Below are 57,671 nucleotides of genomic sequence, written 5' to 3'. Positions count from 1 at the left end.
CCAGGAGACCCCCACCGTGATGACCGCGAAGGCGATGGTCACTGCGAAGGACTGGAACAGCTCGACCCCGGCGGCGCCGTGGAAATCCAGCGCGAAGCGGTAGTTCTGCAGCCCGGTGAACGGAGCACTCATCCACTCACGCAGGAAGAACTGGTTGAGCCGTAGAAAGCTCATCCAGAGCCCGCCGAGCATCGGCACTATGTGCACCAGCAACTCGAAGAAGAGGGCGGGTGCCAGCAGCAGGTACGGCACGCTGCGTTTGCTGATCCTGGGACGTCTGGGCCGGGAACCGTTCGGCTCGGCACCGGAAGACGGTGCCGTCGAAGCGGTGCTGGTCACCGTCATCGTGTCGAACCTCCGCCGCTCCGCATCTTCTGCTGTGCCTCGTTCAGGGCGTCCGCGATGTCCTCGCGGCGCACCGAACGGTTGGTGCCCGCCCTGGCGAACAGGTCACGCACCGCGGCTCCCACAGTGGTCTCGAACCGGTTCTCGTTGGGAATCATCGGAACCTGCTTCGAGGATTCGGCGAGTATTCGGGAGAAAGTGCGCAACGCGTCGGTGTTGAAGGCGGGATTGTCGTAGGCATCCGAGACCACGGGCAGGCTGCCGTACTTCTCGTTGAGAATGCTCTGCTCCTCGGCGCTGGTCAGAAACTTGACCAACTCGATCGCAGCGTCCTTGTTCTCGCTGTTGCGATACACCGCGATGTTGGTTCCGGCGACGTGACTTCGGACCGCTTCCCCTCCCTCGGGTAACGGATCCGGAGTCGGGAGCGGGAAGACCCCCCACTCGCCGTCCTTCATCCCCGCGGCACGGATCGCGGCGATCGCGCTGTTCTGCGCCACCAGCATTCCCGCCTCACCAGTGGCGAAATTGCCCACCGCCTCGGTGGCCGAGCCGATCTCGGCATCATCGGGGTTGACCACTTCGTGCTCGCTCATCAGCTCCACGTAGCGCTGCACCCCCGAGGCCATCTGCGGTGAGGCGAACGTCGCCCTGCCGTCCGAGTCGAACAGCTGAGCCCCCTCCTGGTTCCCGAGCATGAAGGCGAAGTGCGCGTTCTCGGTGTAACTGGCACCTGCCAGCGTCATCCCCCATTGGTCCTGATTCGGCCGAGTGAGGTCACGGGCGACGTCGACGAACTGCGACCAGTTCTCCGGTGGCTGCTCGATCCCCGCCTCGCGGAACATCGCCTTGTTGTAGAAGACCCCGTAGGAAAGGCCGTACAACGGAACGGAGGAGGGTGGTCTACCGGACATACCGGTGGAGCTCATGCTGGTTTCCAGAAAACGCTCACGCCCGCCCAACCGCTGCATCCGTTCTTCGGTGAACGGCACAAAGGCGCCCGTGGCCTGCAACGAAGCCGCCCAGGTGTTTCCGAGGTTGACCACGTCCGGTCCCACTCCGGAAACAGCCGATCCCAGAATCTTGTTCAGTAGATCCCCCCAGCCGATCACCTCGACGTTCACCTCGATACCCGTACGGGCGGTGAACTTCTCGAACTCCTCGTTCAGAATCCTGCGGTCCTGTTGCGGACTGTTGCCCTGATTACTCGCCCAGTAGGTCAGGGTCCGTCCATCGTCCTGCTCCCGGGCGCACCCCGACAACAGGCTCGACGCCAGCACCAGGATGAGCACGATCACCCCGGATAACCTTCTGTGCCGCATTACCACTCCTTGTCGCGGCATCGGTGGAGCCGACAGCGACGCCCGGCACGCGAAACACACGTCCGGACATCGTCCCCACCGGCTCACTCGTACGTCTTTCTGGGAGCGCTCTCACTAATCGTGAAAGACTGCTCGCGGACCCGGTGATTGTCAAGTAAGTCACACGAAAGACGAGGACAGGACACTGACACAGCAGCCACATCGGACAACACAACGTGATCAACTATCCCTGCGTCCCACCCGGCGCCATTGGGGAGTTCGAAATCGGGGCTTTACGCAACGCGTTCGAGTCGCTAGCTTGGGAGCGCTCCCAGTGATTTGGGTCACCGAGTGGTACCGGCCCGAGAGGAGTGATTCGGCGTAGCTTTCCCCGCTGCGCCCAGTCGACGGTGACCGGCCCACCAACCGGGCACTGGCAGAACCGAAAACGGCAAGGAGCATCTCGCATGCCATCCAACTCATTACCCGAGCAGGGGCGCAGACCGGCTTGGCGTCGCGTCGTGCCGGGATTCCTCGCGTTGGCGATGACGGCGGCTGCCCCAATGGTCGCCCCGGCTTCGTCCGAAGCGGCACCCGCCCACGTGGACAACCCGTTCGCGGGTGCGACCTCCTACGTCAACCCCGACTACGCCGAGAACGTCCAGTCCTCCATCGACCAGACCCAGGACGCCGACCTCCAGGCCAAGATGCAGCAGGTCAAGTCCTACCCCACTGCGGTGTGGCTCGACCGCATCGCGGCGATCGAGGGCGGCGAGGACAACGGTGGCCGACTGAGTCTGCGCGAGCACCTCGACGAGGCACTCGCACAGCAGGGCTCCGGCCCGATCACGGCCTCGTTCGTCATCTACGACCTGCCGGGGCGCGACTGCTCGGCACTGGCCTCGAACGGCGAACTGCCGCTGACGCAGCAGGGCCTGCAGCGCTACAAGAACGACTACATCGACGCCATCACCGACGTGATGGACGACCCCAAGTACAACGACATCCGGATCACCACGGTGATCGAACCCGACGGGCTGCCCAACCTGGTCACGAATCTGGACGACCCGGAGTGTGCCGAGGCGAAATCCAGCGGGATCCAGGTGGACGCCGTGCAGTACGCCCTGAACCAACTGCACGACATCTCCAATGTCTACACCTACATGGATTTCGCGCATTCCGGCTGGTTGGGTTGGAACAACAATCTTACCCAGACGGTACAGCTCTACACCGACGTGGTGCAGGAAACCGATGCAGGTTTCCAGAGCGTAGACGGTTTCGCGACCAACACGTCGAATTACACGCCCACTGAGGAACCATTCCTGACCGATCCCAATGCTCGGGTCGGCGGGAACCAGGTCAGGTCCGGAGATTTCTACAAGTGGAATCCCAACTTCGACGAGTCCGATTTCGCTGCCAGCCTTCACGACCAGCTCGTCAGCAACGGCTGGCCCAGTAGCGTCGGAACCATCATCGACACCGGCCGTAACGGCTGGGGTGGTTCGGAACGACCCACTCAGGAGAGCTCCAGCACCGATCTGAACACCTACATCGAGGAATCGAAGGTGGACCGCCGTGCCCACCGCGGCCTGTGGTGCAACAGCAGTGGTGCCGGAATCGGCGTGCCTCCGCAGGCGGCCCCGTCCGGACACCCGAACGCTAACATCGACGCGTTCGTGTGGACGAAGCCACCGGGCGAGTCCGACGGATCCAGTGAGGAGATCCCGAACGACGAGGGCAAAAGCCCCGATCCGATGTGCGACCCCGACTACGTCGCCCCCGAGGCGGGCAACAACCCCACCGGAGCGCTGCCGAACTCACCTCTGGCGGGTCACTGGTTCCACGAGCAGTTCAAGATGCTGGTGCAGAACGCCCATCCGGAGATCAGCGCCGCTTCCCGAGAGGGAACGAACTGAACGGATAATCCCCGACAGTTCGATCCGGCTCGATTGAACCACCGCGCCATGTAGATCAGCCGGAACCAGGACCGTCCCACCCGACCGAATTCGGATGGGACGGTCCTTCACGTGTCGATCTGTCGAAATAAGGCGTGATCGATTTCCCCCGAGCACGGGTTGACACGGGAAACATTCCACGACAGCACCGAAAAAAGCGGCCCACAACGGGACAACCAAGGCCGACCGCCAAAGAGCACAAAATCACCTGATCGCACCATTCGTCACTCCGGGAGCGCTCACTAGAATAAACGGCGGCCACAAAGAAAACCAAACGGGAGCAGATAATGCGATTAAGAGGAAAAACGATCGTCCTCGGCGCCCTGGGCGCGGCGGTCGCGCTCTTCGCCTCGACGATGAATCCCGGCGTGGCACAGGCACACGGCGGATTCACGTACCCGAAGACCAGGACCTACGCTTGCTACGTGAACGGACTGGAAGGTGGGCAGGGTGGTGACCTCGCCCCCACCAACCGGGCCTGTGCCGAGGCGATCGAGCGCGGCGGCAAGACCGCGCTGTGGAACTGGTTCGGCAACCTGATCAGCGATGTGGGCGACAACCATCGCGAGAGGATTCCCGACGGGAAGTTGTGCGGCCCCACCGAGACCTTCGACGCCTACAACATGGCCCGTACCGATTGGCCGACCACCACGATGCCCGCCGGCGAGACGGTCACCCTGCGGTACAACGCATGGGCCGCACACCCCGGGACCTGGTACCAGTACGTCACCAAGGACAGCTGGGATCCCAGCGAACCACTCGCCTGGTCCGACCTGGAACCCGAGCCCTTCAACACGGTCACCAACCCGCCGATCAACGGCAGCGGACCGCACGGAGACGAGTACACCTGGCAGGCCGAGCTTCCGGACAAGAGTGGCAGGCACCTCATCTACTCGATCTGGCAGCGCTCGGACAGCCCGGAAGCCTTCTACAACTGCTCCGACGTGATCTTCGAGTGATCGTCACACCGTGACTCGTCAGTCAACCGTGGTGATGGGACACGACGACCGTGGCCCGTTAGGTGCTCCCGTCACCACTTTGACAACGGAACCGTTTCGCGGCTCGGCGAACCGCCGTGCGGCGGCGCTCGAGATCGAGGACGGAATCCGAATCACCCACCGGATCGGATAGGACCACGTTTCGATGTTCAACGGAAACAACCGCGGGCGACGCACCGCGCTCGCACTCGCCGTGTCCGGACTGGCACTGAGCTCGTTGAGCACGGGTGCGGCCGCGGCACAACCCGCCACCACCATGTGCGGCAAGTACGCCTCCACCCAGGTCGAGGGTGGACGCTACATCGTGCAGAACAACGTGTGGGGCGCCGACACCCAGCAGTGCATCAGCGTCGACGGCAGCTCGTTCACGGTGACCACTGCCAACCACGACAAGGCCACCGACGGCTCCCCGGCGGGCTACCCCTCCATCTACGCCGGTTGCCACTACGGCAACTGCACCACGGGAACCGGGCTGCCGGTACGTGCCGACCGGATGACCGAGGCGACCACCAGCTGGGACATCACCACCCCCGAAACCGGGACCTACAACGCGGCCTACGATCTCTGGTTCGACCCGCAGCCGAGCAAGTCGGGACAGAACGCCGCCGAACTGATGATCTGGCTCGACCACCGCGGTGATATCCAGCCGATCGGATCACCGGTGGGCACCGTGACCATAGACGGCGCCCAGTGGGAGGTCTGGACCGGGAACGTCGGGTGGAACGTGATCAGCTACGTGCGGACGGAAACGACCGATTCGGTCGATCTCGATTTGACCGCCTTCAGCGCCGACGCAGTCGAACGAGGGTCGGTCGAACCGAGTTGGTATCTCAACAGTGTGCAGGCGGGATTCGAACCGTGGGTCGACGGCACCGGCCTCGCCACGAACGATTTCTCGGTCAACGTCGGTTGAGCCGGCACTGCCGAGCGGGCGGGCACGGGCTCGTGCCCGCCCGCTTCGCTGTCGCGTGAACGAGCGAGGCGGCCGGGGAGATCCCGCGCCACGAGCCGAAGAACACCACAGTGAGGCCCGCCACGTCAGGCCGAACCGCGGCAGACCAGCTCGGTGGGCAGAATCACCGGATCCAGGCTGCGCCCCGGTTCTTCCAGCTGCGTGATCAGCAATTTCGCCAACTCGGTTCCCATCCGCTGCACCGGCTGGGCGACACTGGTCATGGCCGGTTCGGTATTGCGAGCGACGTCGGAGTCGTCGAAACCGACCACCGCGACGTCCTCGGGAACACGTTTGCCCGCTTCCCGCAGCACTCGCATCGCGCCCGCTGCCATGAGGTCGCTGGCAGCGAAGACGGCGTCCACTGCGCTGTCGCGTTCGAGCACATCGCGCATGGCCTGCTCACCACTGGCCTGCCCGAAGTCGCCCTGCGCGACGACCCGTGTCACGCCGCGCCGCGACTTGAGAGCGCTCCGATATCCCGCCAACCGGTCTATACCGGCGGCCATGTCCTGCGGACCGGCCAGGGTGGCGATCCGCCGCCTGCCGGACCGGTAGAGGTACTCGGTGGCACTCTTCGCCCCCGCGAGGTTGTCGGCGTCGACGAACGGCACGGCGACATCCGAGGAGAGCGGGCGTCCGTTCAACGCGACAGGCGCTCCCACCTCCACGAGCTTGCGTGGCAGGGGGTCGTCGCCGTGCAGCGAAATCAGCACCGCGCCGTCGACGTGGCCGTTTCCGACCAGCTGCTCCACCCTGTCCCGTTGCCGGGCACCACTCGCCATCATCAGATTGAGCTGCAGATTCGTCTTCGCCAGCTCCTGCCCGAGCCCACGCACGACTCCCGCGAAGAAAGGCTCGTCGAAAACCCGTGCCTCGGATTCCGAAACCACGAGCAGCACGGTGTCGGTTCGCCTGGTGACCAGACTGCGTGCCGCGTGGTTGGGCACGTAACCGAGCTTGTCGATGGCATCCTGCACCGCGCGCAACGTGGTGGTGCTGACCTCGAGCGAGCCGTTGACCACTCGTGAAACGGTGCCTCGCGACACACCTGCCTCCGCGGCCACCTGTTCGAGCGTCGGCCGCCCCGTCGTCCGCACACGCCCAAGACTCGTCATACGGCCTCCAGCTCGCCCACATATCCCCGTACCCCAGCCATAATACTGGGAACGCTCACGCAAGAAACGCCTACGCTGCCCTGATGATATTACACAGCGCTTCTGAACAGTGACGTTTGATTATCACGATCGTGTGGCATCGACACCACGCGCGTCGAGCGGAGGGTCAAGCGTCGGCGAAGCGGGGCGCACAGCGAGCCACGGCGGGCGTGCGCGAAAATTCGCCCACCGTTTATCACACGTTGCCGACCGGAAATCGCAACATGTTCTGATGTTTTCGGCATGATTGACCAACGGGAGGCGCGCGGATGACGATCAAGAATGCCGGGAGAGCTCCGGTCGAGGCCGAACAAGCTGCCATCGGTCGTTGGATCGACCACTGGGAACCGGAGAACACCGAATTCTGGCACCGGACCGGAAAGCGGGTGGCCTGGCGCAACCTGTGGTTGTCGGTGCTGGCCGAACACCTGGGATTCAACGTCTGGACGTTGATGAGCATAGTCGTGGTCAGCCTGGACGACGTCGGTTACGCGTTCACCGTGGGGCAGACGTTCTGGTTGCTGATTCTGCCGAACCTGGTCGGAGCGGCACTGCGTATTCCGTACACCTTCGCCATACCACGATTCGGCGGCAGGGCCTGGACGACCATGAGCGCTTCGCTGTTGCTCGTGCCGTGCGCGATGCTGGCCGGTGCCGTCACCGCGGAGGAAACTCCCTACTGGTTCTTCCTCCTCACCGCCGCTGTCATGGGTGTGGGGGGCGGAAACTTCTCGTCCTCGATGACCAACATCTCCTTCTTCTTCCCGGAGCACCGCAAGGGACTCGCACTGGGAATCAATGCGGCGGGCGGCAACATCGGCGTGGCCGTGAGCCAGCTGCTCGTGCCGTTCGCGATACACCTGGGTACCGGCATCAACCTCTCCTACGCTGCTCTGATTTGGATGCCCGTGATCGTCGTGTCCTCGGCCTGTTCGTGGTTCTTCATGAACAGCCTCACGGCGGCCAAACCGGACAACACCTCCTACCGCGAAGCGTTGACCAGCAAACACACTCCGGTGATGGCACTGCTCTACGTCGGAACGTTCGGCTCTTTCATCGGTTTCTCATTCGCTTTTCCGTCGCTCATCGGAATCGCTTTCAGCGATTTCTCGCAATTCGCCGGTATCGCATTCCTCGGAGCTTTGATCGGCTCGGTCGCACGACCGATCGGTGGCTGGCTGTCCGACCGGATGGGCGGGGCTCGGATAACATTGTGGAACTTCGTGGGACTTTCCCTGGGAACGGTGGGTGTACTTCTCGGCGTACGAGTGGAAAGCTTTGCACTGTTCTTCGGGTCGTTCGTTCTGCTGTTCGTTTTCACCGGTATAGGGAATGGCTCCACCTATCGTATGATTCCGTTGATATTCCGAACCGAGACCAGCGAACGGGTGGCCAGAACCGGCGAGGACATGGAGGCCGCGCAGAAGGCGGCCAAACGCCAGGCAGGAGCTGTCGTAGGGGTAGTCGGCTCCGTCGGCGCTTTCGGCGGTGTCGTCGTCAACCTGGTCTTCAAGTTCTCGTTGCAGGCCGGCGGAACAGTGATCCCGGCCCTGCTCGCGATTCTGGTGTTCTTCCTGACCTGCGTCCTCGTCACCTGGTGGTTCTACGTGCGGAGCACTTTCGCCATCGAGCGTGCCCCCAACCTCTCCTACGCCCGCATCTGATCGAGGTCTTCCGGACGGGTTGTCGGGTTGCTCGCTCGGCGGAACCTCCTGTCTGCTCCCCTCCGGAAGGCCCGACGCCCGGCAGGCCGCTACCCGATGTCGGGTCTCCTCGCAGCGCACGAGGCGGGATAACCCGCCGGTAGCCGAGCCGGCAGGGGATTTCCGACGTTTCCAGCGCCGGAAAAACGCCGTCAACCGGGCACCACGACGGGAAAGGCCTGGGAGCACGTCAGGAAGCAGGAATCACAGTGCGCCGTACAACACCGCGAGAACTCCGTAACAGGCGGGAAACCATTTCGAATCAGGTGTGACATCAACGAGTACGAGCATGTGGAAGCAGCAGCCGATCGAGAAGGTGCGCTTACGCGCACCTCCAACCGCACCGGGCGGTTCCTTCTCCCCGACAACCACGTGAGCGCGAACCGAGCGCGAGATGACAGCACATCGACAGGAAACATCACGGCAGGCAGGAGCACTCACCGGTTTCAGCGTGGGGGTGACCGCGGCGCGACGAGCCGAGGAACTGACGATCATGCTGCGCCGCCGGGGGGCGGAGGTACAGCATGGTCCCGCCATCCGCATCCTTCCGCTCGCCGACGACCGGGAACTGTTCGAGGCGAGCCGAAACCTGGCGAACCGGCCGGTGGACGAGGTCGTGGTCACCACGGGTATCGGACTCCGCGGCTGGCTGGAGGCGGCGGAGGGCTGGGGACTGGCACCGGAACTGACTCGACGACTGCAGGAGGCCAGGTTGCTCACCAGAGGGCCGAAATCCACCGGGGCACTTCGGGCCGCTGGTTTTCAGGAGGCTTGGTGTCCCGACTCTGAAAGCAACTCGGAAATACTGCACGGACTGCTCGAGAAAGGGGTACGCGGACAGCGGATCGCGGTACAGCTGCACGGCCGCCGGATGCCGGAGTTCACCAACGAGTTGCGTGCGGCGGGAGCGGAGGTCATCGAGCTACCGGTGTATCGGTGGGCGGCACCGCTGGACACCGCCCCGCTCGACGGACTGGTGGAGGCCGCGGTGAACCGGCGTATCGACGCACTCACCTTCACCAGCGCCCCCGCCGTGACCAGCCTGTTGGAGCTGGCCAGGCAAACCGACCGCTGGGAGGGATTGCTCGGGGCGTTCCGGGAACACGTGGTGGTGGCCTGTGTGGGACCGGTCTGCGCACAACCTTTGCGGGAGATCGACGTGGCGGTGACGTTCCCGGAACGGGCCAGACTCGGATCACTGGTGCGCTCGCTTTCGTATTCCCTGCCACAGCGGGGCAAATACCTACGAATCGGCGGGCGGGAGATAGAACTGCGCGGGCAGGGGGTGCTCGTCGACGGCGAGCTACGCTCCGTGCCGCCGGTCCCGATGGCGCTGCTGCGCAAACTCGCCGAACGTCCCGGGAGAGTGGTGGCTCGCGAGGAGCTGGTGGCAGCGTTGCCCAACGGAGGCGAGAAGCACGCCGTCGAGACGGCGATCGGCAGGTTACGAACCGCACTGGGGGCGAGACGCCTGGTGCAGACCGTGGTCAAACGAGGCTACCGGCTCGGGATGGACAGCTCGGAGATGCCCGGGTCACGCAAGTCGACCTGAAGCGGGTACCGCGCCACCCCCTTGTTCGGTGGGGAACGGCCCACCTCTCGGAGATGGCACGGACCGGACCGTCGCGAGTGGGGCTCAGAGGGGATCGCCCTCGCGGCGCGCCAGGACGTGCGGTGCCGATTCACGGCTCCGAAGCCTTTCACCGGGCAGCCCGGATGTTCGAAACCCGGTACGCCGGGAGCAGCGAAGCGACCGAAGACTGGGAGCAGCTCCACAGTAGCTACGGAACGGAGATCACTCCGACCGAGCTATCAGTTCGTTACTGCGAACGGAGCAATCCGTACCCCTGAACAGCGGGCGAACTTTGTTCTCAACACAGCAAAAGTTCGTTCAAAAACGGCACTAGTATTGCCACATCCCGCTGAACGTGATTAACGTCTCACCTCGCCTGGTGAGCAATCCGGACACGGGAGGAGAAACGGTGCCGCGTATCGCATCACGCCCGGAGAACCCCCAGCAGGGACGACTGCTGCGGCTGCTGCGGGACAGCGGGCCGCACTCCCGCGCGGAACTGGGCGAGGCACTCAAGCTCTCCCGATCGAAACTGGCCCACGAGATCGACCGGCTCACGGAACTGGAATTCGTCGAGAGCGGCGGATTCGCCGCGTCTCGGGGTGGACGCCGCTCCTCGATCGTCCGGCTGTCGAAACATCTGCGATTCGTCGGTGTGGACATCGGCGCGACGTCCGTCGATGTCGCCATCACCGACGGGCAGCTCGATGTTCTCGGGCACGGCAACGCCGAGATCGGAGTCCACAACGGCCCCGACGCAGTGCTGGACACCGCGCTGGACCTGCTGAGCAAGCTACGGGCCGACGGCACCGCACCGGACATCCACGGTGCCGGTGTCGGCATCCCCGGGCCGGTGAGTTTCCGCGACGGAGCTCCGGTAGCCCCACCGATCATGCCGGGCTGGGACCAGTACCCGGTGCGCGAGACGATGAGCCAGGCGCTCGGTGTGCCGGTACAGGTGGACAACGACGTGAACCTGATGGCTCTCGGTGAGCTGCACGCGGGGGTGGCACGCTCCGTCGACGACTTCCTGCTGGTCAAGATAGGAACCGGTATCGGATGCGGCATCGTCGTCGGGGGTGAACTGCATCGGGGGGTCTCGGGCAGCGCGGGCGACATCGGTCATATCCAGATCGAGGAGAACGGGCCGCCCTGCGCCTGCGGAAACAGTGGCTGCCTGGAGGCCTACGCGAGTGGAACAGCGCTGGCCCGGGATGCGATGGCCGCCGCGCGGGCCGGTAGTTCCCCTCGGTTGACCGAGCTGTTCGAGAAGTCGGGGGCCCTATCGGCCGCCGACGTGACCGACGCCGTCTCGGTGGGCGATCCCGTAGCGGTACAGCTGCTGCGCAGCGGCGGGCACCGCGTGGGCCAGGTGTTGGCCAGCCTGGTCAGCTTCTTCAACCCCGGACTGGTGGTGGTGGCGGGCGGTGTGGCGGGCGCGGGTCACGCCCTGCTGGCAGAGATGCGCAGCGCTGTCTATCGCAGGTCGCTACCACTGGCCACCGGCAACCTTCCGATCGTGCTGTCCGAACTGGCCGCGGCAGCCGGGGTGGTCGGCGGTGCCAGGTTGATCAGCGACCAGGTCCTGTCCGTACCACGTGGCATCGAGGAACGTTAGGGGCGCTGTGACGATGATCAGTTCCACCAGGTGTTGTGCGCCTCCTCCCGCCGGGGTTGCCACTCGATTCGGCGGTACCACCCGCTTCCCCGAAGCGCGACGGTTCGAGGAGTACAGCGAATGAGTACGACCCTGCTGCAGATGCGCGGGATAGTGAAAACATTTCCAGGCGTGCGTGCGCTGGACGGGGTGGACCTCGAGGTGCGAACCGGCGAGGTTCACTGCCTGCTCGGACAGAACGGCGCGGGCAAATCGACGTTGATCAAAGTGCTCGCGGGAGCACAACGTCCCGACGAGGGAACCATCGAGTGGTGTGGCGACAAGGTCTCGCTCCGGGGACCCGCCGCCGCGATGAAACTCGGTATCGCCACGATCTATCAGGAACTGGACCTGGTCGACGGCCTGTCGGTCGCCGAGAACATCTTCCTCGGTCACGAGCCGACCACTGTCGGCTTCGCACGCCGCACCGAGATGCGAGGAAACGCTCGGCGGCTGCTCGAAAGACTGGGGCACGGTGAGATCGATCCGGCCCAGGAGGTCGGTGAGCTGTCATCGGCTAGCAAACAACTCGTAAGCATGGCACGCGCGCTCTCCCTCGACGCGAGGTTGATCGTCATGGACGAACCGTCGGCCGTGCTCGCCCACGACGAGATCTCGGGCCTGTTCCGGGTGATCGAGGAACTCACCAGGCAGGGAATCGCGATCGTCTACATCTCGCACCGGCTGGACGAGATCCGCGAGATCGGCGACCGCATCACCGTACTCAAGGACGGTCGGACCGTCGCCGAGGATCTCCCCGCGGCCAGTACCGCAACGGATCGGGTCGTGTCGCTGATGACGGGGCGGAGCATGGTCTCCGCCTTCCCGGAACGTAAGTCCGGGAGCGCTCCAGAAAACCAGAACGAACTGCTCCGAGTCGCTGATTTGAGCCGTACCGGTGAATTCGAGGACATTTCGTTCACGGTGCGCGGTGGCGAGATCGTGGGAATAGCCGGACTCGTGGGGTCGGGCCGTTCGGAAATTCTGCAGACCGTCTACGGGGCGCGCAAACCCCGCACCGGAGAGGTGGAACTCGAGGGAAAACGTCTCCCACCCGGCAATGTGCGAGCCGCCGTACGCGCTGGGATGGGACTGGCTCCGGAAGAACGCAAGAGTCAGGCCCTGGTTCCGTACGAGTCGATCGCGCACAACGTCTCGTTGGCCGCCCTGGGGCGTTACGCCCGGCTGGGCTGGGTGAACAGGCCCGGGGAACAAGCCGCCGCCGAGGAGGTAACCACCGCGCTGCGCCTCCAGCCGTCGGACACGAAACAACCGGTGCGAGTGTTGTCCGGGGGGAACCAGCAAAAAGCCGTAGTGGCCCGATGGCTGCTGACCGACTGCAGGGTGCTGTTGCTGGACGAACCCACCCGTGGGGTCGACGTGGGTGCCAAGGCCGAGATCTATGCGTTGGTGCGTGAGCTGGCCGACTCCGGAGTCGGGGTGCTGCTGGTTTCCAGTGAGATACCCGAGGTTCTCGGTCTTTCGGACCGCGTCCTGGTGCTTCGCGAGGGGCGAATCGTTCGGGAGTCCCCCGCCGACGAGATCGACGAGGCCGAAGTGCTCGATCTGTTCATCGAAGGGAGTGCCGCGTGACGGAACAATCGCAGACCGACACGGTGCCGGCGTCGGAATCACGGTCCGCCACAGCCGAGGCGCCGAGAACGCGAATCGCTCGGGGGAGATTCTCGGACGGTAATCAGCGGCAAATTCTCGGGCTGTTGGCAGTACTGGGGATTCTGATCGCGGTGGGCAGTTTCACCACGGACAACTTCTTCGAGGTCTCCAATCTGGTGCTGCTGCTGAGCCAGGCCTCGATCATCGGAGTGCTGTCGATCGGGATGACCTTCGTGATCATCAGCGGTGGTATCGACCTGTCGGTGGGCGCGATCATCGCCCTGGCCTCGGTTTGGGCCACCACGGGAGCCACCCAGGAGTTCGGACTGTGGGGGATGCTGTTCACCGCGGTCGTCGTGGCCGGGGTGTGCGGTCTCATCAACGGTGTGTTGATCGCCTACGGCGGTCTCGTGTCACTGATCGTCACGATCGCGGGTCTGGCCAGTTACCGCGGCATGGCCACCCTCATATCGGGAGGACAGCCGCAGGTCGTGCGAGTGGACGGATTCGGTGCCATCGCCACGACGGAGTTCCTGGGCATTCCGCTGCTCGTCTACATGTTCGCCACCACCGTGGTCCTCGGATGGTTACTGCTGAACCGGACGACGTTCGGGAGACACGTGTTCGCCGTCGGTGGTAACGCCGAGGCAGCCAGGCTCGCGGGTATCGACGTGCGGCGAACTCGCACGATCGTGTTCGTACTGTCGGGGCTGTGCTGCGCCATCGCGGCGATCATGCTCACTGCCCGGACCGCCACCGGAGCCAGCACTCACGGCAACCTCTACGAACTCGACGCCATCGCGGCGGTGATTCTCGGCGGCACGCTGCTTTCCGGCGGCCGCGGGACACTGATCGGGTCGATTCTGGGTGTGGTCGTGTTCACCACCGTCAACAACATCTTCGTGCTGAACAACCTGTCCACACCGATCCAGCAGATAGCCAAGGGCGTGATCATCGTGATCGCCGTGCTGCTGCAACGCCGGGCAAACAAGGAATCGGCCGGCTGAGCCCGAAAGGGACTCCTGACAAACCGCGCATTACCCCGTCCGTCGAAGGAGTATCGACATGTCGAAGTGGGACAGTTCAGCGACGCAACGCCGCCGCTTCCTGATGGGAGGAGCCGCCGTGGGCGCTGGTGCGCTGCTCACTGCCTGCACCGGAAGCGGCAGCGGCGAGTCCGACGGCGCCAACCAGCTCGTCGGCCAACAGCAGGGTGACAACTCGAAACCGGGTGAAACCGTCACGATCGGACTGTCCATTCCCTCCGACGATCACGGCTGGATGGGAGCCATCGGTGAGAACGCCACCGCCCAGGCCGAGAGCTTCGAGGACGTAAAGCTGGAGGCCACGGAGGGCACCAACGATGTGAACCGGCAGATATCACAGGTCAAGACGCTGATCAACAAAAAGGTCGATGTACTGGCGATCCTGCCGTTCAACGGTGAATCGCTGACCCAGGTGGCCGAACAGGCGATGCAGGCGAACATCCCGGTAGTCAACATCGATCGTGTCTTCGCGTCGAAGCTGGCCTATCGCACCTGGATCGGCGGGGACAACTACGGCATGGGGGTCAACGCGGCCAACTTCATCGCCGATCGTCTCGAACAGCAGGGTGTGGAGAACCCGGTGATCGTCGAGATCGCGGGCATCGACAACCTGGAGCTGACCCGCGAACGCAGCAGAGGGTTCGCGGAAGCGCTCAAGTCACGGGGGTTGAGCGTGACGATGAGTCAGAGCGCCGAGTTCACCCCGCAGTCCGGCCGCCAGGTCATGGGGAACGTGTTGCAGGCCAGGAACAACATAGACGCGGTCTGGAACCACGACGACAACCAGGGGGTCGGGGTGCTGGCCGCGATCGAGCAGGCCAAGCGGGGTGACGAGTTCTTCATGGTTGGCGGCGCCGGTTCGAAGGTGATGATGGAACACATCAAGGCAGGGGACGGCCCCATGGCCGCCACCGTGTCGTACCCACCGACCATGTCCGCCTCGGCCGTCAACATGGCCCGGCTCATCGCACAGCAGCGCAGCGTCTCGGGACTGGTGGAACGAGCCGTACCCAGTGAGATCACGCTGCACTCGGCGACCGTGACCAAGGACAACGTCGACGATTACCTGAAAACGGCGTTCTGAGCGAACCGGGCACACCCGCGAGCAGCGGCCACACCTTCCGGGAGACCGGCGAGGAGGTGCTCCCCGTGAAGCGGGACGAGCCACTACACAGAAAGGTGACCGTGACCGATGACGGAAAACGACCGACTGGGCGTCGGGATGGTGGGTTACTCGTTCATGGGAGCGGCCCACTCACAGGCCTGGCGTACCGTCGGCCGGGTCTTCGACACGCGCGTCCAGCCCGTGATGGCCGCGTTGTGCGGGCGCCGAGCGGACAACACGACAGCAGCTGCCGAACGCCTCGGCTGGGCCGCGGTCGAAACCGACTGGAAAAAGCTGATCGAACGTCGGGACGTGGCACTGGTCGACATCTGCACCCCAGGTGACACCCATCCCGAGATAGCGATCGCCGCGTTGGAAGCCGGCAAACACGTGCTCTGCGAAAAACCGTTGGCGAACTCCGTCGCGGAGGCGAGCGCGATGACCGATGCCGCCCGAAAAGCGCGGGAACGCGGTGTACGCAGCATGGTGGGGTTCAACTACCGTCGGGTGCCGGCACTGGCCCTGGCTCGGCGGATGGTGGCCGACGGTCGAATCGGCACGATTCGACATGTACGCGCCCAGTACCTGCAGGACTTCATCGTGGACCCGGAATCCCCCATGATGTGGCGCCTCGACCGGGAGCGGGCCGGCTCGGGGGCACTGGGTGACATCGGCGCCCACATAGTCGATCTGACCCGGTTCGTCACGGGGCAGGACATCACCGGGGTCTCCGGAATGACGCAGACCTTCGTTCCCGAACGTCCGCTCGACGACGGCAGCGGCTCCTACGGAGAGGTCACCGTGGACGACGCGGCGGCGTTCCTCGCACGGCTGGACGGCGGTGGAATGGCCACCTTCGAGGCCACTCGGTTCGCAACCGGGCGCAAGAACGCCATGCGGTTGGAGCTCAACGGCTCCGCGGGAAGTCTGGCCTTCGACTTCGAGTCGATGAACGAGCTGCAGTTCCACGATCATACCGAGGACGACTCCACAGCCGGATTCCGCAGGATACTGGCCACCGAACCGAACCATCCCTACATGCACGCGTGGTGGCCACCGGGCCACGGGCTCGGATACGAGCACACCTTCACGCACCAGATGCGGGACCTGCTCGAAGCCGTGGGCGCAGCCGCCGATCCCGAGCCCTCCTTCGCCGACGGCCTCGCGGTGCAACACGTGCTGGCGGCCGTCGAGCACAGCTCGAGCAATCAGAGTGTGTGGACGGAGGTCCCCCGACAGAACGCGTTGTGAATCACCTTCGAACACGAAAGGATCGGTCATGCGGGAGTTCACGAACAACGACAGACGCGGTTTTCTCCGCGGTGCGGGTGCGGCGGCGCTGGCGGCGGGAGTCTCGGCGGTGGGAGCGCGCACGGCAGTCGCGGGAGCGGAGTGGGGCCGGGGGCCGCACATACCGCGGAGCAAAATCGGAATCCAGCTCTACACCCTGCGCGACATGATGAGCGAGTCGGTGGCCGACACGCTCTCGTTCCTGTCCGAGGTCGGCTATTCGGAGGTGGAGTTCGCCGGGCTGTACGACTACACACCGGAACAAGCGCGCGATCTGCTGCGAGAGCTGCGTCTTCGGAGCCCCGCCGCCCACGAGGACATCCCCACCGAACGGGACCAGCTGGAACAACTCCTGCACCGAGCCCGGATCCTGGGGCAGCGGTGGATCGTGCTTCCCTGGTTCTCCGCCGATGACCTGGCCTCGTACCAACGGCTGGCCGAACGGCTGAACTGGGCCGGTGATCTGGCACGCAGGCACGGCGTCCGGATCGGATACCACAACCACGCCCACGAGTTCGAGACGTTGGAGGGCAAACGTCCGTACGACGTCCTGCTGGAGGAGACCGACCGGCATCTGGTCGACTTCGAAGTGGACCTCTACTGGGTGGTCAAGGCGGGCGTCGATCCCCTGGAACTGTTCGAACGGGCCCCTCGCAGATTTCCACTCGCACACATCAAGGGAATGGCCCAGGACGGTTCGTTCGCCGATCTGGGCGAGGGCGTCATCGACTACGAACGCATTCTGGCGGAGCGTACACGTGCCGGTATTCGTCACTTCTTCGTGGAACGTGACGACCAGCCGCACCCGAGGGAAACCGCGAGGGAGGGATATCACTACCTTCGACGTCTCGGATGCTGAGCACGATCCGAGATCTCGATCGAGCTGTTCCGTCGGACCCGTCATACCCCTGAAACCGGTCAACCGGATTCCTAGCTTCCCGCGGCAGTCCGGAAGCACCCCGAGACGAAAATCGGGAACCGGCCGTATCGGAAATGTCGTGTCCGGGAAAGAAAACCTGTCGCGCAACCAGTATTCGAAACCGAAGCAGCATGCTGTCTACAGAGGGAGACACCGTGCCACCGTTATTACGTAGAGCGTTAGCGGCGACATTCAGCACTATACTTCTCGTCGGAACCATGATCGCGTTCGGTGCGCCCGCCACCGCCCGGTCCCACGACTCCGCGACCACCGCGAACAACACCGACTCCGCCGCGGATGTCACCCCGAAGCACCAGGAGTTCAACGTACTGGTGTTCTCGAAGACCGCCGGTTACCGACACGGTTCCATCCCGGCCGGCATCGAGGCGGTGAAACAGCTCGGCAACGAACACCACTTCGGAGTGACCGCTACCGAGGACGCCTCGGCCTTCACCTACGACAACCTCAAGCAGTACGAGGCCGTCGTGTGGTTGTCCACCACCGGTGACGTGCTCAACGCGGCGCAACAGGCGGCCTTCGAGAAATACATCAACAACGGCGGCGGCTACGCCGGTGTGCACGCGGCGGCCGACACGGAGTACGACTGGTCGTTCTACGGCGACCTCGTCGGGGCCTACTTCGACTCGCACCCGGCCGTGCAGGAAGCCACCGTCAACGTCACCGACTCCGAGCACCCCTCGACGTCATCGCTGCCGAAGGAGTGGACTCGCACCGACGAGTGGTACAACTACTCGCCCAATCCGCGCGAGGACGTCCACGTGTTGAGCACGCTGGACGAGTCCACCTACGACGGCGGCTCAATGGGCGAGGACCACCCGATCAGCTGGTGCCAGCCCTATCAGGGGGGCCGTTCCTGGTACACGGGAATGGGACACACCACCGCGTCCTTCTCGAACCAGAACTTCCTGGACCATCTCGCGGGCGGCATTAGAACCGCCGCGGGCGCTGTCTCGGCCGACTGCGGCGAGGCCGCAGCGGAGGGCACTCTCAACCAGGTGACCCTGGCGAAAACGGCCGACGAGGTCGGCGAGCCCATGGGCATGGCGGTACTGCCGAACGGCGATGTGCTGCACAGCGAGCGCCAGGGCACGCTGTACTACACCACCGCGTCCGGCAGCACCTCAGTGGCTGCCGACATCCCCGTCTACACCCACGACGAGGAAGGTCTGCAGTCGCTGGAGATCGATCCGAACTTCGAGCAGAACCGGTGGGTCTACCTCTACTACGCGCCCCCGTTGAACACTCCCTCGGGGGATGCTCCCGCTACTGCCGACGATCCGGCGACGTTCGAGGAGTGGCAGGGTTACAACCAGCTCTCGCGCTTCAAGCTCGCCCAGGACGGCACCCTCGACATGAGCAGCGAGCAGCAGATCATGCGGGTGGACGCGACCCGCGGCATGTGCTGCCACGTGGGCGGGGACATCGCCTTCGGCCCCGAGGGCTCGCTGTATCTGTCCACCGGGGACGACTCGAACCCGTTCCAGTCGAGCGGGTACACCCCGATCGACGAACGCGGCAACCGCAACCCGGCCTTCGACGCGCAGCGCACCTCGGGCAACACCAATGACCTGCGCGGCAAGGTACTGCGGATCGATGTCGCCTCGGACGGTTCCTACAGTGTCCCGCAGGACAACCTGTTCGCCGGGGACAACAGTGACAAGACCCGCGACGAGATCTACGCGATGGGTTTCCGCAACCCCTACCGGATCTCGGTCGATCAGCAGACCGGCACGGTCTACGTGGGCAACTACGGTCCCGACGCCGCAACCGCCGATCCGCAACGCGGGCCGGCCGGCATCGTTGAGTACGAACGAATCACCGAGCCCGGCAACCACGGATGGCCGTACTGCGTGGGCGACAACAAGGCCTACCACGACTACGACTTCGCCACCGGTAACTCCAACGGCGAGTTCGACTGCGCCAATCCGGTCAACGAGTCCCCCAACAACGACGGGCTCACGCAGCTGCCCACAGCGAAGCCCGCGTGGTTGCCCTACAACGACGACTCGGTTCCCGAACTCGGGTCGGGCAGCGAGTCGCCCATGGGAGGGCCGGTCTACAACTACGACGCAGCCAGTCCATCCACCACGAAACTGCCGGCCTCCTATGACGGCGAGTTCTTCGCCTACGAGTGGGGGCGCGGCTGGATCAAGACGATCACTCCGGACTCGAACGGTCAGCCGTCACAGATCGAGGACTTCTTCCCCTCGATGACGCTGACCCGTCCGATGGACATCGAGTTCGGCCCGAACGGCTCGCTGTACGTACTCGACTACGGCAGTGGTTACTTCGGCGGCGCCGAGGACTCGGCCGTGTACCGAATCGACTACACCCGGGACGGACGAGCCCCCACCGCGCAGATCTCGGCCGAACCGACGAACGGTCAGGCACCGTTGGAGGTCGACTTCTCCTCACAGGGGTCCTCGGATCCGGACCAGGGTGACTCACTGAGCTACGCGTGGGACTTCGACGGGGACGGGCAGACCGACAGCACCGAAGCCGACCCCACGCACACCTACACCTCGGACGGCGAGCACACCGCCACGCTGACCGTGACCGATCAGACCGGTAAGACCGGCTCGGCCAGTGAGACGGTGGTCGTGGGCAACACCGCTCCCCGCGTGACGTTCCAACGCCCCGCGGCGGGCAAGGTGTTCGAGTTCGGGGACACGATCAACTACGAGGTCTCGATCACCGACCCGGACGGCACGGCGGTCGACTGTTCGAAGGTGCACGTGGAGTACATCCTGGGACACTCCACCGGCAACGACTCCCACGGACACCCGTTGAGCGAAGCCGACGGCTGCAGCGGGACCATCGAAACCTCCAACACGGACGGGCATCAGGGTGCCGACATCTACGGGGTGCTCAACGCCAGCTACACCGACACCTCGCCCACCGAGCAGGCGCCTGCCCTGACCGGTTCCGCCGAGATCATCATGCAGCCCGCGAGCAAGCAGGCGGAGTTCTTCGACGACAGCAACGGTGTGCAGGTCGTGGCGGACAGTGCTGGTGCCGAGGCCGGTTCCAGGGTCGGACACATTCAGTCGGGTGACTGGATCTCGTTCGATCCGTACAACCTCGGTGGGGTCCGCTCGGCCACGTTCCGGGTGTCCTCGGGCGGCCCGGGCGGCACGATCGAGGTGCGCTCCGGCGCTCCGGACGGCCCGGTGGTGGCAACCTCAGAGGTGCCCAACACCGGTGGTTGGGGCACCTACACCGAGGTGGGTCCCGTGCCGGTGAGCGATCCGGGCGGTTCGGACGAGCTGTTCCTGGTGTTCACGGGCAGCGGCTCGGGCGGACTGTTCGACGTGGACTCGATGCACCTGACCCGCTCCGAAGCCGCGCCGAACTGCGAGCCGGTGCAACCGGAACAGGGCTACACCAGTCTGTTCGACGGGACCGCGGCCAGCATGAACGGCTGGAAACAGGCGGGTCCCGGCGGATTCGAGCACACCCAGGAATGCACGCTGCGTTCGACCGGCGGCATGGGCCTGTACTGGCTGGGCGACCGGGAGTTCGAGGCGCCCTACTCGCTGAAGTTGGACTGGAAACTCTCCGACCAGGACAACTCCGGGGTGTTCGTCGGATTCCCCGACCCGGGCAACGATCCGTGGGCAGCCGTCAACAGCGGTGAGGAGATCCAGATAGACCCCACCGACGCTCCGGCGAATCAAACCGGGGCGATCTACGACGAGCAAGCTCCCGACCAGGAGAAACGCGACGCCGCGTTGAACCCGGCCGGGGAGTGGAACACCTACGAGATCGTCGTGACAGGGCAGTCGATCACGGTCCACCTCAACGGTGTTCGGATCACCCACTGGGTCGACGACGACCAGAACGTCGACCTGAGCAACGGTCACATCGGGCTGCAGAACCACGGGGACGAGGACACGGTCGCCTTCCGCAACGTCCGCGTCGACGAGAGCATCGACGTGACCGCGCCGAAGGTCTCGGCCGTCCCCTCCCCCGCCGAACCCAACGGTGATCCGCAAGGCGACTACGCGGGAACCTACAACACTCCCGTGAACGTCACCCTGGAGTCCTCGGACAGCGGGTCCGGAGTGGCGACCGTGGAGTACCGCGTGGACGACAAGGACTGGACCGATTACGCGGAACCGGTGAACGTGCGGGAAGCGGGCAACCACACCGTGCGGTACCGGGCCACGGACGAGGCGGGCAACACCTCGAAGGTGGGCACGTTCGTCTTCGAGATCAAGCCCGACTCCTGTCCTGGTTCGGACCTGCGGAAAACCGTGATGATCGGCTCCGACGACACCGGTGTCGCCAACCGTGATTCCGGGAACGGTTGCACGATCAACGACCTGATCGACGACCAGGCCGGCTACGGCGACCACGGGAAGTTCGTGTCCCACGTGGATCGGGTGACAAACGAGCTGCTCGCAGCCGATGTCATCTCCGGACGTGACAAGGGTCGGATCATGAGCGCCGCCGGGCGTTCCGACATCGGCAAGTGAGTTCCGGTCCCGGTCCCGCCCCGCGCGGGGCCGGGACCGTGCCATTTGGCGAGTTCCGCCGCCGGACGGATGCTCCCGCACCCGTCCGGCGGTCGGGGCGGCCGAACGGATCGAGGCGAACGAGGAGGGCCGTCCTTTGACGAGTCCCGACAGCGACGAACGTACCGGGGTCTGGCTCATCGGCGCCCGGGGATCGGTCGCGACCACGGCGATCACGGGAGCGGCGGCACTGCGTGACCGGCTGATTCCCCCCACCGGCTGCGTCACCGAATCACCGGAACTCATGGACCCCGCGATGCCCGGCTTCGACCGACTCGTGTTCGCCGGGCACGACATCACCGAGACTCCGCTGCCGAAGCGGGCCGAACAACTCGAGGCGGGAGGAGTGCTACCGCGCGGACTACGCGAGCTGGTTCACACCGATCTCGCGGCCGTGGACAACCGGATCCGCCCTGGCATCGGCGCCGCGAACACGCCCCAAGAACAACTGGAAGCGGCCGAAAGGCTGACCGAACAACTGTGTTCCTTCCGGGACCTGTACGCGCTGTCCCGCGTGGTGGTGATCAATGTGGCCGCCACCGAAGCGCACCCACCGCCCCGGCGGGAACACGCCGACCTCGAAGATCTGGAGAACTGCCTGCGGCATCCCGATCCCTCCGGTGAAGGACCACTGCCACCGAGCGCGCTCTACGCCTACGCGGCCCTTCGGGCGGGCTGTCCCTACGCCGATTTCACACCCTCCGTCGGAGCCCGGTTACCAGCGCTGGATCAACTGGCCGCGAAACGCGGGGTGCCCTATGCGGGCAGCGACGGCAAAACCGGCGAGACGCTGGTCAAAAGCGCGCTGCTGCCGATGTTCTCCAGCCGTGCGTTACACGTCCGCTCCTGGTCCGGCACCAACCTGCTCGGCGGTGGCGACGGACGCAACCTCGCCGACCCGAACAACGTGACCAGCAAAACCACCTCGAAGCAACGAGCGATCGACGAGTCGCTGGGGCATCCGGTCGAGGGAGGCGTGCACATCGACTACGTCCCCGCCCTCGGCGAATGGAAAACCGCGTGGGACCACATCTCCTTCGAGGGCTTTCTCGGCAACGGCATGAGCATGCAGTTCACCTGGCAGGGCTGCGACTCGGCTCTGGCCGCACCTCTCGTACTGGACCTGGCCAGACTGCTGGCTCGGGCCCACGAACGCGGGCACTCCGGTCCGCTCCCCCAGCTCGGTTTCTTCTTCAAGGATCCGGTGGCCTCGGAGGAACATCGGTTGGTGGCCCAGTTCGAAACGCTGCGTTCCTTCGTCGAACGACTCAAGGAGGGATGACAGTGCGAATTCGGACACTGGTGGAACTCGTACGCGCTCCGGCGGCGTTGTCCGTGCCCGGCGACGTATCGGCCGGAGCCGCCGCAGGGCACTCGTCCCGGCAGGCGACGATGCTGATGTTGTCCTCGTGCTGGCTGTACTGGGCGGGCATGGCGCTCAACGACTACGCCGACCGGGAGGTCGACGCGGCTGAGCGCCCGGCGAGACCGATTCCCTCCGGCCGGGTTTCGCCCGGACTCGCGCTGGGCCTGGCGATCTCGTTCACCGGCCTGGCCACGGCGCTCACCGCGCTCTCCGGCGGCAGGCGGGCCCTGCGCGTCACCGTACCGCTGGCGGGCACGGTGTGGGGCTACAACCTGGGATTGAAACGAACTCCGGCCGGTCCCGCCACGATGGCTACCGCCCGCGCCCTCGACGTGCTGCACGGCGCCGGCCCTGGTGGTTTCCGCAACGCGGTACCGGCGGCCGCGGCCATCGGTGCGCACACCTTCGGCGTCAGCACGGTGGGGCGTGACGAGGTCACCGGAGCTTCCCGCCGGGTTCCCGGGATCGCGCTGACGGTGACGACCACGATAGTCGCAGCGCTTCTCCCGCGAACGGTCCGGATGGCCGCGGGATGTGGCCCGGAGTCGCGGCGCCCTCTTGCCGGAGCCACGATGTCGACGGCGCTGGCCGTCTACGCGGGCACGACCGGAACCGCTCAGTTGAAAGCTCTCCGCGAGCCGAACCCGGCACGACTACAACAAGCCACCAGTGCCGGAATTCTCGGGATGATCCCGCTGCAAGCGGCGCTGACCGCGGTGGGAGGAGCCCCGAAGCGGGCGGCCACTGTCCTGGCGCTTTTCCCGATCGCGCGACGACTCTTCGGACGGGTGTCACCGACATGAGCGAACTCGGTTCCTTCCCCACCAACGCGACGGCGATGCCGAAACGCTCCGGCACCGAGCGGACGCTGCGCTTCGGCTACGGCACGAACGGATTCGGCAATCATCGGCTGACGGACTCGTTGGAGCTCCTGGCCGAGCAGGGCTATGACGGAGTCGCGGTAACACTCGATCACGACCACCTCGATCCGTTTCACCCGGACGTGGCCGAACACACCACCCGGTTAAGACGAGATCTGGAACGACTGGAACTAGACGTGGTGGTGGAAACGGGGGCACGTTATCTGCTCGATCCGCGGCACAAGCACCATCCGACGCTGCTGTCGGAACACGGCCGAGCACTGCGTCTCGACCTGCTGCACCGCGCGGTACACATCGCGGCGCAACTGCGGGCCGGGGTCGTCTCGTTCTGGAGCGGCACGAAGCCCGACCACCTCGACGACGAAACGGCGTGGTCGCTGCTGGCAGAGGGGTGTTCGGAGGTTCTCGACACCGCTGCCGAGTACGGCGTGAGACTGGGTTTCGAACCGGAGCCCGGCATGTTCGTCCAGGATCTGGACGGTTTCGAACAGCTGGCGGCGAAGTTGAACCACCCCGAGCTGTTCGGGGTGACGCTGGACATCGGGCACTGCCGCTGTCTGGAACCCGTCGACGTGCCGGCGTGCGTGCGCCGTGCCGGCCCGGACCTGGTCAACGTCCAGATCGACGACATGCGACGTGGCGTGCACGAACACTTGGAGTTCGGCGAGGGCGACATCGATTTCCCACCGGTGATGGCCGCACTGCGCGAGGTGGGCTACCGCGGTCTGGTCTCCGTGGAACTACCCCGCCACAGCCACGCCGCGCCCGCGGTGGCACAGCGTTCGCTGCGTTTTCTGCGTCAGGCAGCCACGGAGGTGACAGCATGACCGCTCCGAAACCGGCCGAGCTGCGTGCCGCGCTGGACGAGCGAATCGACGAGGCCGCGGGGCGCTGGCTGGACGAGGCGCTGGCGGACATCGCGACCGGGATGCGTGCGATCGGCACGCTCTTTCCGGCAGCGGGCAGGAAATGCGGTCGTGGCCCGCTCGTCGACGATGTGGCCGCGGTCGAGTCCGAAACGCTACGGAGCTGGAACAGCGAGGACGCGGTACGCGCGTTGCTGCTGACGGCGCTGCCGTTGACAGGTGCCGAGCTGGGAACGGAGATCAGCGCGCTGTACCGGTACGGCGATGCCGCCGAGAAACGCGGTGTGTTGCGAGGTGCGGGTGTGCTCCGGGAGGAGCCCGAGTTGGTGGACAGCGTGCTGCCGCTGGTACGGGACGCGTTGCGCAGCAACGACACCGGTCTGATCGCGGCGGGGATGGCCGAGTTCGGTGCCGAGCATCTCGACGCACCCGCTTACCGGCAGGGCGTGCTCAAGTGTGTGTTCCTCGGAATACCACTACGGGACGTCTTCGGGCTGCCGGAGCGCGCCGACTCCGAGCTGGCACGCATGCTCACCGACTACGCCAGGGAGCGCAGTGCGGCCGGGCGGGAGATCCCCAACGACGTGTGGCTGGTCGTGGACCCGACACAACTCCACTCCGCCGAGGAGGCGTGATGCGCATTTTCGATCCGCACATTCACATGAGCTCGCGGACCACGAACGACTACGACGCGATGTACCGGGCAGGGGTGAGAGCTCTGGTGGAGCCTTCCTTCTGGGTGGGGCAGCCCCGCACCTCGGTGGGAACCTTCGTGGACTACTTCGACGGTCTGATCGGTTGGGAACCGTTCCGGGCCTCGCAGTACGGTATCGCGCATCACTGCACCATCGGTCTCAATCCGAAGGAGGCCAACGATCCCCGGTGCCGTGACGTACTGGAGGTACTTCCCCGTTACCTGGCCAAGGACGGCGTGGTGGCGGTGGGCGAGCTCGGTTACGACGCCATGACCGCCGAGGAGGACGATGTCTTCGCCGCTCAGCTGGAGCTGGCCGCCGAGCACGAGTTGCCGGTGCTCGTGCACACCCCGCACCGGGACAAGGAAGCCGGGACGCGGCGCAGTCTCGACGTGATCCGGGAATCCGGCATCGCCGCCGAACGCGTCGTCGTGGATCACCTCAACGAGGTGACCGTCGAAGCGGTGGCGGAATCGGGCTGCTGGATGGGGTTTTCGATCTATCCGGACACCAAGATGGACGAGGACCGAATGGTTCGGATAATGCGCAGATACGGTGTGGAACGGATGCTGGTCAACTCCGCTGCGGACTGGGGCAAGAGCGATCCGCTGAAAACGAGCAAAACCGCGCACGCGATGCTGGCGGCCGGTTTCGAACCGGCTGCGGTCGACACTGTCTTCTGGTCGAATCCGGTCGGCTTCTACGGACAGAGCGGTCGACTGCGCACGGAGGCACCCGCGCTCGGGGACGGTGACGGCACCACTTACGCGGGTAACTCCATCGAACGCGGGAAACGATAATCATGCGTTTTCGTCATCGTGACGGATCAACCGTACACCTGGCCTACTGCACCAACGTGCATCCGGCGGAAGACCTGGACGGCATAATCGCTCAGTTCGACCGCTACGCCGTACCGATACGTCAGCGGCTGGAGGTCGAACGGCTCGGCCTCGGCCTGTGGTTGGCAAGGGACGTGGCCACCGCGTTGGTCGAGGACGACACCGCGCTCGCCCGACTGCGCACCGAGCTGGCTGCACGCGGGCTGGAAGTGGTGACGCTGAACGGTTTCCCCTATCGGGGCTTCCAGCGATCGGTGGTCAAACACGCGGTGTACCGACCCGACTGGTCCGAGCGCGCCAGGTTGGACTACACACTCGATCTTGCGAAACTACTGTCCCAGCTGCTGCCCGAAGACGTCACCGACGGCAGCGTGTCCACGCTACCGCTGGGCTGGGGCGCGTGGTGGTCGGAACACCACCACACCCGAGCCCTGGCGCATCTGACCGAACTGGCCGATGGGCTCGCTCGAACAGCCGCGTCGGAGGGACGTTCGGTGCGGGTCGGGTTGGAGCCCGAGCCGGGATGCGTGTTGGAGACTACCGAGCAACTAGTCGGCGCGCTGTCCGGAACGGACACCGAGCACCTCGGGATCTGTCTGGACACCTGCCACGTGGCCGTGGCGTTCGAAAACCCACATCGAGCACTGCGGCGGCTGCACGAAGCAGGTCTGCCGGTGGTCAAAACGCAGGCTTCCTGCGCGCTGCGGGTCGACAACCCCCGCGACCCGGCGCAGCGTGCGGAGCTGAACTCGTTCGTGGAACCCAGGTTTCTCCACCAAACCCAGCAGAGCGGTGACGGGGTCCGCCGTGCCGCCGATGACCTGGACCTGGCACTGGCAGGCGAACTCTCTGGAGATCAACCGTGGCGGGTCCACTTCCACACTCCGCTGCACACCGCCCCGGGGGCCTCGTTGCGTGGAACGCACGACGTGCTCGACGAGACACTCCGCTCGCTGCTCGGTGAGCACACGGCACACACCCGACACGTGGAGGTGGAGACCTACACCTGGGACGTACTCCCGGACTCGGGAGAGCATCCCGCGAGCATCGGTGCCGGGATCGCGGCCGAGCTCGACTGGGCCCGGCGACGGCTGCTCGCACTCGGACTCACGGAGGAAGGTCGATGAATCACACAGCCGACGCGCGCAGGCCGGTACTACTGCTGGACGTGGTGGGGTTGACTCCCCGACTTCTCGAACACATGCCCAACCTGGACCGGATAGCGCGGCGCGGTTTTCGGGCCGAGTTGAAAACCGTGTTTCCCGCCGTCACCTGTCCGGTGCAGTCCACGCTGCTGACCGGACGACCTCCCGGTGACCACGGCATAGTCGGTAACGGCTGGTTCTTCCGCGACATCGGGGAGGTCTTCTTCTGGCGCCAGTACAACGGGCTGGTGAGCGGCGAAAAGTTTTGGCAGGCGGCACGCGAGCGGGATCCCGGCTACCGGGTCAGCAACATCTGCTGGTGGTACGCGATGGGGATGGACGTCGACGAAACCGTAACGCCTCGTCCCGTATACCACGCGGACGGACGCAAGTCGCCGGACTGCTACACCTACCCCACGGCGCTGCGTGACGAGCTCACCGGGAAGTTCGGAACCTTTCCGCTGTTCAACTACTGGGGACCGACCGCTTCGATCGAATCCAGCCGTTGGATCGCCGAGGCCACCGGTCACCTACTGGCCACCCGCGGCTCGGACCTGACGATGGCCTACATTCCACACCTCGACTACGACCTGCAGCGCTACGGTCCGGACAGTCCGCGAGCCGCGGCGGCAGCGCGGGAGGTGGACAGAGCGTTGGCCCCGCTGCTGGCTCGTGCGGAAGCGCAGGGAGTCACGGTACTGGCCCTGTCGGAGTACGGCATGACCGAGGTGAGCCGACCGATCGACATCAATCGCGCACTGCGGCACGAACGACTGCTGCACGTACACACCCAGGCGGGCATGGAGTACCTCGATCCGTGGAGTTCCCGTGCCTTCGCCGTCGCGGATCATCAGGCGGCGCACATATACGTCAGGGACGCGGATGATATTCCCAGGGTACGTGACCTCGTCGGTGGGCTGCCCGGCGTCGACGAAGTCCTCGACGCCTCGGGCAAGAAACGGTACGGCATCGATCACGAACGGGCCGGTGACCTCGTGGCGATGGCGGAACCCGATTCGTGGTTCACCTACTACTACTGGTTGGACGACGCCCGGGCACCGGATTTCGCCACGCACGTGGAGATCCACCGCAAACCCGGCTACGACCCGGCTGAACTGTTCATGGATCCCCGGGACCGGCTGGTCAAGTTACGCGCCGCGACTGCGGTGGCCCGCAAGAAACTGGGACTGAGGTACCGGATGAACGTGGTACCGCTCGATCCGACACCGGTTCGTGGCAGTCACGGCAGACTCGCGGACAGCCCCTCCCATGGACCGGTGCTGTTGTGCTCCGATGAACGCTTCGGCCGGGAGAGTTACCACGCCACCGAAGTCAAGGAACTGTTGCTCGAACTCTCCGGCCTGCGCGAACCGCGACAGGCAACGAGCTGAACACCACAACGGGAAAGGATGATCATGTCCCGACCGATCACACTGTTCACCGGCCAGTGGGCCGACCTACCGTTCGAGGAGGTGGCCCGGCTCGCCTCGGAATGGGGCTACGACGGCCTGGAGATCGCCTGCTGGGGTGATCACTTCGAGGTGGACAGGGCACTCGCGGAAAAGGACTACGTACGGCGGAAACGAGAGGTGCTGGAAAAACACGGTCTGAACTGCTGGGTGTTGTCGAACCACCTGCTCGGTCAGGCCACCTGCGATTATCCGATCGACGAACGACACCGGAACATCCTTCCACCGGAAATCTGGGGGGACGGGGACCCCGAAGGCGTTCGACAACGTGCCGCGGAACGGATGCGGGACACGGCAAGGGCGGCGGCCGAGTTCGGTGTGGACAAAGTCGTCGGGTTCACCGGTTCTCCGATCTGGTACACGGTGGCGATGTTCCCACCGACTCCCGACGAGATGGTGCAACGTGGTTACCAGGAGTTCGCCGACCGCTGGAACCCCATTCTCGATGTGTTCGACGAGTGTGGCGTCCGGTTCGCGTTGGAGGTCCATCCCACCGAGATCGCCTACGACTACTGGACCACGGTTCGCACCCTCGAAGCGGTGGACCACCGGTCCGCACTCGGATTGAACTTCGACCCCTCGCATTACGTTTGGCAGGGCTTCGACCCGGTGACTTTTCTGTGGGACTTTCAGGACCGCATCCTGCACGTCGACTGCAAGGAAGCTCGTGTCAGGACCAATGACGGCCGCAGTGGCTTGCTCGGGTCACACCTTCCATGGGGCGACCCCAGGCGTGGCTGGGATTTCGTGTCCACCGGACACGGCCACGTCCCTTGGGAGGACTGCTTCCGCACGCTCAACGCGATCGGCTACGACGGGCCGATTTCCATCGAGTGGGAGGACGCGGGCATGGATCGGCTGCGGGGCGCTCCCGAAGCGCTGGAATTCGTGCGGAATCTGAACTTCACCCCACCTTCGGTGTCTTTCGATGCCGCTTTCGGTTCCGAAACGCAGTAAGGTCTCCGGCTTCGCGCGGTGAGCACTGTCGGTCATCACTTCCGGTGACATCTGCCCCAAAACCGACTTGGCAAACCGAATGGGCGGTTTGCCAAGTCTTTCCCGGGGCAACTCCGCCACACGGCCACTGCTGAGCGCACCCGTGGGTTCTTCCTGTCGCATCGAAGGACACGGGGGTGTCCTTCGATGCGACGAGGCAGGACCGAGACAGGAGGGGCGGCATGGCCGACCGTCCGATCGAGTTCTGCCGCGGAGCCTTGCCGGTCGATCATCACCGCGTTTCGTCGGACAATCGCCGGACCAGTACGGTCGAGTCGACCGCGACCCGCCCTTCCTGTTCCAGAGTCACCCGCACGGTGTCCCCCTCGATCGGTTCGTCGTGGACCCGCACGAAACACGACCGCCCCAACTCGATGTAATTGTGGAAACGGGTTCGCATACCCACCGGCAGTACCGTGGCCGGACAAAATTCGAAACGTACGGCTTGGCGCGCCGCTTCCAGAGCGGTCATTCCCGGAACATGATCGACCGGGTGATCGAATAGCACCGGATGTGTGCGTCCGTCCCGAAGCAACCAGGTACGTTCGTGAGGCGTCGGCGCCAGCAGCACATCGGAAGGACAATCACGACCGACGCGCCACGGCGGAACGGGCTCCGGAAGTTTCACCTGATCCGCTGTATCGGTGAAGTCGTCACAGCCCGCCCGAATTCGCGCGTAAGCCGCGGGGGATATGCAGCTGTACGGCAGCGTGACCCTTCCGACGAACACGCCGTCACGATATCCGTGCACGTGCATATTCGCCCCGGCGAATGTCTTACCACGCCATTTGATGTTTTCGCAGTGAATTTCCAGTACGATCTGGGCGGGGGTATCGGCAAGACGAAGCGCTTCCGGTTTTACCTCGTAATCCAATGTGTCCATTATGAACTGGTGCCCGTAGGGGACGCCGAAGCCGACGTGTCCCACGACCAACCCTGCCTGCCGCACCGCCTCCGCGAACAGGAGAGGATCGTGACCACCCGCGACCGGCCCGTAAAGGGCGTGCGCACGAGGTAACTGTGCCCCCAGCACGAAATCGCCCTCGCCGCGTTCACCGAAACTGGTAACCAGAACCTCGGTGTTCGCGGCACGATGGACCCAGCGACGTGGCAAACTCTGCTCGAACGAGACGGTCGGTTGCTCACGGGACTCTTCGGTGACGGTGTCGGCGACGATACTGCTGGTCATAAGGCCCTCCACAGCATTAAAGATACCTACCGTGCGGTTTGAGATCCCCCTCGTCGAGCATAGAGACCGGTTAGTCGGTTTTTCAAGAGTGTAGTGAGTAGTCTTGAAGGGAAACTTCGGTCAGCCGGCTCGCCGTTCGGAGTCGCCGGTTCGACGATGATTGGTGGTGTTGCGGTGACTTCCGAACCAACGCTCGTGCCCGCGCGACCGAACCGGGAAATACATCTCGGGGAAGCCACGGGGATGCCGCTCACCTCGGAACACTTCCGAGTGATCACCACAACGGTGCCTCGCCCCGGCCCCGGCGAAGTTCTGGTGCGCAACAGGCTCATGGCGGTGACGGCGGCGATGTGCACCATGATGGTCGCCGAGGAACTCCCGATACCTTCCTATCGGCGGGGGAGTCCACTGTGGGGTGCTGCCATCGGCGAGGTCGTGGCCGCGGGGCCGGCGAGCGAAATCGAGCCCGGTGTCCTCGTGAAGCACGGACTGGGCTGGCGCGACTACGCAGTGCTGGAAGCGACGGAAATCGACTTGATCGTGCCCGCCGACGCACACGACCCGGGCGCGCTGCTCTCGCACGGTGCTCCCGCCTGGGCCGCGTTGCGCGGGGTCGCGCGGGTCGGAAGCGGGGACACGGTCTTCGTGAGCGGGGCGGCCGGTGGCCTCGGCACCCTGGCCGGACAGATCGCGCGACACCTCGGCGCGAAACGAGTGGTGGGAAGCACCGGCTCACCGGAGAAGGCCGACCGACTGCGCCGAGAACTCGGTTACGACGAACTCGTAATGCGGAACGAGGGCACTGTCACGAGTCAGCTGCGACTGGTCGCACCCGAGGGTCTGGATATCGTCTGCGACACCGTGGGCGGAGAACAGCTCGAAGCCGCGGTGGAAAACGCAAACACCGGGGCGCGCGTGGCGCTACTGGGAGCACTGTCCGGCCAGCTCGGCGGGGACGGACTCAGCACACCGACCCGCTTGGACTCCGCGCTGCTGATCAGGCGAAGGATGGAAATCCGGGGCGTCTCGCTCCGGGATCATCCTGACGCGGAACGGGAGTGGACCCGCGTGTTCGTGGACGGTCTGGCCAAGGGGTCTTTCAGCTTTCCCCACACCAGGTTGCACGGACTCGAGCGAGCCCCCGAAGCACTTCGTGAACTCGTAGCCGGCGAACACATGGGGACAGTACTGGTGGAACTCTGAGAACTCCGCCGCAGTAAGGCGCTCGGGAACAGCGGGATCACGAGGACGCGATGTCGGTGGCCTCGTGCTGCTGGGGAATACCACCGAAGTCGTTGAGATCACCGACACCGTCCGGTTCGATTTGTGCCAGCACTCCCGGAGTCGCGATTCCGGGCAGCAGATGACGCCACAGCGCGGCGACCCGTTCACACACGTCCTCGCGGTTGGTGGCTGCCTGCGAGAACAGCTGAACGCCCAAGTAGGAGGCGACGAACATCTCCGCGGTCTCCACCGGGTCGACGGAGGGCAACACTTCCCCGCTCTCCTTGGCCGCGGAGAAAATCGAACGGAACACACTGGTCCACTGCTGGTACGGAACGATCGGTTCCTCGGCGAACCCCGTTTCCACGGCGATTCGCGTACCCGCCTGCAACAGCGGATCGGACTGCAACGCCCGGGCGACGCGCTGCGAGAGATCGACCGCGTCCTGCAGCCGCGAATTCGTCACCGGTACGGTCGATATGTTGGTCTGCTCCTCGATCACGGCCTCCGCCAACGCCTGCTTGGACGGGAAGTGGAAATACATCGCCCCCTTGGTGACCCCGGCGTGATCGAGTATCTCCGCGATCGTCGCCCCTTCGTAACCACGTGCGGCGATCACCTCGGCCCCGGCCCGCAGCACCAGGGTCCTAGTCCGCACCGCGCGTTCCTGCTTAACCAAGCTCGCCTCCGGTATGTTGCCGAACCACCGACGTCCCCCCGTCAACGACCGGGGCGCGTCGGATTCACTGTTTCGGTCAACATATCAATCCAACCGGGCGGTACTTTTCAGTGTTGAACCACTGTGCGTCTCGAAAGGGAGCCGCCACTCGGACAGCACCTCCTCCGAGGAGCCAGTGACCGCGACCACCTGCTCGCGCACATGCAACAGCATGTGCCAGATGCGCTCCACACTCCCCTCGTTCCACCAAGCGGGATTGTTTCGCGCCAGGATCTCCAGTCCCACCGTGGCCGAGACCAACAGACCAGCCCCCGCCTCGAGGTCCATACCGCTGGGCACCTCGCGCTGGTTACGAGCTCGCACCAACAAGCGGTACACGAGTAGCCACCACTGGTGGTGCGGATCACCCGACAACCGGCTACTGACATCCGTCTCCCGCGCCAGTCTGATCATCGCACGGGCAACCACGTCACGGCGGAGGGTACGCACGAGAGCTCCAGACAACAGAGCCAGCGTGTCCAGCGCCGAGCGGTACCAGCGATAGTTCTCGGCCACCACTTTCCCGAGTCTCGCGATCCCGGCCTCGTAAACGGCGTCCGCGAGCTGCTCCTTGGTATCGAAATGGAAGTACAGCGCTCCTTTCGACACGCCGGCGACCGCCACGATGCGAGTCAGTGTCGCGTCCCGCACCCCATCGCGTTCGACCACTTCGGCAGCGGCGTGCACTACCCGAGAGCGGGTCTGCTCGGCCCGCTCCTGCCTCCTCGCCATCACGACATGCTCCCTGTCTTGTCCCTAATAAAACCAACTAAGCGGTTTAAATATTTTCACTGTACTGCCGACGGACAGGAAGAACCAACGGCCGAACGGGCCCTGGTGATGTAAATACTCTCCGTGTCGTCGCATGGCACGGGCAGGACGCACCCACCAGACGGGTCACGGGACGGACTGACAACGAACGAAAACGTGCGATGAATTTCATCACAAAGGTTCGTTCCGCCTTCGAGTCGGCACCGAACCGAACCGCGAGCTCCCCGCTCCTCTCAGCCGTGCATCTCGGAAAGTCGTCCCACCACAGCGGCGGAATCCGGCGCCGCGGCCATTTCGGCCGCCAGGTAACGTGCCGCCCCCACCGCGGTCGAATCGCCGAGCAGCTCCTCCACCACCGTGACCACCGTCTGCCCACGGTCGTTCTCGGGCATTGTGCTGCGGCCCTCAGCAACGGTTACGCCGCTCGCGACGTGCTCGAACTGATCAGCACCCTGCGGCAACAGCAACTGCGGAACCGCGACGGCGAACACGGGCAGCGTAGCCCTCGCACCACTGTGATGCACCGCCGATCCGGCCCAGGAATCGGATGGTCCTGCGGAAACCAGGAACCGACCGTGACGTTGTCCGGCAGCTCTCGGAGCGTTTCGGTACACCCGCTGGGGGCTGTCGAGACGAGCAGAGCCACGTCGAACTCGGCTCCCACCGTGTGAACGGCTGACCGTAGCTCGACGCCGGTGGCCACAACCCCTTCGTGCTCTGCCTCGCGTGCCGCCGCGGCGAACGGTCCCAGCGGAGAACACTGCCCGTGCGCCGCTCAGGAGGCGCACCCTGCCGAAACCAGTAGCCGAAGAACGCTGTTGCCGGCTTTTCACACGGGAACGGAGTTTTCGAGCGGAGAAGCAACACTCGGAGGCCGGCCCTCGAAGCACGACCGTACGCCCCACCCGAGGCGATCGAAGTGCCGGAGCGGGTTGCCCGCCTGCGGGCAACGACGTATGATCTCATCGGTACTGCCGCCGTCGCGGGGAGGGAAAGTGCGCCGCTGAGGTCTCGAGACATCGCGTGCCCCTCGGGTACGCAGTGACGTGACCTCGGATCGTGTGCCATCCCGAATCCAGCTGCAGTCTTCTTTCCGGCCGTCCCGTTGTGCGGTGACGCGGTGTCTCCAAGTGCCGGCTGATCGAGTCGAAATCTTTCTGGAGGCAGAACCATGTCCACACGCGACCGGACTTTTGTCAGATGCGCCGCCGTTTCCTTCGAGTGGCCGGACGGCACAGTAGTACTGCACGATCTCGACTGGACTGTGGCAGCGGGACGAACCGGTGTCGTCGGTTCGAACGGAACCGGCAAGTCCACCCTGCTGGAACTGATCACCGGTGGGTTGTCCCCCCGATCCGGGACCGTACGAACGTCCGGTGAGCTCGGCTATCTGCCGCAACGGCTCGCTTTCGAAGAAACGGCGCGTGTGGCGGACGCTCTCGGCGTCACCACCCGCCTGGCTGCACTCCGAGCCATCGAGGCCGGGGAAGCGCGGGAGGAGCATTTCACCGCGCTCGGTGAGGAATGGGACGTCGAGGAACGCTGTCTGGGAATGCTGGACGGATTCGGCCTCGGGCATCTCCGGCTCGACAGCGTGCTCGGGGAACTCTCCGGTGGCGAGCTCGTTCTGCTGCACTTGGCGGCCCTGTTGTTGCGACGGCCGGAAGTACTGCTGCTGGACGAACCGACCAACAACCTCGACCGAAAGGCACGGCACATGCTGTACGAAGCGGTTCGGTCCTACGAGGGTGCGCTGGTCGTGGTCAGTCACGACCGTGAGTTGCTCGGGCTGATGGATCGAATCGTGGAACTGCGTGAGGCGACCGTGCACAGTTACAACGGGAACCTGACCGACTACGAGACGGCGGTGGCCGCGGAGCGGGAAGCGGTCGGACGATCGGTGCGCTCGGCCGAGGCCGACGTGAAACGGCAAAAACGCGAACTGGTCGAAGCACGTGAGAAATCGGACAAACGACGTTCACGGGGCGAACGGGTCGCTGCCGAGAACCGCATGCCCCGGATCGTGGCGGGGCAGCGCAAACGGGACGCGCAGATATCGGCTGGTAGGCATCGGCTCCTGCACGAACAACGGCTCGAACAGGCGCGGCGACAGCTGGCGGATGCTCGGGAACAGGTGCGAGAGGAGGAGAACATCCGGGTGGATCTCCCGGCTACCGCCGTGCCCAACGGTCGTCGAGTGCTCTCGGTCCGCCAGGCCGAGCTGCGCAACGGGGTCTCGATTCCGGAGCTGGAACTGCGTGGCCCGGAACGGGTGGCGCTGACCGGACCGAACGGCGCGGGCAAATCCACCCTGTTGCACACCGTGGCCGAACTGTTGCCGGTGGCACGCGGTGCTGTCGAGGTGGGCGTGCCACTGCGCTACCTGCCCCAGCGCCACGAGGTACTCGACGAATCGCTCTCGGCGGCGGCCAACGTCGCCCGACTGGCTCCCGAAGCGACGGACAACGAGATCCGGGCCCGACTGGCTCGTTTCCTGCTCAAACAACAGCGTGCGGAGCAACCGGTGCGTACGCTTTCCGGCGGGGAACGGATCCGTGCCGCGCTGGCCGCGCTGCTGCTGGCGCAACCGGCTCCGCAGTTGCTGTTGCTGGACGAACCGAGCAACAACCTCGACATGACCAGTACTCGCGAACTGGCCGAGTCGCTCGCCGACTACGAGGGCGCGCTGGTGGTGGCCAGTCACGACTGGGCGTTCCTGCGTGATCTCGGTATCACCAAGTGGTTGTGGTTGGCGGACGAGCTGACGGAGACGGATCCCGAGCTGCTGTGACTCCGGGGACACCGAGCGCGGATCCGGTTCGGGGCGGGAGGTTCCTGTCGGCCGACCTTCGGACGGCACTTCCCGGCGGAACCTCCCGCCCGCCACCGCCGTGGGCATCATCGAGTTCGGACGGGCTCCCCGAGGGGCCACTCATTCCGGTGGAATGTTGGAATTCGAGCGGAACAGGTTGTCGGGGTCGTATTCGGTCTTGAGCCGCGTCAACCGACGCAGATTCGTCCCGAACGCGGCCCGGCGCACCGCGTCGTCGACCTCCGTGTCACCACTGAAGTTCAGATACGTTCCCGCCGCCGCGGGCAGCGTGGCCGCTTCGGCAACGGTGTCCCTCACCCATTCGGTGACCCGCGCGCTGTCCGAGGGCTCGAGCCAGTTCCCGTCCACGCTGAGCATGTAGCCGGCCTTCCTGTCCCCGAATGCGGTGGCCGCGGCGTCGACACGCTTCATGGCACCACCGAGCAGCGGCAGGTGCACCATCGTCAACGGATGCGGCCGTTGCCGTGAACGGCGCAGCACCAGTTCGACGGCGTCGTCGGTCAGTTCGTCGAGGTATATCGACTTCCAGTAGCTGAGCAGCTCGCCCCTGGGGAAGAACACGTCGAACGAGGACTGCGCGAGCCGGTACGGTGTGGGGGCGCTGAGATCCGCCACCGGTGTACCGAACCGCGCGATCGGCTCGAGTACCCGCTGCCCACTCGCCACGTCGCCGGCGTACAACGCCGCGAGGATGAACACGTCCCTGTTGTGCAGCTCCGGAGGCAACGTCGGGTCGGCGGGCATGGTCCAGAACAGCGCTCTCGTAGTCACTTCATCCGGAACCGTGTCCGCCCAGTCCCGCCATCGCCGGAGTAGAGTCTCGGCATCGTCCGCGTCGTAGATCACGGTGGAGTCCATCACCGTGGGTCCCAGCGGGTGAGCGTCGAACTCGAAGGCGGTGACGATCCCGAAATTGCCCCCGCCCCCGCGCAGACCCCACATCAGCTCGGGGTAATGCTCGTCGTCGGCGTGCACCACCCGACCGTCGGCGGTGACGAGCTCGACCGCTCGGAGATTGTCGCAGGCGAGGCCGTAGGCACGGTGCAGCCAACCTATTCCGCCTCCGAGAGTGAGCCCTCCCACCCCGGTGGTGGACACGATTCCCCCGGGCACCGCCAGCCCGAACAGCTGCGATTCCCGATCGACATCGCCCCAGGTGGCGCCGCCCTGAGCTCGTACCACTCCGCGCTGTGGGTCCACCGTCACGGCACGCATCCCGGAGAGGTCGATCAGCAGACCTCCCTCACAACTGCTGTGACCGGCCACGCTGTGTCCCCCTCCCCGAACCGTGACCAACAGCCGACTCCTGCGCGCCAGCTCTACGGCGTCGACGACGTCGGCCGTGCCGTGACAGCGGAGCACGAGACCGGGCCTGCCACGAAACGCGCCGTTCTGCACCACGCAGGCCTGCTCGTACTCACTGTCCAGGGGGCCGATCACCGACCCCCGGAACTCGGCTCGGAAATCACGCAACGTCTCGTCCGAGAGGGTGGTCGGCTCCGGCGTGAGTGTTCGCAGTTGTGTGGGCATGATCTTCTCCGACGATCCCGGCGAATCAATTTCCACGGCTTCCCGCACGAAGCTACGGCCGCCCGGGGGCTTCGATCCGGTCGTACTCCGGGCCCGCTGCGCGCGTGCGCCGCGTCCTGCCGTGGCCAGTTTGCGCTCACCGCAGGTACGCTCGATACGGACGAATGACACTTGGAACGCGTCTCGGAACGGCCCGCTCACCCGCCCGGGTAAGGCATGCGAGTCGGCGTAGCGCCGCGTTGGGCGGACTCCGCACGGGCCCGGCCCTGACGTATGCTGCGCACTCGCGAGTGCAACCATCGTCCGAGCGAGGTTCGATGAATTCCCGAAGGTTGACCTTCGTGCTCGTGCGTACCGGAGTGTTCCTGGTCGCCGGGCTGGTGCTGTTCGCCGTCCTCGGCTGGTCACCCTTCGCGGCTGTCGCGGTGGGGCTGATCGCCGCGGCGATGGCGGTACAGTTCGGCGGCGTAGTGTGGTTGCGCCGCACCGAACGGATGACGGAGAACTCACCGGACGAGAGTCCGGAAAGCCGCCGCACCAAACCGAACGACTGATTCCGGAGCACCCCTCGGCCACGGCAGCACTCGTTCGCGGGCCCGAAGCCGCGGGGCCGTACCAGCTCGGCGGCCACCGGCTCCGTTCGACCGGGGGAAACAACACCGGCCCGGACGGAGCCGCCCGTGGTCACGCTCCCTAACACCACCCCACGGCAGGGGTTTTCCCACCGGGGTTACGCCCGGAATATCGGCTTTGCGACACTTGCGGGCCGCGGCTCGAACAACGGACTTCTTTCCCTGACAGCAAGCATCTCTTCCGCTGGCGGACAACACATGCGTTCGGGAACGCGCGGCGGCCGAGGCCGATACACCCGGAAATTGGCCCTTACACCTTCGAATACGAACACAGGTAGGTCGTGGTTACCAAGCAGATTGAGCAGCCTAGTCACGTAGTCACCCCCCACGCGCCGGAAACTCGACAACGACCGCGCGAGAACGAGGTTGACCGTGCCATCGATCGGATCATCGAGAAGGGGCGTCCCCGTCTCTACCGAACGTGGCCGCAATTGTTGGCGACCGCTCTGGTCGCCGGTGTGGAAGTGGCACTGGGCGTGCTCGCTCTGCTGACCGTGTACCAGACCACCGGGAGTCCGCTGCTGGCGGGCGTGGCGTTCTCGATTGCCCTGATCGCGCTACTGCTCGGGCACGCCGAGCTGTTCACCGAGGGCTTTCTCGTACCCATCGTGGTGGTGGCGGCTCGCCAGGCCACCTGGCGACGACTGGCACGCTTCTGGGGCGGCACCCTGATCGGCAATCTGCTCGGCGGGTGGGCGCTGATGTTCGTGGTGATCACCGCGTTTCCCGGCCTGCACACCACGGCCGTGGAGATGGGTGGCAAGTTCGCCACCGCCCCACTGTCACCGCAGAATCTGTGCCTGGCGGTGCTGGCCGGTAGTGCGATCACGCTGATGACCAGGATGCACAACGGCACCGACAACGACATGGCGAAGCTCACCGCCAGCGCCGTCACCGGATTTCTGATCGTCGGAACAGGTATGCACCACTCGATACTGGATTCGCTGCTGATATTCGGCGGAATCCACGCCGGGGCCGATTACGGTTACCTGGAATGGATCACCTGGTTCAGCTGGGCCCTGCTGGGCAACATCATCGGTGGAGTCGGAATCACAACGGCGCTGCGACTGATCCGGGGCTATGCGCGTATCCGGGAGTGGCGACAGACATAGCGGGCCCCTATGGTGAGGCCGGCCGTCGGAGTGAACGTTTTCCGAACCGGCGGCCGGAAAGCACATGCGGGCGGCGAAACGACCAGCGGTTTCGCCGCCCGCATCCGCTCCGTCAGCTCTGGCGGGGCGACCAGTAATCCAGCATCTCCGCGAAGGTCTCGAAAGCGGGCTTGGAGTTGCCGTAGGGCGCCTCCAGGTGAATGCTCAGCGGGAAACCGAGGTCACGCACCCCGTCCACGACCCGCTTGTACAGATCCACGAGTTGACGCTTGCGTTCCTCGAAGGACTTCTCCGCCAGTCTGGCGACGAACTCCTGCTCCTGCTCCACGACCGGATTGCCCGGATCCTGGATGAGCCAGTCGATGAGCTTGGCGTTGCTCTCGGCACCCGGCACGAAACCGAACGAGAGCAGGATCTCCGGACGGTGCGGTGTCTGCTGTGCGAACTCCTTGAGGAAGCCGACGATGGCATCCGAGTACAGCAGCTGGGTCATGCCGTAGGTGGCGCCCCGTTCACACTTGAAGTTGAACCGGCCGTGCTCCCCCTCACGGGTGGGAATGAGAATGACACCCCGGTTGGGGACGGTTCCCTTGAACTCGGCCAACGCATCGGTAGGAGCCATCCCCGGCCCCTCACCATCGCTCATGTTGCGCGGCACACCGACGAAGGCGATGCCTTCCATACCGGCGCTGCGAAGGTCACCGATACGGTCGGTCAGCTGCTGCTTGTCGTGGAATGCCGTGACCTGGGTACACAGCCCCTTCACATCGCCGATCTCGGGACGAACGGCGTGCCAGAAATCGAGCGTGTCCATCTTCTGCTTGATCTCGACCGGACGATCGTCGTCCTCGGCGATCAAACCGGGGATCATCAGGTGCTGGATGCGGTCCCCGAGCCCGGACGTGCGGCAGCTCTCGGCCACCTTGCGGCCTTCCTCAACTGCGCTCTCCACACCGCCGTCCTGATCGGGCGGCACCAGTTCGAGTGCGATCGTTTCCATGTCGGCCTCAGGTTTTCCTTCTGTCGACGTCGGTCACGGCGGATCGCGCCTGCCGATGGCGGCAAGCCCGCACCACCGCGAGCACGATTCGTGCCACGAGCGAACAACGTACGGCCGTCAATCATCGGTAAATACCTCCGAACAGAGTAGTACCGTTACTCCGAACGGAGTAACGGAGGGTCTTCCGGTGACGGACTTATTCAGCGAAATAGCAGGTCAGCAGGCATAGGAGAAGTCGGCTACCACCGGGGTTGCGCCATCCCGGTGACATCTGTCGCATCGACCACGACACTCGGCGTGCCGGGTGAGCGGACGGCGAGCCCCCGAAACCGCACGGACCCCATCGACGATCAGGCACGTGAACTGGCATTTCCCCGAGCGAAAGCCACCTCGCGGCCGAGTTCACCCCCGTCTCGGCGGGATTCCCGAATCGGACGGGGGACACGAAACGGCCTCGGTGTCCGATTCGCCACTTCGCAAGGGGAAACAGGGCCGGACGGGTCCACAGAACCACCGCCGAGGTCAACCGCGAGCACCCCGGAAACGGAACCGACAACCGCTTTCGGCAATGGACTATGAAGTCGAACACATCGAAGGGTCCCCGCACTCGTACCCCTCCCACGGTGGGGGTTGACTCGGTGCACCGAGCCTGCCCGAGACGATCGAGGGAACACTTGAGCATCTGGATGCTGCTACTGGCGGGGACGATCGTGCTGGGCGGAGCGGTCCTGCAGGGAGCGGTGGGCTTCGGCATGAACCTGATCGCAGCGCCCCTGCTGGCCATCGCCCACCCCGCGCTGGTGCCGGTTCCGTTGTTGCTGACCGCCTCCGCGTTCGCGATCCTCCCCCTGCTCCGCGAAAGGGGCCGGGCCGACTGGCGCGGGGTCCGGTGGGGGCTGCTCGGTAGAGTGCCCGGAACCGTACTCGGGGTCACCGCGCTGGCGCTGCTGCCGAATCGTTGGCTGGCGGTACTGATCGGCCTGGTGGTGCTGGTCTCCGTAGTGCTGTCCCTGGTCTCGTGGCATCCCAAGCCGGTGCCGGGAACACTCTTCACCGCCGGAATGTTCAGTGGCGTGTTCGGAACCGCCGCAGCCATCGGCGGCCCACCGATCGCACTGGTGTACCAGCACAACGCGGGCCCCACGGTACGCACCACGCTCAGCGCCTACTTCGCGCTGGGCTCGGTGCTGTCCCTGGTCGCACTGGTCGTCTCCGGGCAGGTACACGGTGAGCAGCTACTGGCGGCCGGGGTGCTGTTCCCGTTCGCGCTGCTGGGATTCGTGCTCTCGAGCCCCCTGCGCCGCGTACTCGACAACGGGCGTACGCGTCCGGTGTTGCTCGCGGTGGCGAGTCTGAGCGCGGCCGTGCTGCTCGGCAAGGCGCTGCTCTGAGCAGCCCGTCGAACACGCCGCTGGTGGAACACGGCCGGCACGAGCCCGAGAATACGACCATGCACATCACGGCGATACAGGGCGATATCACCGAACAGCGGGTGGATGCCGTGGTCAACGCGGCCAACTCCTCACTCCTGGGCGGAGGCGGTGTGGACGGTGCGATCCATCGGCGCGGCGGCAGCGAGATACTGGAGGCCTGTAAGCAGCTGCGTGCCTCCGAGTACACCGAGGGGCTGTCAGTGGGGCAGGCCGTGGCCACCACGGCTGGCGAACTTCCCGCACGATGGGTGATACACACCGTCGGCCCGACCTACTCGGCCTCGCGGGGCCGCTCGGACCTGCTGGCTTCGTGTTATCGGGAATCGTTGCGGGTCGCCGATTCGCTGCCCGCCACCAGCGTTGCCTTCCCAGCCGTATCCACGGGTGTGTACAGCTACCCGGTGGACGAGGCGGCAGGCGTGGCGGCCCGCGCCGTGCGCGAGGCCGAGACCGGTGTGGAACTGGTGCGGTTCGTACTTTTCGATGAGCGGACCTACCGGGCCTTCGCAGCCGAGCTCGGCCAGCGCTGACCCACAAGACGTGGGCCACCCGTAGCCGGGAATCCCATCTCTGGGCCCGCCCAACGACGAACCGCCGCACGCGTTGGCGCGTTCCGAGCACGCCCGCCGCGCTCCGGGTTGCCGTGCCGAGCCGGCGGGGGCGGTGCGCCAGTGGCTTCGGATCCGGACACCCTGCACGGCCGGGCTCCGGCGCGGAGTCTGCACCCCGGGCCGCGGAGGTAGCGAGTCCTCCTGCGAACGAGTTTTCCTCCCGGGCGGGGACGGAGCGTTCGTCGGAACGTCCTGTCGACGCAACGCTAGTTCGTCGGGAAATCTTCGGATACCCCGCTGACGAGGGTTTCGGCGTGGATCACACACCGATATATGTCACACTCCGTCCATCTTTGCCATTACGTAACGGTAGGGTTCGTGGTGATCGCGTGAGCCCCACAGTTGTGGCTCCGCTTCGATCGGTATTCCATCCACGATTCTCCTCGTACGAAAGAAGATGATGTCGTTTCCTGCCGTGTTACGTGACCGGATGTCTCGCCCGGACTGGTTGTCCCCACGTGTGCTGCGGACCGAGGTGTTGGCCGGTCTCGTGGTGGCGTTGGCGCTGATTCCGGAGGCCATCTCGTTCTCCATCATCGCCGGGGTCGATCCCCGGATCGGGCTGTTCGCCTCCTTCACCATGGCGGTGACGATCTCGCTGACGGGCGGACGGCGTGCCATGATCTCGGCGGCGACCGGGGCTATCGCACTGGTGTTGGCACCGGTGGCACGGCAGTACGGAGTGGATTACCTGGTGGCCACCGTGCTCCTGGGCGGCGTGTTGCAGGCCTTGCTGGGGATGCTCGGAGTGGCGCGGCTGATGCGGTTCCTGCCCCGAAGCGTGATGGTCGGTTTCGTCAACGCGTTGGCGATCCTGATCTTCACCGCGCAGTTGCCGTACCTGACCGATGTGCCCTGGAGCGTTTACGCTCTGGTGGCGGTGGGACTGGCAGTCATGGTCGGGCTGCCGCGGCTGACCACCGCGATTCCCGCTCCGCTTGTGGCCATCGTGGCGCTGACCGTGTTCACCGTGGCGGCGGGGATCGCGGTACCCACCGTCGGCGACCAGGGCGAACTTCCCAGCAGTCTGCCCGTGCCGGGCTTGCCTTCGGTGCCTCCCACGCTCGAAACACTGCGAATCATCGCACCGTACGCGATCGCCATGGCTCTGGTCGGACTGATGGAGTCGTTGATGACCGCCAAACTGGTCGACGACATCACCGACGAGCACTCGGACAAGACCCGCGAGTCCTGGGGCCAGGGGATCGCCAACATCGTCACCGGTTTCTTCGGTGGCATGGGTGGCTGCGCGATGATCGGTCAAACCATGATCAACGTGAGATCCAGCGGCGCGAGGACCCGATTGTCCACCTTCCTGGCCGGGGTTTTCCTGCTGATTCTGGTCGTGGCACTGGGCTCGGTGGTGGCCATGATCCCCATGGCGGCTCTGGTCGGGGTCATGATCATGGTTTCGGTGGGCACGTTCGACTGGCACAGCGTTCATCCGAGAACGCTGCGCATGATGCCCAAGAGCGAGACGGCCGTGATGCTGGCGACCGTGGTCGTTACGGTCGCCACCCACAATCTCGCGATCGGCGTCGTGGTGGGCGTCGTGGTGGCCACGGTGTTGTTCGCACGGCGCGTGGCGCACCTGGTCAACATCGACAGCGTGCTCGATCCGGATGGCGGTACCAAGATCTACCGGGTCACCGGACAGCTGTTCTTCGCCTCCAGCAACGATCTGGTGTTCCAGTTCGACTACGCGGATGACCCCGAAAACGTGATCATCGACCTCTCCGGGGCCAACATCTGGGACGCCTCCACCGTGGCCGCGCTCGACGCGATCGAAACGAAGTACCGGCAACGCGGCAGCTCGGTATCGATCACCGGCATGAACGAATCCAGCAAGCAGCGGCACGCCGCGCTGGCGGGCAGGCTGGGTGGTGAGCACTGAGCAGGCCACGGCGGTCCGCGGCGTAACCGGACCCGGTGGCAGCGCCTTCCGCTGTGAGATCGCCACGGACCGCCGACTTCCTCCGGACCGTTCCCGGCTCGCAGCCGGCCTCAGCTCGCTCGCGGTGCTTGCTCCCGCAACGCTCCGAGACACAAACTCACCCGAAAATCCCAGCAGCCGGATGTTGTACCGCCTCGAACCCCGGCAATAGGCTGAAAACAATTCCCACTCGGGAAATCAGCTATTTCCGAGTGGGGGCGAATGCCCCACCGAGGCGGTCCTGCCGGGAGGAAGCCGTGCAGTCAGCGCGAACAGAAATACCGGCCTTTCCGTTCGACGATTCGTCGGTGAGCAACGTCGTCGACGTCTACACCCGACTGCGAGTCGAGAATCCGGTGAGCAGGGTCGCGCTCTCCGGCGCACCGGTGTGGCTGGTCACGCGGAACGAGGACGTACGATTCGTCCTCACCGACAACCGTTTCAGCCTGGCCCACAGTATCGACGAGGGAGTCCCACGCCTCGGCACGTTCGCGCCGCAGCCCGGTTCCCTGCTGGCTTCCGACCCCCCGGAACACACCCGCCTCCGCAAGCTGGTGGCCAAGGCGTTCACGGTCCGCCGGATCGAAGAGCTGCGGCCGTACGTGCGGCGGACCTCGGAGGAGCTCCTGGAGCGGTTGGCCCGGAACCACGGCGCCTCCGCGGATCTGATCGAGAATTTCACCGCTCCGTTGCCGATCAGAGTAATATGCCACATCCTCGGTGTCCCCGAGAGGGACCAACCACTGTTCCGCGAGTGGACCGAGAAGATAGCCAGTGTAACCGGCACCCCCCTCGAGGAGGTAAAAGCCGGCTGGCGAAACCTGGAGGACTACATAGCCGGTCTGGTGCACGAAAAACGCAGAAACCCCACCGACGATTTACTCAGCGTACTGGTGTCGGCTCGGGACGAGGACGAGAAGTTGAGTGAGCGGGAACTGGTGCAGTTCGGAATAACGCTGCTTACCGCCGGTCACGAGACGACCAAGAACCAGATCGCCAATTCCGTTCTCGTGCTGCTACGTGACTGTCCGGAACAGTGGCGGCGACTGTGCGCGGACAGCGAGTCGATACCCAAAGCGGTGGAGGAACTGCTGCGCTACGTGCCGTTGTTCGGTTTCGACGTCACCTTCCCACGGGTGGCGCGCGAGGAGGTCACCATCAACGGGGTGACCGTCGGCGCGGGCGAGACGGTACTGGTGGCGATCACCTCGGCGAACCGGGACGGCGAAATGTTCGACGCTCCGGACACTCTGGACATCGAACGTGTGGACAACCACCACCTGGCCTTCGGCAGCGGAGTGCACCGCTGTCTGGGGGCGCAACTGGCCAAGATCGAACTGGAGGTGGCCCTGGAGGGGCTGGTGCGCCACTTCCCCCGCCTGGAGACCGCCTTGGACGGGACGTCCCCGAAGTGGAACACGGGTAGTTTCATCCGTTCCCTGCGGACTCTCCCCGTACGGTGGCCAACGACCTGATCCCACTTCGGGCCGAGACCGGGTCACGGGCGTGCCGGAACGAATGAAGCAGCCACCGCGCCCGACGGACGTTCACTTCCGCGGGGCTCGTGGCGTCGACCCAATCGCCCACCCCACGGTTGGTGAGCTGTGTCGCACCCACTCGATCGATTACCGACCGCGTGGTATGCCTGCCCGATCACAGGTTGGCGTCGTGGAGGTGAGCATGTCGAGTGCGGATTGGACGGAGCCGGGGGTCCACGAGGTCGCCCCGGGAGTACACCGAATTCCACTGCCGATGCCCGGGGACGGGCTGCGCGCGGTGAACGTCTACGCGATTCGTGACACCTCCACCGTCACCCTGATCGACGGGGGATGGGCACTGGAGGAGTCCCGGAACCAGCTGGCCGAAGCGCTCGAGACCCTGGGGGCGGAACTCGGCGACATAGCCCGCGTTCTCGTCACCCACGTCCATCGGGACCACTACACCCAGGCGGTGACGCTGCGAGAGGAGACCGGCTGCCGAGTCGCTCTCGGAGCAGCCGAACGCGCCAACCTGCGGTGCCTGATGGCTTCCGATCACGTCCCGATGCGCAGGCAACGGGAACAACTGCTGGAGTGCGGCGCCAAGAACGTCGTCGACGCGCTGGAAGCCGAGTTCGGCACGCCGGACGCGCTCCCACCGGAGGAAACCTGGCAGGAACCCGACGAGTGGCTCGACGCGTCGAGCCTGATCGAGCTGGAACAGCGATCGTTACGCGTGGTGCCCACCCCGGGCCACACCCGCGGCCACGTGGTGTTCCTCGACGAGACCGAGGGACTGATGTTCACCGGCGATCACGTGTTGCCGCACATCACTCCTTCCGTCGCACTGGAGCAGGCCCCCGGGCCGGTACCGCTGCGGGACTTCCTCGACTCGCTACGGCTGACCCGCTCGCTGCCGGACGCGCGGATGCTACCTGCTCACGGACCCGCCGGATCGAGCGTGCACTCCCGGGTCGACGAGCTGCTGCGGCACCACGAACGGCGGCTGACAACCATGGCCAACGCGGTAACCGGGGGAGCCGAAACCGCATATCAGACGGCACGGGCGCTGACCTGGACCAGGCACGGATACGCCTTGGACGAGCTCGACACGTTCAACCGCACGTTGGCGATACTCGAAACGGCGGCGCATCTGCAGCTGCTCACGGAGTGGGGACGACTCGATGTCGAGCTGGTGGAGGGCGTGGCCCACTACACCGCGAACTGAGGCCGGGAACGAGGTACGCGGCACCGCCCCGCGATGTGCAATGGGGACGAAACCGTCGGGAACTCCGGTACCGTCGATCGGTCCGCCCGATCACCACACCGGTGGAAGGCCCCGCTCTCCGCGCTCATCGCCGCACCCGAGCCGGCCACCCGGACTTTTCGATCAGTTGCCACGTGAGTGCTGCACCCCGCCGTCGAGGCGTGTATGATGAGCCTCGGTCGTTTTTCTGGAGTCGTGTTAGAGCACGTTCGCAGATAGTTGGTGCGGGCGAGCAGCTGTCTTTGGTGTAGCTGGAGTAGGCGCCGTCTGAGATCCACGACCATTGGTGACCGTACGGGACGGTCGCCGGTGACCTAGTCAGCTCCCGAAAGGAGACAGCCATGCCACAGGGAACCGTCAAGTGGTTCAGCTCGGAGAAGGGCTTCGGCTTCATCGCTCCCGACGACGGCGGACCGGACGTCTTCGTGCACTACTCCGCGATCGACGCACCGGGCTTCCGCACGCTGGACGAGGCGCAGCAGGTGGAGTACACGGTCAGCCAGGGCGCCAAGGGCCCGCAGGCCGACACCGTGCGCGCGCTCTGATCTCGAGCTTTCGAGCCCGCGAATAAACATACGACGGGGCCCGCTCACTTCGCTGTGAGCGGGCCCCGTTCGTTTTCGATCTCGGCCCGGCGCCACGCCGACCGCCCGGAACGGGCCCTCGAAGCGTACGAGCGGGTGCCTTCCACTCGGCCGGGACCGAGCATCCTAGGCGCACGCGAGGTTCTTCGCGAGGCGTCGGCACCTTCGGAGCACCGCTCAACCCCCGCAGGGAAGGGCCGAACGGCCGAGAGTGGATCCGGACATTCGGTGAAACTCGCCGCGAACCGGACACGCTGGCTGAAAAACTCGTCACATCACAGGCTCTGAACCCCGCTGAATGTGACGGCGATCGCAGCGTGTGCTCTGCTCGACTGCCAAGGTGGGCGACCGATGACCGTCCCCCACCTACTTCCCCGATCCACCGCCACCGAACCGTTCGCCGAGACCGACTACCCCGAGCATCCCTACCCCGGAACGCGCCCCGACTGCTCCTTCGTTCACCTCGACGGGGTGGGATACCCCCTGCTGCCCGATTCCACGACCGATTCGGGATGGCGAGTGCGCACCGGAACCCGTACGGAACCCTGTCTGGACCGATGGTTGGCCGAGCACGGTGCCGAACCACTGCGGCAACGGCGCCCGGTACTCGCATACGGATCCAACGCCTGCCCGGAGAAGATCGGGTGGCTGCGCCGGAATCTGTCACTGACCGGCCCGGCGGTCGTGCTGCGCGCGGAGTGCGACGGCATGGCGGCGGTCTGGTCCTCGGGACTGCGGCCCCGCGACGGCCAACGTCCCGCCGTACTCGCCGCTGCCTCGGGAGTCACCGAGCAGCACACGATCTGGTACGCCACCGCGGAGCAGCGCCGAGTGCTCGACCGGTGTGAAGGCCGGGGCAAACGTTACCGACTGGTACGACTGCACGACTCCGCCTCGATCGCACTGGAGAACGGCCGAAGCCCCGAACGCGTGCTCGCTTACACGGCTGCCGCACGAGGGATGGCTCCGCTGCTGGTGAACGGCTCCGCCGTGCGTTGCGTCGATCTCGAACAACAGCAGGCGCTCGGCCTCAGCGGCTCACCGGCCGTCAGCGACGGGCTGGCCTGTTCCGAGATCGTGGGGGAACCGCTGCCTGCCTGAAGCGCGTCCCGCTGCGGCGGCGTGGTGAGTTCAGCGCATTCCCCGGGAGGCACGATCGGATAGCACCGCCGCTTTCACGCTTCCGGACGAGATCGGCGCTGGACTGGGTTTCCCGGTAGGTCGCGCTCTCGCCTACTGCCGCTGTTGCTGCCCGTAGGCCGGGGAGAGCCGGTAGCTGGTAACAGAGCCGCACAGACTGATCACCTCCCCGCACCGAGCACCGTGCCACGGTCATCCATGACCACCCCGGACTACCGAGGCCTTCACCCGGCCGGAGGGCACGTGCACGTGCTCGTCGTGCCGACCTCTCGCAGGAACATGCTCCCCAGCTGAGCACCGCGAGGCGTCTCGCGCGCCGTGGTCGCCACAGTGGGGACCGACTTCGGGGCGAGCCTGCCCTGCTGCCACGGCGAGCGCGACCACACGCACTCCCGATCTACTCACTCCGGCCTGGAATTCGGAGCTCGCGCCGATAAGCCACCGGTCGACGTACCGTGGGCGGCTTGCCCCGGAGCAGGGAGAACTCACCATTCGGTGCGCTCCCGCAACACTCTGATCACCTCCGCCAGCCGGCTCATCCCCTCCCGTGCCCCTTCTTCCATACCGCTCTGAACCATCCCGTCACGGTCGGCCACGGACTGAAACACCGAGATCCCCACATAGCGGGTCGTCCCCGCCTCGTTCTCCCAGAGGGTCACGGTTTCGAGTGATACGTGTCCGGGCATCCCCTCGTACTCGAAGGTGGCCACTATCCGATGCGGTGGGGTGATGTCGTGGTACACGCCTTGAATCTTCCCCCGTCTGAAGGCGGGGGATTCCTGACTCAGGCAGCCCGGTCACGCAGCAGGTGACCGGGTCTCACGCCCTCAACATCAGCCGGGGTGAAACCAGCCCGGACCGGCATCACGCGTGCGGAGTTCTTGTCCCTCGGGGATGAGGCTCCGCACGCGGTGCAGGTAAACGTTCGTTCTGACAGCGGCAGGCGGTGCTTGGCTCTCGCCCCGCAGTGCGCGCAGTCCATCGTTGTGTATTTCGGGTCCACCAACCGCAGGTCCCGCCCGTGCTTACGGGCCTGCTCGACCAACGCGGTCTTGGTCGCGCCGATCGCGGCATCGGCGGCCTTGCGGGCCATTGTGGTCTTGGCGAGGAACTTCGGCTTGAAGTCCTCCACGGCGATCTGGTCGTGGTGGCGGGCAACACTCTTCGCCCACTTACGGCCGGTGTCCTGCCGCTGACGGGCGACCTTCTTGTGCGCTTTCGCCGCTTGGCGTTGCGCCTTGCGGTAACCCTTGGTTTGCGGCTTGTTCCGTGGGCGCTCACGCCGCGACATCTGGCGTTGGTAGTGCGCGAGACGCTGCTGAGCGCGTTTGCCGTGCTGGGCGTGCGGCAGATCGTAGGCGCCCTCGGTGGTGGTGGCGGTTTCGGTCAAGCCCCAGTCGATACCGATCGCTCGGCCGGCTCCCGGAAGCGGTTCGGCGGCGACCTGTACGACGAACGACGCGTACCAGTGCCCGAGGTTGTCCTGATACACCCGCACCGACGACGGTTCGGACGGCAGGTCGCGGGACCAGACCACGGTCAGCTCGATCCCGCCCGCCAGGTACAGACGCCCGTCCTTCACGCGGAAGCCGCGCTTGGTGTAGGCCAAGCTGGGGCGGGTGTCCTTGTCCCGCTTGATCCGGGGCATTCCGGCGCGCTGCTTCATCGGCAAGCGGGCCTTGATGTCCTTGAGTGCTTTCGCGCGAGACTTCCCGAAGTCGCGGATGGTCTGCTGCTGCGGCACTGTCGCACCTTCACGCAGCCACCGGTTTGCCTGCCGCGCTTCGGTCAGAAGCTTGTCCAGCCAGGCCGGGCCGCACGTGTCGTCCGCCCCGGTGGCCTTGTTGTCGCGATAGACCTTGCGGGACATGGCTACGCATTCGTTCCATACCCACCGGCAGCGTCCCCACTCCTCGCGGAGCTGCTTCTCGGCGGTGTTGGACACGCGCAGGCGGAACAGGTACCGCGCACTGGCGGTGTCTGTTTCCTGCGGTGTCATGTCCATGCCGATCATTGTAGCATTTGGTTTATGGGTACAGATGGGGACTTCCGCACTGGTCGACATGTGGTTTTCGCGATGCACGCGCACTTGGTTTTCGTCACGAAATACCGGCACCCGGTCTTCACCGACACGCACCTGCGGCGGATGCACGAGGTCATGCGGCAGGTGTGCGAGGACTTCGAGACCGAGCTCGAAGAGTTCAACGGCGAGGCCAACCACGTGCACCTGCTCGTCAACTTCCCGCCGAAGGTCGCGGTATCGAAGCTGGTCAACAGCTTGAAAGGCGTCTCGTCACGGATGCTGCGCAAGGAGTTCGAGGATCTGCGGTTCGCCTACTGGAAAGGTGTCCGTCTGTGGTCCGGCTCGTACTTCGCCGGGTCAGTCGGCGGGGCGCCGATCTCGGTGGTGCGGCAGTACATCGAGCAGCAGGCGCGGCCGGTTGTGTAGGCCACCGCTGGGCCGGTTGAGCGGGAAGTTGATGCGCTTCCTCCCCGCCCTGAAGGGCGAGGCATCCACACTACGTTCGCCCGGTGAAAGCGGTACTCGGTCCCCTGCTCGTCACGGCTGAGGTAGCACCAGCTTCCGCCGGTGACGACGTCGTCACGTTCCACCGTGGTGTTGTAGTGGCGGGGTCCCCACCAGCGGGGTACCAGCGTCGGTTCGGTGCAAGCACGGAAGACGATGTCGCGCGGCGCCTCGAACACCCTGCTCAACACGATGTCCTGCCTGCCCGGCATCACGGTGATCTCGGTATCCGACATGGTCGATCTCCTCGCACGGCCCGGTCCGAATCTCCTCACCCAGGAATGCCCGATCGGCGACGTGATCGCACTGTGTGGCGGGTGGCAATCGTGGTTGCGGTTCCAGGCCCCCGCGCGATCGCCGACCGCTCCGAGGCCAGTGAGCGGTACGTGATCTTCACGCTGTCGGGCGAGTTGTACGCACGGCTCGCCCGACAGCTGTTGACGCTCCTCCCCCGGAAAGCCAACATTGCATTATAAGCAATTCGGTGCGCAATAAGCAACAAGGTGCTATCGTTCGTGACACTGCGCTGTTGAGGTGCCACTGGTGCGGTTGCCCTCGGCGAAACCGGGGAACCACCGGGGCGGTCCACCGATCGCAAGGGAGCCATCGATGCGGATTCTCGTCGCAGACACCTTCCCGGAAACCTCCCTGGCCGAGCTCTCCCGACTCGGACACGAGTGCGTGTACCAGCCCGATCTCGACTCCGAACAGCTGCGCGGGACGTTGGGCGGCGCCGAGGTCCTCGTCGTGCGCAGCACTCCGGTCGCCGCCGAGACCCTGGAAGCGGGCGACGCGCTCCGGATGGTGATCCGGGCCGGATCCGGCACCAACACGATCGACAGCGCGGCCGCCTCACGACTCGGGATTCACGTCTGCAACGTCCCGGGACGCAACGCGGTGGCCGTCGCCGAGCTGGCATTCGGCCTGCTGCTGGCGCTGGACCGCAACATCGCCGACAACGTCGCCGAGCTGCGCGCCGGCCACTGGAACAAACGACGCTACTCGCGTGCCCGGGGTATCCACGGCCGTCGGGTGGGGGTGCTGGGGCTCGGGCGTATCGGTTTGCGCTTCGCGGAGCGAGCCGTGGCGTTCGGCACCCACGTGTACGCCCTGAACAACCCGGAACGGGATCGGCAGACGAGGGAACGCGCCGAGGCGCTCGGAATCGAACTCGTCACCGACCTGCACGAACTGGCGCAGACCTGTGACGTGCTGTCCCTGCACCTGCCGTTGACGGAGGCGACCCACCACATCGTCGACCGCGATCTGCTCGCCCGGATGGGACCGGGAACGATCCTGTTGAACACCTCCAGGGGCGAGCTGATCGACGAGGACGCGCTGCTCGAGGCCATGGAAAGCCGGGGCGTCCGGGCGGGCATCGACGTGTTCCGCGACGAGCCGGAGGGCGGGACGGGAGAGATCACGTCCCGCCTGGCGGCTCACCCCAACGTGTACGGCACGCACCACATCGGGGCCTCCACCGAGCAGGCCCAGCAAGCCGTGGCCGACGAAGTGGTACACATGATCGGGGCTTTTCGGGCGGGCACCGTGCTGCACTGTGTCAACGAACAGTTCCCACCATCCGAGCGGGCCGGAGACGCGGCCGTGTCGGCACGTTCCGGCGGTGTCTCATGAACGCCCCGCGCATCCAGCGCACCACCACCGTCCCTCGGAACAGCGATCACCATTCCGGCGGGATCACGGTACGCTACCCCCGTCTCCTCGTGCTCGAGCAGCAAGACGCCGCCCCGCTGGACGGCTCCATCGAGCCCGAGCGGGTGAGGCGCCTGCTCGACGGTGGCGGCTACACCCGTCCCCCACGGCCCACCGTGGTGGTCTACCGACTGCGTGCGGGCAGGCACCAGCAGACCGGCGTGGTCCTCGAGGTCTCGCTCGACGACTACCGAGCGGGCAGGATCCGCCGCCACGAGGCCACCAGGCCCGACCGGGAACACCGTATAGCGCAGCTCACCGAGGCGAGCGGTGTCGAACAGATGCCGGTGACGCTCACGCATCCGGACCGGCCGTATCTGGGTGAGCTCCTCAACGGAGTGACCGAAGGGGAACCAGACCTCCAGGCGGATGCCGCCGGCGGGGTTCGCCACAGTGTGTGGCTGCGGCAGGACACCCTGTTGGCCAGGACGGTGCGGGAGGAACTGGCGAGTGTTCCGGCGGTCTACATCGCTGACGGCCACCACCGGATGGCGGTCGCCGAGCGGAACGGCCGGTCACACCGGCACTCCACGGAGGAGGACCCGCGCGCGTTCACATTGGCCGCACTGTTTCCCAGCAGCCAGATGCGCATTCTCGGTTATCATCGTTGCCTGCCCGCGCACCGCGAGCTGTCGACGGCGTGGGTACTCGAACGGCTGGCGGAGTTGCCGGTGGTCACGCGGACCGAGGAATGCACCTCGACCGCCACGACCAATCCGGCACCGGGAGTGGTGCTACTCCGCCTCAACGACCGGTGTTTCCGGCTTCGGCTGCGCTCGCCCACCGGGCCGAACCAGGTGCGGGCGGGCCTGGACGCCGTGCTGCTGGACGAGCAGCTGTTGCCTGCCGTCTCGCGTATCGTCGATCCGAACGGCCAGCACGGTGAGAGTCCCGACGGCGGGGGAAAGTGCTGGTGCTCCTCCCGGAACGCGATCTGTCTGGTGCCGCACCCGCCCACAGTGGAACAGGTCATGGCAGTCTCCGACTCGGGGTCGGTGATGCCGCCGAAATCGACCTGGTTCGACCCGAAGGCCGTCGCCGGGCTTTTCGCTCGCGAGCTGCGTTAGCTCCGATCCCGGCTCGGCGCTCGGGCCGGTCGACACGACAAGCAGCGAACGCCGCCACTGGCGGAACCGATCAGGAAGCCGTTTCGGCGTGATCGACACGACACGACGATCCCCACCGGGGATGGGTGTGCCCTCACTTGCTCGCTCACCCAAGGGCTGCCGGATGCGGCTGGGGCGTTTGAGCCACCCCACGCCGGGAAACACTCGAGAAGGACATCGTGATGTCGCCGGGCGGGAAGTGTCCCGGAGCACCCGGCGAGAAACAGCGGAGGTGAGTGATGAGCACGGTACGAGAAATCATGCATCCGGGAGCCGATTGTGTGCGCACCGAGGAGACCGCGGCCGACGCCGCGCGGCTCATGGCCCGTCTCGGGGTCGGCGCACTTCCTATCTGCGGCAAGGACGACAGGATCAAGGGCATGGTCACCGACCGGGACATCGTGATCAAAGTGGTGGCCGAGGGTCGGGACGCCGGGACGTTCCCGGCGGGCGATCTCAACCAGCAGGAGGCCGTCACGATCGGTGCCGACGATTCCACCGACGAGGCGATGCGCGTCATGAACGAGCACCGGATCCGGCGTCTTCCCGTGATCGACGGACAGCGCCTCGTGGGCATGGTCACGGTCGCCGACATGGCACGCACCATGCCGGAACCCCGGGTCGGGGAGTTGGTCGAGTCCCTCTCCGAGGCGTGAACCGGGCGAGGGCCCGTGAACCCGGCACACGGACGTTGCCGGGAACGTCCCCTTGGTGACTCGCGCGAGGGATACCGGACCTCGCCCGAACGGGGTCAGGAAACGGTCACCCCGAACACCAGGCCCAGCAGGAAGGTCATCACCGCGGCACCGGCTCCGATACCCAGCTGACGCAGGGCGCGCGGCAGCGGGGCGCCCCCGGACAGCACTCCCACCGTGGCTCCGGTTAGCAGCAGCGCCGCCCCGCTCAACGCCGCGGCGACCAGCATGGCGAGCAAACCGTGAAGTCCGAGGAGAAACGGCAGTACCGGCAACAGGGCCCCGACGGCGAAGGCCGTGAAACTGGAGGCGGCGGCTTTCGTCCCACTGCCGACCACTTCCCCACCGTCGTCCTCCTCCCCAGCCGGATACTGTTCCGAGCCGGGGCGACGCAGCATCATCTCGGCCCGCTGTTCGGCCTCCGCGGCCGACATACCACGTGCCCGGTAAACCAGGGCGAGTTCGTTGGCGTCCACATCCAGTAACGGCACCGCACCGTCCGCCGTGGCGTCGGGCTTTCCCGCCGCGATGAGTTCTCGCTGCGAGCTCACGGACACGAACTCCCCCGCGGCCATGGACAGCGCCCCGGCCAACAACCCGGACAACCCGGTCAGCACCACCAGAGTGGTGCCGGCTCCCCCGCCGATCACACCGAGCACCAGGGCGAGATTGCTTACCAGGCCGTCGTTGATGCCGAAAACGGACGCCCGCAACGTTCCGGACATCCGCGCCCGCCCCTGTGCGGCCAGCGCGCGCACCACTTCGCCGTGCACACGCTCGTCGGCGGCCATGGCTTCGGTGGCGTCGGCAGTGGACTCGTAGTCGGAACGGGTTTCGGCGCGCTGCACCAGCGCCAGCACGAAGATCCATCCGAAGCCGCGGGCGAGGAAGGCCAACACTCGCATTCGGAACGTAGCGCGGCGCGGCTCGCCGACGTACTCCCCGAGCAGGCGCCGCCAGTGCTCGGCGTGACGATGCTCGGCCTCGGCCAACCGCAACAGGATCTCCCGCTCCGTGCCGCGTCTGCGCTCGGCCAGCTCGCGGTAAACGGTGGCCTCGGCTCGTTCGTCGGCCAGCATCCTGCGCCAGGCCCGTAGTTTCGCGGCGGGAGGGGGTTGCCTGTCGGCGGCTGGCTGCTCGGACACTGCTTCGAGGATGCCACCCCTCGGGGAATCGGGCCGGTCGAAGCCGGAACCGGAAGCCGGTACGTTCGACGAGAAGTTCCGGTCCGGACCGGAAGTTCGTACGCAGCGACCTCACCGCGCTGGCCGGACGTGGCACGCCCACGGCACGGTAACCAGCACGGTTGCCGATTCGGGGTTCCGGGGTAAGCATGGCGCTCGCAGTAGCCCCGAGCGGAGGAGCGCAGCCATGCGTTCGAGTACAGACCGAATCCTTACCACCCAGGCCGGAAGCCTGCCACGTCCGGACGCACTCATCGAGCTCAACCGCTCCCGTGCCGAGGGCGGTATCGATGAGCAACAGTTTCACAGCGGAGTGAACCAGGCCGTCACCGAACTGGTGGGGCGGCAACGGAGTGCCGGAGTCGACCTGGTCGGGGACGGGGAGTTCGGCAAATCGGTGAGTCAGCGGGTGGACTACGGGGCCTGGTGGTCGTACTCGTTCCAACGGCTCGGGGGGCTGGAACTCGCCGATGCCCCGCTGTTCGAGACGACCCACGAGGGAGCGAGAGCCACCGAAGAAGTGGCCCTGACCAGCTTCGGGAATCGACGGGACCGTGTCGGGTTCGCCGAAGCCTACGCGG

At 65.5% G+C, this 57,671-nt stretch carries 48 protein-coding genes and 1 pseudogene (2 of these 49 cut by a window edge); 36 read left to right on the top strand and 13 right to left on the bottom strand.

What is annotated here, in order from left to right; translation table 11 throughout:
- Both BLR41_RS05660 and BLR41_RS05655 read right to left on the bottom strand, forming a co-directional pair.
- Positions 1–345, bottom strand: the 5' end (the start) of a protein-coding gene (locus BLR41_RS05660; protein ID WP_092626939.1) for a carbohydrate ABC transporter permease. Its footprint begins 627 nt before the window's first position; 345 of the gene's 972 nt are visible here — the first part of the coding sequence; the start codon lies at positions 343–345; the stop codon falls past the left edge of the window.
- Complete coding sequence (locus tag BLR41_RS05655; protein WP_218119935.1) at positions 342–1,667, bottom strand: extracellular solute-binding protein; 1,326 nt, start codon at positions 1,665–1,667, stop codon at positions 342–344. The genes BLR41_RS05660 and BLR41_RS05655 overlap by 4 nt, the downstream gene beginning before the upstream one ends.
- Before the next feature lie 524 nt (positions 1,668–2,191).
- On the opposite strand from BLR41_RS05655, the pseudogene BLR41_RS05650 reads away from it, so the two are divergent.
- The 3 genes and pseudogenes from BLR41_RS05650 to BLR41_RS05640 form a co-directional block, all read left to right on the top strand.
- A pseudogene (locus BLR41_RS05650) lies at positions 2,192–3,541 on the top strand (glycoside hydrolase family 6 protein); the annotation flags it as partial.
- A gap of 347 nt (positions 3,542–3,888) precedes the next feature.
- Positions 3,889–4,560, top strand: coding sequence for a lytic polysaccharide monooxygenase auxiliary activity family 9 protein (locus BLR41_RS05645; protein WP_092626937.1), 672 nt, complete (start codon positions 3,889–3,891; stop codon positions 4,558–4,560).
- Positions 4,561–4,744: 184 nt separating this feature from the next.
- The gene (locus BLR41_RS05640) at positions 4,745–5,512 is read left to right on the top strand and encodes a GH12 family glycosyl hydrolase domain-containing protein (RefSeq protein WP_092626936.1); all 768 of its coding nucleotides are present in this window, start codon (positions 4,745–4,747) and stop codon (positions 5,510–5,512) included.
- Between the two features lie 125 nt (positions 5,513–5,637).
- Here the strand turns inward: BLR41_RS05640 and BLR41_RS05635 are convergent, their stop codons facing one another.
- Complete coding sequence (locus BLR41_RS05635; protein WP_092626935.1) at positions 5,638–6,669, bottom strand: LacI family DNA-binding transcriptional regulator; 1,032 nt, start codon at positions 6,667–6,669, stop codon at positions 5,638–5,640.
- A 308-nt stretch (positions 6,670–6,977) separates the two neighbouring features.
- On the opposite strand from BLR41_RS05635, the gene BLR41_RS05630 reads away from it, so the two are divergent.
- From BLR41_RS05630 to BLR41_RS05550, 17 genes are all read left to right on the top strand, one after another.
- A complete protein-coding gene (locus tag BLR41_RS05630; RefSeq protein ID WP_092626934.1) occupies positions 6,978–8,372 on the top strand; it encodes an MFS transporter in 1,395 nt (464 codons plus the stop codon).
- Between the two features lie 433 nt (positions 8,373–8,805).
- Positions 8,806–9,963: a uroporphyrinogen-III synthase gene (locus BLR41_RS05625; RefSeq protein WP_092626933.1), complete on the top strand. Its 1,158-nt coding sequence runs from the start codon at positions 8,806–8,808 to the stop codon at positions 9,961–9,963.
- Between the two features lie 439 nt (positions 9,964–10,402).
- Positions 10,403–11,602: an ROK family protein gene (locus tag BLR41_RS05620; RefSeq protein WP_092627201.1), complete on the top strand. Its 1,200-nt coding sequence runs from the start codon at positions 10,403–10,405 to the stop codon at positions 11,600–11,602.
- Positions 11,603–11,743: 141 nt separating this feature from the next.
- Positions 11,744–13,234 (top strand): ATP-binding cassette domain-containing protein, encoded by a 1,491-nt coding sequence (locus tag BLR41_RS05615; RefSeq protein WP_176797862.1) that lies wholly within the window; start codon positions 11,744–11,746, stop codon positions 13,232–13,234.
- A complete protein-coding gene (locus tag BLR41_RS05610) occupies positions 13,231–14,262 on the top strand; it encodes an ABC transporter permease (RefSeq protein WP_092626931.1) in 1,032 nt (343 codons plus the stop codon). Before BLR41_RS05615 ends, BLR41_RS05610 begins: the two co-directional genes overlap by 4 nt.
- Before the next feature lie 58 nt (positions 14,263–14,320).
- Positions 14,321–15,385, top strand: coding sequence for a substrate-binding domain-containing protein (locus BLR41_RS05605; RefSeq protein ID WP_092626930.1), 1,065 nt, complete (start codon positions 14,321–14,323; stop codon positions 15,383–15,385).
- Between the two features lie 108 nt (positions 15,386–15,493).
- Complete coding sequence (locus tag BLR41_RS05600; protein WP_092626929.1) at positions 15,494–16,657, top strand: Gfo/Idh/MocA family protein; 1,164 nt, start codon at positions 15,494–15,496, stop codon at positions 16,655–16,657.
- Between the two features lie 28 nt (positions 16,658–16,685).
- On the top strand, positions 16,686–17,555 hold the full coding sequence (locus BLR41_RS05595; protein WP_092626928.1) for a sugar phosphate isomerase/epimerase family protein: 870 nt from the start codon (positions 16,686–16,688) through the stop codon (positions 17,553–17,555).
- A gap of 278 nt (positions 17,556–17,833) precedes the next feature.
- Entirely contained in the window at positions 17,834–22,114 is a 4,281-nt protein-coding gene (locus BLR41_RS05590) for a ThuA domain-containing protein (RefSeq protein WP_245693921.1), read from the top strand.
- 136 nt (positions 22,115–22,250) lie between these two features.
- Entirely contained in the window at positions 22,251–23,435 is a 1,185-nt protein-coding gene (locus BLR41_RS05585) for an inositol-3-phosphate synthase (protein ID WP_092626926.1), read from the top strand.
- Positions 23,432–24,322 (top strand): SCO3242 family prenyltransferase, encoded by an 891-nt coding sequence (locus tag BLR41_RS05580; RefSeq protein ID WP_176797837.1) that lies wholly within the window; start codon positions 23,432–23,434, stop codon positions 24,320–24,322. The genes BLR41_RS05585 and BLR41_RS05580 overlap by 4 nt, the downstream gene beginning before the upstream one ends.
- A 35-nt stretch (positions 24,323–24,357) precedes the next feature.
- Positions 24,358–25,227 carry a TIM barrel protein gene (locus BLR41_RS05575; protein ID WP_092627199.1) on the top strand — a complete coding sequence of 290 codons (870 nt, stop codon included), beginning with the start codon at positions 24,358–24,360 and terminating at the stop codon, positions 25,225–25,227.
- Complete coding sequence (locus tag BLR41_RS05570) at positions 25,224–25,901, top strand: EboA domain-containing protein (RefSeq protein WP_176797836.1); 678 nt, start codon at positions 25,224–25,226, stop codon at positions 25,899–25,901. The genes BLR41_RS05575 and BLR41_RS05570 overlap by 4 nt, the downstream gene beginning before the upstream one ends.
- Positions 25,901–26,761, top strand: coding sequence for a TatD family hydrolase (locus tag BLR41_RS05565; protein WP_092626924.1), 861 nt, complete (start codon positions 25,901–25,903; stop codon positions 26,759–26,761). The genes BLR41_RS05570 and BLR41_RS05565 overlap by 1 nt, the downstream gene beginning before the upstream one ends.
- A gap of 2 nt (positions 26,762–26,763) precedes the next feature.
- Positions 26,764–27,927: a metabolite traffic protein EboE gene (gene eboE, locus BLR41_RS05560; RefSeq protein ID WP_092626923.1), complete on the top strand. Its 1,164-nt coding sequence runs from the start codon at positions 26,764–26,766 to the stop codon at positions 27,925–27,927.
- Positions 27,924–29,336, top strand: a complete 1,413-nt coding sequence (locus BLR41_RS05555; RefSeq protein ID WP_092626922.1) for an alkaline phosphatase family protein — start codon at positions 27,924–27,926, stop codon at positions 29,334–29,336. Before eboE ends, BLR41_RS05555 begins: the two co-directional genes overlap by 4 nt.
- A gap of 24 nt (positions 29,337–29,360) precedes the next feature.
- A complete protein-coding gene (locus BLR41_RS05550; RefSeq protein WP_092627198.1) occupies positions 29,361–30,371 on the top strand; it encodes a sugar phosphate isomerase/epimerase family protein in 1,011 nt (336 codons plus the stop codon).
- 271 nt (positions 30,372–30,642) lie between these two features.
- Here BLR41_RS05550 and BLR41_RS05545 read toward each other — a convergent pair whose 3' ends face one another.
- On the bottom strand, positions 30,643–31,599 hold the full coding sequence (locus BLR41_RS05545; protein ID WP_092626921.1) for a ScbA/BarX family gamma-butyrolactone biosynthesis protein: 957 nt from the start codon (positions 31,597–31,599) through the stop codon (positions 30,643–30,645).
- 174 nt (positions 31,600–31,773) lie between these two features.
- Between BLR41_RS05545 and BLR41_RS05540 the strand changes: the two genes are divergently transcribed.
- Positions 31,774–32,802, top strand: coding sequence for an MDR family NADP-dependent oxidoreductase (locus tag BLR41_RS05540; RefSeq protein WP_245693919.1), 1,029 nt, complete (start codon positions 31,774–31,776; stop codon positions 32,800–32,802).
- A 37-nt stretch (positions 32,803–32,839) separates the two neighbouring features.
- Here the strand turns inward: BLR41_RS05540 and BLR41_RS05535 are convergent, their stop codons facing one another.
- From BLR41_RS05535 to BLR41_RS05525, 3 genes are all read right to left on the bottom strand, one after another.
- Complete coding sequence (locus BLR41_RS05535; RefSeq protein WP_092627197.1) at positions 32,840–33,502, bottom strand: ScbR family autoregulator-binding transcription factor; 663 nt, start codon at positions 33,500–33,502, stop codon at positions 32,840–32,842.
- An 84-nt stretch (positions 33,503–33,586) separates the two neighbouring features.
- Positions 33,587–34,273, bottom strand: coding sequence for a TetR/AcrR family transcriptional regulator (locus BLR41_RS05530; RefSeq protein ID WP_092626919.1), 687 nt, complete (start codon positions 34,271–34,273; stop codon positions 33,587–33,589).
- Positions 34,274–34,545: 272 nt separating this feature from the next.
- Positions 34,546–34,836, bottom strand: coding sequence for a nucleotide disphospho-sugar-binding domain-containing protein (locus BLR41_RS05525; protein ID WP_143013005.1), 291 nt, complete (start codon positions 34,834–34,836; stop codon positions 34,546–34,548).
- A gap of 647 nt (positions 34,837–35,483) precedes the next feature.
- On the opposite strand from BLR41_RS05525, the gene BLR41_RS05520 reads away from it, so the two are divergent.
- Positions 35,484–37,103, top strand: a complete 1,620-nt coding sequence (locus BLR41_RS05520; protein WP_092626917.1) for an ATP-binding cassette domain-containing protein — start codon at positions 35,484–35,486, stop codon at positions 37,101–37,103.
- Between the two features lie 141 nt (positions 37,104–37,244).
- Here BLR41_RS05520 and BLR41_RS05515 read toward each other — a convergent pair whose 3' ends face one another.
- On the bottom strand, positions 37,245–38,675 hold the full coding sequence (locus tag BLR41_RS05515) for an FAD-binding oxidoreductase (protein WP_092626916.1): 1,431 nt from the start codon (positions 38,673–38,675) through the stop codon (positions 37,245–37,247).
- 317 nt (positions 38,676–38,992) lie between these two features.
- Here BLR41_RS05515 and BLR41_RS05510 point away from each other — a divergent pair, with 317 nt between their 5' ends.
- Together BLR41_RS05510 and BLR41_RS05505 are read left to right on the top strand one after the other, a co-directional pair.
- Positions 38,993–39,229 (top strand): hypothetical protein, encoded by a 237-nt coding sequence (locus BLR41_RS05510; protein ID WP_092626915.1) that lies wholly within the window; start codon positions 38,993–38,995, stop codon positions 39,227–39,229.
- Between the two features lie 455 nt (positions 39,230–39,684).
- On the top strand, positions 39,685–40,419 hold the full coding sequence (locus BLR41_RS05505; protein ID WP_092627196.1) for a formate/nitrite transporter family protein: 735 nt from the start codon (positions 39,685–39,687) through the stop codon (positions 40,417–40,419).
- Positions 40,420–40,531: 112 nt separating this feature from the next.
- On the opposite strand, the gene BLR41_RS05500 is transcribed toward BLR41_RS05505, so the two are convergent.
- Positions 40,532–41,419, bottom strand: a complete 888-nt coding sequence (locus tag BLR41_RS05500) for a mycobacterial-type methylenetetrahydrofolate reductase (RefSeq protein WP_092626914.1) — start codon at positions 41,417–41,419, stop codon at positions 40,532–40,534.
- 674 nt (positions 41,420–42,093) lie between these two features.
- Here BLR41_RS05500 and BLR41_RS05495 point away from each other — a divergent pair.
- The 7 genes from BLR41_RS05495 (at position 42,094) to BLR41_RS05465 (ending at position 49,826) form a co-directional block, all read left to right on the top strand.
- Positions 42,094–42,810: a sulfite exporter TauE/SafE family protein gene (locus BLR41_RS05495; protein WP_218119932.1), complete on the top strand. Its 717-nt coding sequence runs from the start codon at positions 42,094–42,096 to the stop codon at positions 42,808–42,810.
- A gap of 59 nt (positions 42,811–42,869) precedes the next feature.
- The gene (locus BLR41_RS05490) at positions 42,870–43,382 is read left to right on the top strand and encodes an O-acetyl-ADP-ribose deacetylase (protein ID WP_092627194.1); all 513 of its coding nucleotides are present in this window, start codon (positions 42,870–42,872) and stop codon (positions 43,380–43,382) included.
- A 478-nt stretch (positions 43,383–43,860) separates the two neighbouring features.
- Positions 43,861–45,357, top strand: coding sequence for a SulP family inorganic anion transporter (locus BLR41_RS05485; RefSeq protein WP_092626913.1), 1,497 nt, complete (start codon positions 43,861–43,863; stop codon positions 45,355–45,357).
- Positions 45,358–45,704: 347 nt separating this feature from the next.
- A complete protein-coding gene (locus tag BLR41_RS05480) occupies positions 45,705–46,871 on the top strand; it encodes a cytochrome P450 (protein ID WP_218119931.1) in 1,167 nt (388 codons plus the stop codon).
- Positions 46,872–47,076: 205 nt separating this feature from the next.
- The gene (locus BLR41_RS05475; RefSeq protein WP_092627192.1) at positions 47,077–48,102 is read left to right on the top strand and encodes an MBL fold metallo-hydrolase; all 1,026 of its coding nucleotides are present in this window, start codon (positions 47,077–47,079) and stop codon (positions 48,100–48,102) included.
- Positions 48,103–48,482: 380 nt separating this feature from the next.
- Complete coding sequence (locus BLR41_RS05470; protein WP_092626912.1) at positions 48,483–48,686, top strand: cold-shock protein; 204 nt, start codon at positions 48,483–48,485, stop codon at positions 48,684–48,686.
- 390 nt (positions 48,687–49,076) lie between these two features.
- The gene (locus tag BLR41_RS05465; protein ID WP_092626911.1) at positions 49,077–49,826 is read left to right on the top strand and encodes a hypothetical protein; all 750 of its coding nucleotides are present in this window, start codon (positions 49,077–49,079) and stop codon (positions 49,824–49,826) included.
- Positions 49,827–50,350: 524 nt separating this feature from the next.
- On the opposite strand, the gene BLR41_RS05460 is transcribed toward BLR41_RS05465, so the two are convergent.
- Positions 50,351–50,608, bottom strand: a complete 258-nt coding sequence (locus BLR41_RS05460; RefSeq protein ID WP_218119930.1) for an SRPBCC domain-containing protein — start codon at positions 50,606–50,608, stop codon at positions 50,351–50,353.
- Between the two features lie 41 nt (positions 50,609–50,649).
- Complete coding sequence (locus BLR41_RS05455) at positions 50,650–51,879, bottom strand: RNA-guided endonuclease InsQ/TnpB family protein (protein ID WP_218119929.1); 1,230 nt, start codon at positions 51,877–51,879, stop codon at positions 50,650–50,652.
- A gap of 15 nt (positions 51,880–51,894) precedes the next feature.
- On the opposite strand from BLR41_RS05455, the gene tnpA reads away from it, so the two are divergent.
- Positions 51,895–52,314, top strand: a complete 420-nt coding sequence (gene tnpA / locus BLR41_RS05450; protein WP_092626909.1) for an IS200/IS605 family transposase — start codon at positions 51,895–51,897, stop codon at positions 52,312–52,314.
- On the opposite strand, the gene BLR41_RS23955 is transcribed toward tnpA, so the two are convergent.
- Positions 52,200–52,604, bottom strand: a complete 405-nt coding sequence (locus BLR41_RS23955) for an SRPBCC domain-containing protein (protein ID WP_425426884.1) — start codon at positions 52,602–52,604, stop codon at positions 52,200–52,202. The two genes, tnpA and BLR41_RS23955, sit on opposite strands and share 115 nt — an antisense overlap.
- Positions 52,605–53,001: 397 nt before the next feature.
- On the opposite strand from BLR41_RS23955, the gene BLR41_RS05440 reads away from it, so the two are divergent.
- The 3 genes from BLR41_RS05440 (at position 53,002) to BLR41_RS05430 (ending at position 55,867) form a co-directional block, all read left to right on the top strand.
- Entirely contained in the window at positions 53,002–54,027 is a 1,026-nt protein-coding gene (locus BLR41_RS05440) for an NAD(P)-dependent oxidoreductase (RefSeq protein ID WP_092626907.1), read from the top strand.
- The gene (locus BLR41_RS05435; RefSeq protein WP_092626906.1) at positions 54,024–55,172 is read left to right on the top strand and encodes a DUF1015 family protein; all 1,149 of its coding nucleotides are present in this window, start codon (positions 54,024–54,026) and stop codon (positions 55,170–55,172) included. Before BLR41_RS05440 ends, BLR41_RS05435 begins: the two co-directional genes overlap by 4 nt.
- A 278-nt stretch (positions 55,173–55,450) precedes the next feature.
- Entirely contained in the window at positions 55,451–55,867 is a 417-nt protein-coding gene (locus tag BLR41_RS05430) for a CBS domain-containing protein (protein WP_176797834.1), read from the top strand.
- Between the two features lie 95 nt (positions 55,868–55,962).
- On the opposite strand, the gene BLR41_RS05425 is transcribed toward BLR41_RS05430, so the two are convergent.
- On the bottom strand, positions 55,963–57,051 hold the full coding sequence (locus BLR41_RS05425; protein WP_245693916.1) for a VIT1/CCC1 transporter family protein: 1,089 nt from the start codon (positions 57,049–57,051) through the stop codon (positions 55,963–55,965).
- A gap of 226 nt (positions 57,052–57,277) precedes the next feature.
- On the opposite strand from BLR41_RS05425, the gene BLR41_RS05420 reads away from it, so the two are divergent.
- Positions 57,278–57,671, top strand: the 5' portion of a protein-coding gene (locus BLR41_RS05420; RefSeq protein ID WP_092626903.1) for a cobalamin-independent methionine synthase II family protein. Its footprint extends 821 nt past the window's final position; the window shows 394 of its 1,215 coding nt (coding positions 1–394); its start codon is at positions 57,278–57,280; its stop codon lies beyond the right edge, outside the window.

The sequence above is a fragment of the Actinopolyspora mzabensis genome (assembly GCF_900101095.1).
Lineage (GTDB): Bacteria > Actinomycetota > Actinomycetes > Mycobacteriales > Pseudonocardiaceae > Actinopolyspora > Actinopolyspora mzabensis.
The sequence above is the reverse complement of the archived record's forward strand: the minus strand, read 5'-3'. Positions and strand labels throughout refer to the sequence as shown.

Coding starts and splice junctions, on each gene's coding strand:
- BLR41_RS05510 (WP_092626915.1), top strand. CDS start 38,993: ATGAATTCCCGAAGGTTGACCTTCGTGCTCGTGCGTACCGGAGTGTTC.
- BLR41_RS05635 (WP_092626935.1), bottom strand. CDS start 6,669: ATGACGAGTCTTGGGCGTGTGCGGACGACGGGGCGGCCGACGCTCGAA.
- BLR41_RS05600 (WP_092626929.1), top strand. CDS start 15,494: ATGACGGAAAACGACCGACTGGGCGTCGGGATGGTGGGTTACTCGTTC.
- BLR41_RS05500 (WP_092626914.1), bottom strand. CDS start 41,419: ATGGAAACGATCGCACTCGAACTGGTGCCGCCCGATCAGGACGGCGGT.
- BLR41_RS05515 (WP_092626916.1), bottom strand. CDS start 38,675: ATGCCCACACAACTGCGAACACTCACGCCGGAGCCGACCACCCTCTCG.
- BLR41_RS05440 (WP_092626907.1), top strand. CDS start 53,002: ATGCGGATTCTCGTCGCAGACACCTTCCCGGAAACCTCCCTGGCCGAG.
- BLR41_RS05645 (WP_092626937.1), top strand. CDS start 3,889: ATGCGATTAAGAGGAAAAACGATCGTCCTCGGCGCCCTGGGCGCGGCG.
- BLR41_RS05470 (WP_092626912.1), top strand. CDS start 48,483: ATGCCACAGGGAACCGTCAAGTGGTTCAGCTCGGAGAAGGGCTTCGGC.
- BLR41_RS05465 (WP_092626911.1), top strand. CDS start 49,077: ATGACCGTCCCCCACCTACTTCCCCGATCCACCGCCACCGAACCGTTC.
- BLR41_RS05640 (WP_092626936.1), top strand. CDS start 4,745: ATGTTCAACGGAAACAACCGCGGGCGACGCACCGCGCTCGCACTCGCC.
- BLR41_RS05605 (WP_092626930.1), top strand. CDS start 14,321: ATGTCGAAGTGGGACAGTTCAGCGACGCAACGCCGCCGCTTCCTGATG.
- BLR41_RS05475 (WP_092627192.1), top strand. CDS start 47,077: ATGTCGAGTGCGGATTGGACGGAGCCGGGGGTCCACGAGGTCGCCCCG.
- BLR41_RS05555 (WP_092626922.1), top strand. CDS start 27,924: ATGAATCACACAGCCGACGCGCGCAGGCCGGTACTACTGCTGGACGTG.
- BLR41_RS05550 (WP_092627198.1), top strand. CDS start 29,361: ATGTCCCGACCGATCACACTGTTCACCGGCCAGTGGGCCGACCTACCG.
- BLR41_RS05655 (WP_218119935.1), bottom strand. CDS start 1,667: ATGCGGCACAGAAGGTTATCCGGGGTGATCGTGCTCATCCTGGTGCTG.
- BLR41_RS05520 (WP_092626917.1), top strand. CDS start 35,484: ATGTCCACACGCGACCGGACTTTTGTCAGATGCGCCGCCGTTTCCTTC.
- BLR41_RS23955 (WP_425426884.1), bottom strand. CDS start 52,604: ATGCCGGGCAGGCAGGACATCGTGTTGAGCAGGGTGTTCGAGGCGCCG.
- BLR41_RS05575 (WP_092627199.1), top strand. CDS start 24,358: ATGCCGAAACGCTCCGGCACCGAGCGGACGCTGCGCTTCGGCTACGGC.
- BLR41_RS05430 (WP_176797834.1), top strand. CDS start 55,451: ATGAGCACGGTACGAGAAATCATGCATCCGGGAGCCGATTGTGTGCGC.
- BLR41_RS05615 (WP_176797862.1), top strand. CDS start 11,744: ATGCGCGGGATAGTGAAAACATTTCCAGGCGTGCGTGCGCTGGACGGG.
- BLR41_RS05625 (WP_092626933.1), top strand. CDS start 8,806: ATGACAGCACATCGACAGGAAACATCACGGCAGGCAGGAGCACTCACC.
- BLR41_RS05580 (WP_176797837.1), top strand. CDS start 23,432: ATGACAGTGCGAATTCGGACACTGGTGGAACTCGTACGCGCTCCGGCG.
- BLR41_RS05595 (WP_092626928.1), top strand. CDS start 16,686: ATGCGGGAGTTCACGAACAACGACAGACGCGGTTTTCTCCGCGGTGCG.
- BLR41_RS05590 (WP_245693921.1), top strand. CDS start 17,834: ATGATCGCGTTCGGTGCGCCCGCCACCGCCCGGTCCCACGACTCCGCG.
- tnpA (WP_092626909.1), top strand. CDS start 51,895: ATGGGTACAGATGGGGACTTCCGCACTGGTCGACATGTGGTTTTCGCG.
- BLR41_RS05530 (WP_092626919.1), bottom strand. CDS start 34,273: ATGGCGAGGAGGCAGGAGCGGGCCGAGCAGACCCGCTCTCGGGTAGTG.
- BLR41_RS05435 (WP_092626906.1), top strand. CDS start 54,024: ATGAACGCCCCGCGCATCCAGCGCACCACCACCGTCCCTCGGAACAGC.
- BLR41_RS05455 (WP_218119929.1), bottom strand. CDS start 51,879: ATGATCGGCATGGACATGACACCGCAGGAAACAGACACCGCCAGTGCG.
- BLR41_RS05490 (WP_092627194.1), top strand. CDS start 42,870: ATGCACATCACGGCGATACAGGGCGATATCACCGAACAGCGGGTGGAT.
- BLR41_RS05485 (WP_092626913.1), top strand. CDS start 43,861: ATGATGTCGTTTCCTGCCGTGTTACGTGACCGGATGTCTCGCCCGGAC.
- BLR41_RS05630 (WP_092626934.1), top strand. CDS start 6,978: ATGACGATCAAGAATGCCGGGAGAGCTCCGGTCGAGGCCGAACAAGCT.
- BLR41_RS05565 (WP_092626924.1), top strand. CDS start 25,901: ATGCGCATTTTCGATCCGCACATTCACATGAGCTCGCGGACCACGAAC.
- eboE (WP_092626923.1), top strand. CDS start 26,764: ATGCGTTTTCGTCATCGTGACGGATCAACCGTACACCTGGCCTACTGC.
- BLR41_RS05570 (WP_176797836.1), top strand. CDS start 25,224: ATGACCGCTCCGAAACCGGCCGAGCTGCGTGCCGCGCTGGACGAGCGA.
- BLR41_RS05545 (WP_092626921.1), bottom strand. CDS start 31,599: ATGACCAGCAGTATCGTCGCCGACACCGTCACCGAAGAGTCCCGTGAG.